A 57671-nucleotide genomic window follows, 5' to 3' on the forward strand; every position below is an offset into this window, starting at 1 on the left:
CTCGGCGACGGGCGCGGGCTCCGAGGCGGTCTCGGCCACAGGCGCGGGCTCGACGACCGGCTCGGGAGCCGTCTCGGCGGGAGCCGCGACCTTACGAGTCGCACGACGCCGGGCACGCGGCGGCGCGGGCTCCTCGGCGACGGCGACAGGCTCGGCGACGGCCTCCGCGGCGGCGGGCTCCACAACAGGTTCGATCACCGGCTCGGCGACCCTCTCCGCGGGGGCGGCGACCTTACGGGTCGCACGACGCCGGGCACGCGGCAGAGCGGGCTCCTCGGCCACCGGCTCGGCGACGGGCGCGGGCTCCGAGGCGGTCTCGGCCACAGGCGCGGGCTCGACGACCGGCTCGGGAGCCGTCTCGGCGGGAGCCGCGACCTTACGGGTCGCACGACGCCGGGCACGCGGCGGCGCGGCCTCGTCGGCGACGGCCTCGGCCCGGACCGCGTCCGTGCCGCTGTCGGCTCCGGCTGCCGTCGAGTCGTCCGGCACGTTCGCCGTGGCCTTCGCCCCCTCGGCGGCCTCGGCCGCCGCGGACGGCGGCCCCGCCGGACGCGACGCGGCGCGGCGCCTGCGGCGCGGCGGCAGCGTGTCGCTGGGGCTGTTCAGTTCTTCTTCGGTCTCCCGGGTCGTACCGGGTTCGTTCTGGGACATGCGGGCGGTTCTCCCGTCACGCTCCCGGGCGCCACGCCTGATCCGGTCCGGCCGCGGCCCGCGCTGAGGCGCGATTGCCGCCGTCCGGGGCGCGGGCGCCGCACAGGAGCTGTTATGTCTGGGTCGCCGGTTCCGTACGTACGCGTTGCACGCACGGCCTGGCGAAAGTCTTCGTGGTCAGCGCGCCGCCCGACCCAGGTGGCTCCCGAGTCCAAGGGCTGCGCTACAACAACCGTCCTAGGCGGAAACTGCACCTTCAGGCGCCTTCGCGGCGGCGGGTCCGGCGGCCGTGGATGGGCCTGCCGTGACTGCCTCGCGGTCGGGCGCGAGCGGGTCGGTCACCGTTCCGGACTCCTCGTCGAAGAGCCCCTGCGCCAGCCTGGTCACCGCTGCGGGGACCGGCGGCGCCAGGTCGGCCACAGCTCGGAGACCGGAAAGGACGTCGTCGGGTCGAACGGCGGGTGTCACGTGCCGAACAACCAGCCGCAGTATCGCACAGCGCTCGGCCCCCGGCCTATCGGCCTGTGGAGGAAGTGTCCGCAGGTCGACGACGGGCTCCCGGGCGTCGAAGGTCCGCAGGCCGTTCTTGGCACGCCGTTCGACCTCCACCACCTCGGCGGCCAGGAAGGCCGCCACCGCACGCTCCGCCTCTTCGTACTCCACCCCGTCGAGCCGCAGCTCCCACTCGGAGGCGGTGAGCCGGTCGGCGAGTCCCGAGGTACGGGCCTCGACGGCGTCGATGATGTCGAGCCCGGTGGGCAGCGACTCGTCGAGCAGTTCGCGCAGTGTGTGGGGGTCGCGCGGCGCCGCGAGGGCGATCTCCAGATATTCGGCCTCGCTGCCCGTGCCGGTGGGTGCGGCATTGGCGTAGGAGACCTTGGGGTGCGGGGTGAAGCCCGCCGAGTACGCCATGGGGACGTCGGCGCGGCGCAGGGCCCGCTCGAAGGCGCGCTGGAAATCGCGGTGGCTGGTGAACCGGAGGCGGCCACGCTTGGTGTAACGCAGTCGGATGCGCTGCACCGCCGGCGCGGGCGGGGGGCCTTCGGGCTGTCGCTTGCCCAGTGGTTCTTCTCCTCGGTGCGGGGTGCGCGCTGTGGCGCACACCCTCGGAAGACGCGCGGCCGACCGGGCGGTCGGCCCCGGAAAACCCGGCTCACACCTGCTTGCGCAGGGAGATCTCGGGTGCGGGTACCGCGCCGGGGACGGTTGTTGTACTTCCCAGCGTACGCGCCCCGTCCAGCGACGCCTCCACAGGCTCGGCCGGGCGCGGAGACCCGACCAGGGCGCGCCAGGCGTCGCGACGGGCCTGCCCGACCGTCTGCCCCACGGAGCGCAGCGCACTCCCGACCGCCCGGCCGGTCTCGACGGCTGCCTTCTTGGCCGGGGCCCAGACGTAGTCGCGCACCATGTGTCCGACCGGGGTGCAGAAGGCTCGGTAGAACCAGCTGACCGGCTGCCCCACCAGGACCCAGGCCAGCCATTTGAGCCCGCGGCCGATCGCGCGCGAGATCTGTCCGGCGATCCGCCAGGCGACGCCGATCGCGTCGGCGATCTCGCGGCCGACGGGAGCGAGGACCGCGCGGTAGAACCAGCCGACCGGGGTGATCAGCAGGAGGACGACGAGCCGGACGAGCGCCGTCCAGACGCCGACGGCGGCCAGCGCGATGCCCTTGCCGATGCCGGTGAGCAGCCAGACGATGCCGTGGCCGACGGGGGTGAGGACCTGCCGGTAGAGCCACACCACGGGCACCACCAGCCCGTAGTACACCACCGGCACCAGCACATACCGCCACAACGCCACCCACGGCCGGACGAACAGCGCCTTGCCCAGGAACACCAGCACGACGCCCAGCACCTGCCCGATCGGCGTGAGCAAGGTCTCGTACACCCAGGCGCAGACGAAGGCGATGCCATGGCCGACAGGGGTGAGGACCCTCTCGTACAGCCACACCACCGGCACCACGAACCCGTACCGCACCACGGGCACCACCACGTACCTCCACAGCGCCACCCACGGCCGGACGAACAGCGCCTTGCCGAGCCACACCAGCGCCACACCCAGGGCGCGTCCGACCGGAGCGAGCAACGTCTCGTACACCCACGAGCAGACCAGTCCGATCCCCCGCCCGACCGGCGACAGCACGGAGCGGTGGACCACCCTCGCGCCGGCGGCGAGCAGGTCCCAGACCACACGCACCGGGACGACGAGAACGAGCACGACGATCCGGACCGGAATCCGGATCGCCGTGGTCAGACAGCCCTCACCCGGCTCGAATCGTTCGGGTGTCCGCGGCCCGGCCGGCGTCTTGTCCAGATCCATGCCTCAGATGACGCGGTCGACGCCTGCCCGGATCCCCGATCGGCAGCCCAGGTCGCGTTCGTGCCCGATTCGAGACCGGGACCGGGGGACGGGGCACACCGGCGCGACGTGCCCGCTTCGGCCACCAAGATCGATAACAGGACAGTGGCCGAGAGCGGGGTGCCGAGCCGGGAGCGGCGCGGTTGATCAAGCGTCTGCCTCGCGTTGGACACATACCGCGCCGCGTCTGTCAGTTGTCGCACGCGAATCATCAGCGCACCGAAGCAAACCGCCCGAAAGTGGCTTTCCGCGATCACCAATTACCGGTTCCCGGACGAGGTGGCCTTCGTCCACCCCAACGCCAAGGGCCACCGGAACGCCGCCGATCACTCTCATCGGCACTGCGGAACGCCCTGAACATCAGCTGATCCGACAGCCGTAGACTCCCGGCCCCCCAGCGAGCCGCCTCCGGTCCGACAGCCGGAGGCAGCTCCGCCGCCCTACTGCCTCCGGCCTGGGAGCCCTTTCCATCGCCCGAGAGCGACCTCCCACCATCCGGGGTGGGAAGACGACTGTCACCGAACGCCCCGGCTGGGTGGGACGCGGGGCACGGCCCTGTCCCGGGAGTCGGCCGGCCCGTCGGCCCCGCCCTGCTGCGGCAGCAGGGCGGTGGGCGGCAGGCCCTCGGCCGCCTGTTTCGTGGGCTTCCCCAGCCCGGCGCGCCGGACGGCGCTTCGCACCACCCGCCCGCACAGGTACCGCAGTGCGAGGTAGAAGCGGTCGGGGAGGAAGACCAGGTCCGCGACGATCATCGCGCCGGAGAAGAGCGGCAGCCCCATCAGCACCGCGATCCCGATGTGCATGCCCAACAGCATGGTCAGAACCGGGTACTTGAGCCGCCCGAACAGGACGAAGGGGAACGCGACCTGGAGCAGCACCGTGGCGTATCCGGCGATGGCGAGCAGTACGGTCTGCTCGTCCGCGATCCGGGAGAGTTCCGGCCAGGGCCGGAAGAGTTCGAGGTTGAGTACGTAGTGGAGGGCGGTGCCGCTGCCCCACGTACCCCCCTGCACCTTGTAGAGGCCGGCCGATCCGTAGAGGAAGCAGACCTGGACGGCGATGACGATCAGTCCGCAGTTGTGCAGCACCGTGACCAACATGACCCGGGCGCCGCGGAGTTGATTGGTCGGCGCTGCCGTACGGCCGTCGCCCGCCGCGCCGTGCCGGGCCGCTCTGCGCGCGTCCAGGGACCAGCGTCGGCCGCAGGCGGTGAGTACGAGGTAGAAGGCCATCAGCAGGATGAGGTTGTCCCCGCCGTCCGTCATGAAGATCGACCGGGCGTGGAACGAGGCCACGACGAGGGCGAAGAAGACGGACACGGCGCGAGTCCGCCAGCCGAGCGCGAACAGCACGGAGACGACGACGGCCAGCGTGTAGCAGAGTTCGAAGTAGGTGCGGCTGTCGGAGAGGGCGAGCATGCTGGCCCAGCCGGTCTGGTCGTAGAGCTGTGCGGCCAGCTCCGGGGTCCAGGGCGAACCGGGCCCCCAGATCTCGTCGCGATGCGGAAACTCCCGGAGCAGGAAGCCCAGATAGAGCAGGCCGTAGCCGATGCGCAGCGCCGCCGTGGCGTACAGCGAGATCGGCCGTTCGGTCAGCAAGGCGTACAGACGCCTGCTCCGGTCGCGCACGGAGAGCTGTTCAGTTGCCATCGGAGGTCACCTTCCACCAGGGCAGGAGCCGGGTCTCGGGGGTCTTCGGCGAGCCCTGGGCCGCACGTCTACCGTCCGTCCCCGGGGCCGCGACAGGCAGGGTGACGACCCGGAGCTGGATGTACGCGGCTCCTTTGCCGAACCGGTCGGTCGTCCGGGCCACCGCGATGTTGCGCAGATACTTCCGCATCATCACGGCGCGTTCCGAACGCGATTCGTCACTCCCGCCGTGCAGTTCGAAGTACGACGTCCAGGCCCGGCGCAACTCGTTCTGCGCGGTGTGGCTGGGGAACGGGGTGTGCTCGACCGCCGCGTTGTCCACGGCTGTCAGGTCGAACCACTCGCTCACCTGGACCGTGCCGTCAGCGGCGGTGCGCGCCGTACGCGCGGAGATCTGCCGGTTGACGGAGTCCGGGTCAGGGGCGAAGAGCCGCCAGTTCTGCTCGAAGAGCGGATAGACCCACGCGTTGATCTGCCGGGCGTAGCGCTGTGAGACGGCATTGGACGGCGCGATGTGCAGGAATACCAGCACCGTGTGAGTCAGCACGGTCGCCAGGCAGAGGAATACGACGGTGCGCATTCCCGCCCTCAGTACGCGGGAAGTGGCCGGTACCCCGGCGGGGCCGGATTCCTTTGCTCCCGCCGAAACCGCTCTTTGAGCCGTATCAACCGCCCCAACAGCTTCAGCCGATTCCACCGAATCAATTCCACCCGGCACCGACATCCACCCCTGTCTTTTCCATATCAGCTACTCACACCCGGAGTCATCGCGGGTTTCTGTGGGGCGCCGCGCGGCGGAATCGCTGAGATTCCACCGCGCGGCGCGATTCTTGGGCAGGCTTCGTCAGACCAGGTGCTCGGGCTTGTCGCCGTAGCCGCCGTGCTCCGGGGGCTGCTTGTCGTGGTCGCCCTCGTCGTCGCCGTAGCCGTGGTCCGGCTTGCCCGGAGGCTTTCCGCCCTGGTCGCCACCGGTGTGACCGCCGTTGCCGCCACCGGTGTGACCGCCAGGCCCGCCCGTGTGACCGCCGGGCCCGCCCGTGTGACCGCCGGGCCCACCGGTGTGACCGCCAGGCCCACCGGTGTGACCGCCGTGCCCGCCGCCGGTGTTCCCGCCGGTGTTCCCGCCGGTGGTGTTGCCGGCCGTGTTGCCGGTCGTGTTGCCCGCGATGATCCCGCCCGGGGAGCCACCGGTGGTGGTGCCCGTGGAACCGCCCGTGGTGCCGCCGGTCAGAACGCCGCCGAGCACGCCACCCAGCACGCCGCCGGTGTTGGTGCCGGTCGTCGCGCCGCCGAGCACACCGCCGAGCACGCCGCCGAGCACGCTGCCCGTCGTTCCGGTGGTGGTGCCGGTCGTGGTTCCCGTGGTGGTACCGGTGGTCGTGCCGGTCGTGGTGCCCGTGGTCGTGCCGGTCGTGGTACCGGTGGTCGTCCCGGACGTGGTGGTGCCCGCGCAGGTGGAGCGGGTGATCCGGTTGGTGTCCAGGGTCACCGAGCCGTTGCGCGCCAGCGCACGCCCGTCGATGGACGCTCCGGTCGTGGCGCTGATCGAGGTCAGGGCCAGGATGTTGCCAATGAACGTGGAGTTGGTGCCCAGGGTGGCCGAACTGCCGACTTTCCAGAACACGTTGCACGCCGCCGCGCCGTTGATGAGCGCGACCCGGCTGGCGGAGGCCGTCGTCAGCCCGGAACCGACCTGGAAGACCCAGACGGCATTGGGGTCACCCTGCGCGTCGAGGGTGAGGGTGCCGGTCAGACCCAGCGTCGAGGGCGCGGTGTAGACACCGGGAACGAGCGTCAGACCGCCGGCGTCCGGCGGGAGCACCGCGTCCGTGGCCTGTCCGGCGGCGTTGTTGTACGCGGCCACGAGGTCGGACTTGGCTTGCAGGGCCACCGCGTCCGCGGAGTGCTGGACGCCGAGGACCAGGCCGGGCGGGAAGCCGCTGATGGCCGTTCCGGGGCTCACACCGATGTCACCGGTGATGACGGAGGGGCCGGTGTTGGTGATCGACTGACCGGCGAGAACAGCGAAGGCGTCGGCTGTGCCGAGGGGTACGGGTGTGGCGATGGCGAGCGCCTGGGTCGGCGTCATCGCGACCATCGCGGCGGCGACCGTGGCCGTGAGCGCGGCAGTGAGCCAGCCCGAAACGGATCGTCGTCGAACCACGCCAGGGATGTTGAGCTTCATCGAGACCATTTCTGTGGGGAGACGGGGGCCGGCCGGGCCCGCTACCGATCGCCCGGAAAGCCTTCATTCTGTCGGGGGCAGATTACGCATGAATTTCCCCGCCACGGCAATACACACAGAGGAGTCCTGATGGATTCTATTTTCAATATTTCGAGAAAATGTCGTAAATATTTCAACCCCACATGTCGAACAGTTCGGGTTCTTTCGACTATGCGGAATGGATTTCTTCGGCTAGTTCATTGAACCAAATGGGGCAGGTTGGACTCTTGGAAACCGTGTGACTCGTCGGTGTGGAAGTCTGGGGTGTGACACCGCTGGTCGTCATTCTGACGGCAATGTTGACGCTGACGAACGGGTCGGCAATGGGCGGATAGGGTGTCGCAGGGCGGCGCCCGCCCCTGCGCGCGACAAGTCCGGGGCCTCTCGCGTGGGGCCGAACGGCAACGAAGTACAGCAACCGCGCCAACCGCTGTCAGCCGGTACCGCCCATCCCGTCCGACAAGTCGCCGACCGCAGCGCGCACTTCCTCCTCGCTCGCCCCGGCGTAGACCTCCGTCGTCATGGCGATCTGCGAGTGCCGCAGGATGCGTTGAGCGATCTTCGGGTGCACCTTGAGCGCGACCAGGAGCGAGTTGCACGTGTGCCGGGTGTTCCCCGGCGGGATGACGCGAAGGCCGGCCCGACGGGCCCGCAAGGCGAACATGCGGGTCAGGTTCCCCGCCTCGATCGGGGTTCCGTACTTGGTCGTGAAGACCGGGCCGCGAGTGTCCTGTCAGAGGTCACCACGGCCGGCGGCCGCGTGCCATGGATGATCAGCCGGGCATTACGGTGGGACACGAAGACCTCCGGTGCGGTGCAGTTCTCGTAAGCTGCACCACACCGGAGGTCTTCGCCTCTGAGAAGAACTCGGCAACCGCCAACAACGCTCGTGAGTAGTACGCCTGGCGCAAGCTCCGCTGGTTCTGGGTCGGGTCCTGTTACTTGTAGATGTTGACGGTGTTCTTGATGTCACCGGTGGAGAAGTTGATCAGTCCGCCGCAGGCGAGGAGACAGAAGCCGGGGGGCGGACCGGGCGGCGTCGGGGCGGACGTGACCTGAACGGTCGTGGTGCTGCTGGAGGCGTCGCACTCCGCGCTGCCGTTGTACGCGGCGGTGATGGTGTGCGAGCCGACTGTGCTGAACGTGGTTGTGTGGCTGGCCTGCCCGTTGGCGTTCACGGGGACGGTGTCGAGCAGGACGTTGCCGTCGAAGAACGTCACGCCGAGCCCGCCGGTGACGTTGGCAGCACAGTCGACCAGGGCCGCCAGTTGCACCTGAGTGCCCACCTCGGCGGATTGCGGAGTGGCCGTCACCGTGGTGCTGGACCCTACGGCCCAGGCGGGCGAGGCCAGCCCCAGCACGGCTGCCAGGGCTGTGGCGACGACCAGTCTTCCTCTGCGTGGTGTGATTCTCACCGGATCGGCTCCCTGTTCTGTCGCCGGGCCCGCGGGTTGCGGGCGCCGTGCAGCCTCACGCTATGGCGATCCCTTTTGCCTTCCAGGGAGACGGCGCCCACAAGTAACCTGGTTGGATCATCAGCCTGAACCGGTCGTCGGGCAGCCGAGTGGGGAGCAGCACAAGGTGCTGTTCGAGGTGTGTGTGGCGGCTCCCTCCCCGGCGTCCGGGTGTCAGATGCCGGGCCCGGCGACCCTGGTGTAGGTCAGCCCCGGGCTGGTACCGCCCACCGTGGTCACAGTCACAGTGACCGGACCCGCGGGGCCTGCGGGGGCGACCGCCGTGATCTGGGTGTCCGACACGACGGTGAACGAGGCGGCCGTGCCCCCGAAGGTGACGGCCGAAGCGCCGGCCAGGTTCGTGCCGGTGAGGGTGACCACGGTGCCCGCGGACGTCGGACCGCTACTGGGCACCAGTGCCGTCAGGGTGGGTGTGGCGACATAGGTGAAGGCGACGGGGTTGCTCGTGCCGCCCGGAGTGATCACCGTGATCGGTGAACTGCCCGTACCCGGCGGGGCGGTGGCCGTGATCTGCGTCGCCGACACCACGGTGAAGGAGACGGCGTTGGTGCTGCCGAACCGTACGGTGCTGGCGTTGAGCAGGTTACTCCCGGTCAATGTGACCACCACGCCTCCGGCCGTCGGGCCCTGGGCCGGGGCGGCAGCGTTGAGGACGGGAGGCGCGGCGTAGAAAAAGAAGGCGTTCGGGGCGCTGGTGCCCCCCGGTGTCGTGACGGTCACCACGGCGGCGCCGGCACTTCCGGCAGGTGTCACGGCTGTGATCTGGGTGGCCGAGTTCACCATGAACGACGTCGCCGGGACACCGGCGAAGGTCACCGCTGTGGCTGCGGTAAATCCGGTTCCCGTGAGGGTGACACTCGTGCCGCCCGACGTCGGACCGTTGCTGGGCGCCACACCCGTGACCACCGGCACCTGTGCCACGACATAGGTGAACGTCACCGAGTTGCTGTTGCCGGTCGGATGGACGACGATCACCGCCGCCGCACCCGCGGCGCGGGGCGGGCTCACCGCCGTGATCTGAGTGTCGGAGATGAGGGTGAAGGAGGTGGCGTTGCTGCTGGCGAACCGTACGGCGGTGGACCCCGTCATCCCGGTGCCGGTGAGGGTGACGGTGGTGCCCCCGGTGGTGGGCCCTTGCGAGGGATTGATGGTATTGATCGTGGGCGGCATGAGGATGCTCCTATGGCAGCCTGGGCGAAGCCCGGGGTGACGCCGATGCCGGTCCGGGCACGGGGGAACCGCCGCGTCTGGGGCGTCGGCGGATGAGGGCCGTCCGCCCACTGACGATCTCGTGGTCGGACGGCGGAGAGGCGAGAACTACCGCTCGGGCAGCGGTAGTCAAGGCAAGCTGCCGCCCGGTGAAGACCGGGCGGCAGCTTGGTTGAGGGTCAGATGCCGGGAGGCGCGACGTAGGTGAACGCGCCGACGGCCGTGTCGGAGCCGGCCGGGTTGGTCACCTCCACGTCGACCGCGCCGGCGGTGCCGGGCGGCGTCACCGCCGAGACCGTGGTGGAGTTCACCACGGAGAACGGCGCGGGGTTGCCATCGAAGGTCACCGAGTCGGTGGTGCCGAGGTTGGTGCCGGTGATGGTCACACCGGTACCGCCGGACGTCGACCCGGAGGTCGGCGCGACAGTGGTCACGGTGGGGACGTCCACGTAGGTGTAGGACAGACCGTTGTTCGTCCCGCCCGCGGTGGTCACGCTCACTCCGACAGGGCCCGCCGCTGCGCCCGCCGGCACGGTGACTGTGAGCTGGGTGTCGGAGACGACCGTCGGCGCGGCGGTGTTGGCACCGAAAGACACACCGGTGGCCGTCGCCAGCCCAACACCGTTGATCGTGACCGTGTTGCCGCCCGCCAGGGGACCGGAGGTCGGCCCGAGCGAGGACTTGAACGGGGCTCCGACGTAGAAGAACGGAAGCGGGTTGCTCGTGCCGCCCGCGGTGGTCACGGTCACCCCGACGCTGCCGGTGCCCGAGGGCGACACGGCCGTGACCTGGGTGGGCGAGACGTTGGCGACGCCGGTGGCCGGCTTGGTGCCGAAGGTGACGGCGGTGGTGCCGGACAGGTTCGTACCGGTGATGGTCACCGGAGTGCCACCGCCGGTGGATCCTTGGTTCGGAGAGATGGGCATGGAGGGACTCCTCGCTGGACAGGACAGGGCCAGAGGACACAGCGGAACCGGGGGGCCACCGGGCCGACCTTCGCGGAAGACCCTCGCGGGAGGACGGACGGCTGAACCGTGCCGTCTGGGCAACGGAGTTCCCTCGTAGGCGCACAAAGGAAGAACCGGCAGACGCCGCCCTTTACCGTGATCCCCGGTTATGGGATGGGCGGCCCACCGGTTCGCTGTTTCAAGTACCCCACAGGGAGGTACCTCTGACAAGGTGTCAATCACGGCATTTGGATGGTTGAGCGCGCCACGGCGGGCGCCTGCGTACCACCGGCGTACGCCATCGATTTCCGCCTGACCGGCACAAACAGACCAGTCGGCACCGCGTCAGCGGCGCCGACTGGCGATCCAACCTCCTCGGGGTGCCCATCGTGATCCCGGAAGACCTACACCCTCCCCACGTGTGGAGGGGACAGCCCACCCTGGCACCACGCGCCCCGAGTGGTACGGGCTGCCCATTGGTTGGAATAGGTTCAGTAACGCAGGATCCCGGCATATGCCACAAGTCCCAGGTCAGCGCGTCACCCGATCGGAGTAGCGCCAAGGACGACACACAGCCGAGAGCAGGGCCGTCGGCCGCTCGTCGCGAGCCCGGGTCGCTACAGCGTCAGGGACGCCGGGGACGCCGCACCGACCCGGCCGCCCCGTGCAATGCGATTGGAGACGCCCTCAGACCCACTCAACCTCACTGGTGAACCGGGCCTTACTCGGGGCCTCTTCGGGCGGCCGGTAGCGGGGTCCGCCCCGCCGCTATCCGAGACCCAGGGCCGTTGTAGGCCGCTCGCTCCGATGCAGGCAGACGCTTCGCGCGTTTCGTTCCTCGCTGCCGACAGCGAGTGAACTCCCGTCTTCTGACTTTTGTCCCTCTGGAAGGTGGCACGTGTCGATGAGCGACTGACACCCACACCGACACAGGCCCCAGCTTGTTCGCGGGTTGCACTCACGCACGAGCAGGGCCCCAATCTGTTCCGCCCCAAGGAGCCGCGATGCTGAAATGCACCGCTGTCACTCTGCTACCACCCCCGGCCCAGATCGCCGAGCAAGCCACCCCCAAGCGCCCCGCCAACCCCGCCTATGTCGCCTGCGAACTTGGCGAGCCATGGCGAGGACCACGCGCAACTTCTGTGGACTGAGGATGATCGCGGCGGCGCATTCTGGGCCCTGTCAACTCGACTCGAAGGTCAAACGGGACGCAGGCGGCGCCAGGGAAAGCAGCGCGCAGGTGGCCGCGCCGACGATGGAGGTAGGTCACGAACGTGGAGGCCGGCGCGACGATTCATACTTTCATGAATTCAGCATTTTCTGTACTGTCGAGGCATGCTGACTGTTACCTCCGACATCGAGGTGCTGGCCCGTTTCGGCCGCGCGCTCGCCGACCCGATCCGCATCCGGGTCCTTCTCGCCCTGCGCCAGGCTCCCGCCTACCCCTCCGACCTCGCCGAGACTTTGGGGGTCTCCCGGACCCGGCTGTCGAACCACCTGGCCTGCCTGCGTGACTGCGGGCTGGTCGTAACGGTGCCAGACGGCCGACGCACGCGGTACGAGCTTGCCGACGAACGCCTCGGCCACGCACTGGATCACCTCTTGGCCGCGGTGGTCGCGGTCGAGTCGGACACGACCTGCCCAAATACCGCCGAGAAGGGCTGCTGCTGATGGCCTCCATATCCATCGGGCCGTCCCCGGCGCGCCGCGATGTCCTCGCCCGGCGCGTACGCCTGCTGGTGGCAGCGACGATCAGCTACAACGCCATTGAGGCCATCGTGGCTATCACCGCTGGCACCATCGCTTCATCGACGGCTCTGATCGGCTTCGGTCTCGACTCCGTGATTGAGGTCTCGTCGGCTACTGCGGTCGCCTGGCAGTTCTCCGCCCGCGACCACGCCGTGCGCGAGGCCCGGGAGAAGACCACGCTGCGGATCATTGCTGTCTCCTTCTTCGTGGTCGCCGCCTACGTGACGTTCGACGCCGTCGGCGCCCTGGTCGGCAGTAGCGAGGCCGACCGTTCCATCCCCGGTGTCGTCATCGCCGCCCTGTCGCTGGCGATCATGCCGTTCTTGTCGGCTGCCCAGCGCCGAGCGGGCCGCGAACTCGGCTCCGCCTCCGCAGTCGCGGACTCCAAGCAGACGCTGCTGTGCACCTACCTGTCGGCCGTCCTCCTGGCGGGGCTGGTCCTCAACGCCACCCTCGGCTGGTCCTGGGCCGACCCGATCGCTGCCCTGGTTATCGCCGCCATAGCGGTCAGGGAGGGCCGCGACGCCTGGCAGGGCAAGGGCTGCTGCGCGCCCACCACTCGCCCGGCTGCTGACATCAATACGGACACCCCGGCAGCCGATTCCTGTGGCTGCGATCCGGGCCGCTCCTGCGGTTCGTGAACATCGCGTTGCGCCCCGCCTCTGCGTCGCCCCATGCCGCTGATACTGGCCGGGCGATCGAGAAGCGAGGACGGGCGTGGAGTGGACACTATGGGCGGGGTTTGCCGCCGGTCTGCTGATCTCGACGGTGACCGCGCCGGTCGGCGTGTCCGGGGCAGTCTTCCTCCTCCCGGTTCAGCTCAGCGTCCTCGGCGTGCCCAGTCCCGCGGTCACGCCGACGAACCTGCTGTTCAACGTGGTTGCTGGGCCGGGTGCCCTGTGGCGCTACCGCCGCGACGGCGCCCTGCGCGGCTCCCTGGCCCGGCGCCTTGTCATGTGGACGCTGCCAGGCGTCGTCGCCGGCGCCGCCGTCCGCGTCTTCGCCCTCCCCGGCCCCGACATCTTCCGCACACTGGTCGCCGCCCTCCTGCTGCCGCTCGGAATCTGGCTGTGCCTGCGCACCCTGCATTCCGCCCGCCACCGGCCGCGCTCCGGGCCCTGCGAGCCGTCCCCAGCCGCACTCGCCATGCTTGCCCTGGTCGTCGGTGTGGTCGGCGGGATCTACGGAATCGGCGGCGGCTCCCTTCTCGGGCCCGTCCTCGCCGCACGCGGCATGCCCCTGGCCCGCATCGCACCGGCCACCCTCGCCGCTACCTTCACCACGTCAGTCGCCGGGGCCGCCGCATACGCGGTGCTGGCGACGGCGAGCACCGGACCCGTCGCGGCCGATTGGTGGCTTGGCCTGGCCTGCGGCGCCGGGGGACTCATCGGCGGCTACCTCGGCGCCCGCATCCAGCCCCACCTTCCCGAGACCGCGCTCCGTCTCCTGCTCGGCACCCTCGCCACCGCCCTCGGCACGCTCTACGCCGCCCAGGCCCTCACCTGAGCACTCTCGATGCCGACAAAATGGCTTGCCAACCGCACGAGCCCGGAAGCCCGACTGGCATCGACACGAGCCCCGCACATGATCCGCCCGGTGTCAGCCGGTGCCATCCCCTCTTCTTCAGACTTCGGCATGTCTCATGAGACATCTGCGACAGCCTGGAGGAGGCTCACGTCTGCGCCGGCCCCGCGCAGCGGTCAGTCCGTTACTCAATAGACGAACTTGTCCAATCTGTGCTCATGTGTGCGGCTGAGTGTCAATATTGGGAGATGATCGTCGTCCTCGATACCACAACGTTCTCCTCAGACTTCATGTGCTCGGGCACTGCTTGGCGCGTCCTGGCGCACGCTAGTGGGGCCTGGGGGCTTCAAATCTATGTCCCTGAGGTCGTCGTAGCAGAAACTATTGGCGGCTATGATCGCGAGATATCAAACGCGACACTCGCGGTTGACAAAGTGGTGACGAAATACGCTGGCCGACTGGGGTTGCGGCAGCATTTTGAAGATTTTCTCGGGACTTTGGAAACGCAGAGAAGCGAGTATCCTGAACAGCTTGCTCGGTTGATTTCTGATCTTAGCGGCGTTGTATTGTCTCCGCCTGACGTCTCGCACATGGAACTCGCGAAGCGGGCTGCCACGCGGCGCAAGCCATGTGACTATAAGGGTGATGGTTATCGAGACACGCTCAATTGGATTCTGGTCCTGAATCTTGCTCAGGAGAATCCAGAAGAATCAGTCTACTGGGTTACGGAGAACTCGACGGACTTCGCCGACGAGGAAAAAAGCGGGTTCCATCCCGACCTGATAGAGGACCTTGCGAGCATCTCGGCCACTGGCCGAGTTCACTGGGTGAGTGACCTTCCGAGTCTGCTGCTATCGCTTGCGGCATCGCGCTATGAAGAATCCGCTTTCGATCTCAGAAAGGTAAGGGACAGTCTTCAGCAGAGTGGCATCACTCAATTCATTGAAACTTCAGTACTCCCCAGCGCCGCGAAAAAGACTGTTTCGGCACGACGCTGCGGTCTTCCATTGGGTTCCGTGAAGCCGGGAATCCTGGCTGTAGAGGGTCTCAGAAACCTGGAGTTGGACGTTAAAGGCGTGGCCGAGAAGGATGGCGCCTTCGCCGAGTTCGCCTTCACTGCTGAAACCCTGATCGAATTGGACCTTGTTGAGGTCGACGTGGATCTGCCCGAAGGTCTGGAGTGGGCAGAAGGAGCGGAGCGTAACGCAACGGTCCTCAAAGAACTCAGATTCCGCGGCTTGATTCAGCTTGACGTGTATGGACGCCCCGTTAGTGGCGACGTGGTCAACGTGGATGCGTTGCACGACGATCCGGGCCTCCGGCAGTGGAGGAGGCAGCCGTCCGGACTGGCCTCGCTGCAAGCGAGTCTTGCGAAGCTGCAAAGCCGCACCATCATTGATCCCGGACTGCTTGAATTCATGCGGCCAAAGATCGACCCAAAGCTCTTCGGTCCGAGAACCCACCCGAAGATCTTCGGTCCGAAATTCGACCCCAAGATCTTTGGATCCAAGATTGACCCGAAGATATTCGGGCCGAAGATTGACCCGAAACTGCTTGAATTCATGCGCCCGAAAATCGACCCAAAGCTCTTTAAGGGGTTCCCTGCGGCAATAAATCCCATCGCGGGAATCCGGTGGCCCTCCGCTTTCGCGGCTGTCTCACAACTCGCTGACCTTGACGAGGGGGATAACAGTCTCGGTGAGGATGAAGTCGATGGGGTTGAGGATACGGGCGAGGGTGAGGACTAAGGGCTCCGGTGATCTGGCCTCCCGTGAGCGACTGTGAGACCACGGCGGCAGAGGAGTTGACGCTCTGTGCCCACACGGAGGCGCTCTCGGCGTGGTGACGTTGTCGCCCGAGCCCGGCGGGGCTGGATGCCGTTCGTTCGTCCCACTCGGTAAGGACTTGCGTCGCGCGGTTCATGGTGGCCCGGCTGACTTCCGCTTCGGGGCCTCTGGCGTGGGGCCGTACAGCAGCGAAATACAGCAACCACACCAACCGCTGTCTTTCAGCCGGTACCACGCCTTCGCGGCGTAGTCGTTCCGCGCTCACCTTAGGCCAAGCACCCTCGATCAAAGACAGCCGAGAGCAGGATCCGCAGCCGCTCGTGGCGAGTCCCAGGCTCCCTACACCGTCAGGGACGACACCCTGACCGCCTTGCCCCTTGCAAGGCGTTAGAAGCGCTCTCAGACCCACTCAACCTCGCTGGTGACCCTGGCCTCACTCGGGGCCGTTCGAGACCCTGGCAGCGGTGTCCACTCCTCCGCTCCCCGAGACCTGGAGCCGACGCGCAGCTCTCCTAGTGAAGCCACAATGGCCAGAGCTTCGGTCTCAGTAATCTCGCAGAGCGCACCAGCGATCCGCCCTGCTACTTCATCCGCTCTGCCCCCTGTTTCTACAGGTCAAGACCCGTTCTCGACCGTCAGCGGCAGCAGCTTCTTTCCGGTCGGGCCCGTTTGTGGCCATGTGTCGAATTGCGGGCAGAGAGCGGCGGACAAGCGTGGACGTCTGGGGACGCTCGTGTCAGTGGTGCCTTCGCGCCTCAGGCCGAGATCACGGCTATACAGTGGCCGGCCTCGGACCAGGCAGAACCGCGACAGCGCCGCCATAACACCCAGCGCAAGCGCCTTGATGCTAAGCGTCGTCGCCCTCTCGCCTCGTGATTTCGATGGTTCCCAGCGGCCAGGGTTCACCTGCCCTCCGCTTGGTCCAGCGTTCGACTCTCAAGCTTTTCTGACGCCGATTCCATAGGCATACAATCGCTGCCACAAATGACAGCAGGCCGAGGTACCCGATCCACGCACCCATTGCTTTCCGCGTGGCCAGCTCTTTAAGAGGCGCTGCAATGACACCCAAAATGCCCTCATTTGGGATATCTCTAGCAACACTCAGAGTTTCATCAACAGCAGGCAAGCCGAGAATAACCGTTGCGACCGCCGCTGTTGCGGCGAGAGCGTTGGCTCGCCTAGCAGAACTCTGAGAGTCGCCAGTAGCGACTAGCTGCTGCAATTGGTTCAAACTCTCAAGAGCGTGCGCATACAAGCGGTCTGCATGCCATTCCTTCAACAGCCGGTCGGTTATCTTCATGGCGGTTCCGTGAGTCAGTGGGGAATTTCGATACTCGCGGAGGCCGAATATCGCATCCTCTTGAAGTGTCTTGATATCCTTCAACTGCCCGCGACTCTGGACTACGCGCCAGTCAATCATGCGAATCTGCCAATACTGCAATAGGGCGCATTCGACAATCATGACGTGCTGCAAATGGTTCGCGTATTCCTCAGCGCCAGTAAATCCTGGCCACCGGATAGACACGGAGTTCGAGGAGCTCATGTAGATGGAATGGTCGATGTTCAGTGAAGAGTCTTCTGGCATCAAGTCGTCGATAGACGAGCCTCGCTGGCCATGCCGACTTTGATATCGGGTGACTAGCTCCCTGAGTTCACCTCGGTGCTGTGTTCTAAATTCCATCTCGGACGGACAGCAGGTTATCTCTTCCACAAAGACCGTCGGATGACAAATCCATTCACCGGGAAGATCCTTAATTGCAATGTTAGTAATCGAATCTATATACATAAGGCACAGATCCGCCACGGAGATCGGTTCCGCGTAAGACATACGACGCCACCGAGTACCGGCTCGAACCTCATCAATCCATTCGCCGGGCAGAGTGGACCACAGCTTGCGCGAGTTGAGCGTGGCTCTCAGTAGCGCTTCTGGATACTCGGCAGAAGAAATGATTTGGGCTCCGCTAAACTGAATTTCTGCAAGTTTCTTCGCACTAATTCTGTCCGGAAATCGGAGAGCGATGGTGATCTGTACCACGCCAGAGCGGTGCAGCAAGAGGGTGGCGTTAGCGTAGGTCGCCTCACTGAAGTCATCTTGTGCACGAACCTCCCCGTCACTCAACATTCGAAGCCGGACGGCGATATCCCTGAGGCGCAGTCTCAGATAAGGTTCCTCAGCTCGATATCCGGACCTGTAAATTTCGCCTTCGATTGCGTGCTGGATGGCATTGATTGCTTGCTCGTCAGCTACGCTCGATGCAATAAAATCGGCATTTTCTTGCATTTGCGACAAGAATGAGGGGAAGTCGATCGGCTCTGCATCGCTTGTGCGCCGAGACGGCGAGAAGATCCTTGGCAGTATCCGGAGAGCACGCAACGGATTCCTCAAAGCCCACGATCTCATTCCTCCACTGTCGACAGCGGAAGCGAGTTCTCGCAAAGCGTCGATTTCGCGAAGGAGTTTGACCAGGTTTGAATAACGTGGTGAGACTCTCACTTCAGGGCTAGCGGGCGATCCAACCATCTCAGCGATTTCGGCCTTCAGGAGTCGGTTCGCGGCGGCGTGAATACCGACACGGCTGGCACCGCCCATCGTGAAGGTGAAATACGCAATGCTGCTGTCTATAGTAGCGACGTGAGATCCCTGAGAGGACACTATTCTTCTCCTTCGTGCGGGACTAGCGCGTGCGGCGATTACTCAAAATAGATTTTCGGGTCCTGGGCAAGACTCGCCTCTCCCCCTGACCTGCCGCTACAACCTCGCCGCCGCTTATGAAGCTGCCGATCTTGTAAGGCAACGGGATACCCAGCGGCCCCCAGTGATCACGCTCCGCCTGCAGCCTCCCCATATCTTCCAGCACAACCGGTAGGACCGACCAGGCCCTCTCCACCAAAGGCAACGCGCGGCCAAGCAGGATCCCCGGCCACGCGTTGCGAGCCCCAAGTCGCGCCTACGCTCGGTCAGTTACGCCACACGGCCCAACCACCCCTGTAAGGCGATTGCAGGCGCTCTCAATCTTGCTGGTGATCCTGGCCTCATGCGGGGCAGTTCGAACCGCTGGCAGCGGGGTCCGCCCCTCCATCCTTCGAGCCCCAGGGCCACCTCGCGGGACCCGAGCGAAGCCAGATTCTCGACCTCAGTAGTCGCTGAGAGCGCACCAGTGATCCGCCCTACCGCTTCAGGAGCCCTTCTTGACCGTCAGTGGCAGCATCTTCTTGCCGATCGGGCCTGTTTGTGGCCATTTGTCGACCTGCGGGCAGAGAGCGGCGGACCAGCGCAGACGTCTGCACGCTTGTGCCAGTGGCGCCTCCGCACCTCACGCCGAAATCTGCGCAAAGCAGGCGCTGAGTGGTTCAGGACTCCTTACGCTGGTGCTCTTAGGTTCGTTGTCTGTTACGGGAGACGGGGGTTGGCGGTATGGAGGTTGTGCAGTGGGTGGCTCAGGCGGGGCCGGCGGTGTCGGCAGCGGCGGGCGCGTACGGGGTCGCAGTGCTGACGCGCGCGCAGGACGCGGCTGCTGACGCCACGGTGTCCATGGGACAGCGGATCATTCAGACGGTCTGGCGCCGGGGGGATGAGAGCGAACAGGCCGAGTTGGAACGGGCGATCTCGGAGCACGCCGAGGACCCGGATGACCCGGACACGGCGGCCAGCCTGCGGGCGGCGCTGAAGCGAGCCCTGCGAGACGACGCCGAACTGCGGCAAGAACTGGCCGAGTTGTTCCCGTCGCCGGGCGCTTGGACGGTGAATGTCACAGCGTCCGGGGAACGGTCGATCGCGGCGCAGCACATCGGAACCGCGATCACCGGTGACGGGCACAACCCACTCCCATGACAGCCCAGGAACACCCGGCCACTTGGAACAGCGCGTCCGGGGAGCGGTCGATCGCCGCTGGGTTCATCCAGGCTGCTATCACGGGTGATGTGCTGCCCGCTGAATCTCTGTACACGCCCAAGCGGGTGGAGGCAGCACCAGGCACGTCGAACCTTCCCGAGCCGGGCCTCTGTTTGGGGCGTGGGGAGGAGTTGGCCGAGCTGCGCCGGATGCTGGCGGGCCAGGGCGAGGGAGCGATCACACAGAGCGGTGCGGTGCACGGGCTGGGCGGGATCGGCAAGACCACACTCGCCACGCACTACGCCCACCACTACCTGCGCCTGGGCGACTACCGGCTCGTCTGGTGGATCAACGCCGTGTCGCCGGACACCATCGAACAGTCCCTTGCCTCGCTGACGCACCGTCTTGTCCCCGACTGGGCAGGAGGGGCGAGCGGGCCGCCGGCGGTGGCGTGGGCGATGCAGTGGCTGGCCTGGCACCCCAACTGGCTGCTGGTCTACGACAACGTCGAAGACCCGCAGGACCTGACCCCCTACACCGGAGCCCTGCGAGGTGGTCATCATCTGGCGACCAGCCGCCGCACAGCGGGCTGGCCAGACAACGCACCCACCCTGACCCTGGGCAACCTCAACCCCGGTGACGCTACCGATCTGCTCTGCCGCCTCGCGTTCAAAGGCCGTGAAGCAACGACGAGGGAGCGGGCGGACGCGGCAGCACTGGTCGCGGAACTCGGCTACCTGCCACTGGCGTTGAAACAGGCCAGCGCCTATCTCGCGAGAAACCGCGGCATCACCATCGACTCCTACCTCCGCCGCCTGCCCAGCAAGCTGGACAAAACCGCGCCCGGGGTCGGCGCCGAGCGCACCATCGCCCGCGTCTGGCAACTGACCCTGCACGCCCTGGAGAGGGAAGACCAACTGGCGGTGGCCGTTCTGCACACGGCCGCGTGGCTGTCCCCCGAAGGCATCCCCCACACCCTGCTCACCCCGCCCGGCACCGACCCCGACGACATCGCCGAAGCCATCGGAACCCTCGCCTCCTACAGCATGGTCACCGACACCGGCACCACCATGTCCGTCCACCGCCTCGTCCAGGCGGTCCTACGCACCCCCCGCACCAACCCGACGGCCGAACAGACAGGACGCACCTCAGCGGAACAGGCCGTCCTCCACGCGCTCACCCCACCCGCCGACCAGGACGAGGCAACCGACAGCCAATGGGACACCTTCACCCCCCACCTGATCGCCCTCGCCGTCGCCACTCCACCTGACTACCACGACGACACCCCCCTCACCGACGCGTACAACACCGCCACCGAGCATCTCCATCGACACGGTCACATCGTCCGCGCTCTCCCGCTCGTTGAAGCAACTCTTGCCCAGCGCGAGCGGGCCCTCGGCAACGTCCACCCCGACACTCTGTCCAGCCGCAACGACCTCGCATACATCTACCAGGAGGCAGGGGAGCTGGACCAAGCGATCCTGCTCTTCGAGGCAGCCCTCACCGAAAGTGAGCGGGTCCTGGGCGACACCCACCCCGGCACCCTGATCACCCGCAACAACCTCGCCGGCGCCTACCAGACCGCAGGGGACCTGAACCGAGCCATCCCCCTCTACGAGGCAACCCTCACCCAATTCGAGCGGGTCCTGGGCGACACCCACCCCGACACCCTGGCCAGCCGCAACAACCTCGCCAGCGCCTACCAGACCGCAGGGGACCTGAACCGAGCCATCCCCCTCTACGAGGCAACCCTCACCCAGCGCAAGCAGATCTTCGGCGACACCCACCCCCACACCCTGGCCAGCCGCAACAACCTCGCCAGCGCCTACCAGACCGCAGGGGACCTGAACCGAGCCATCCCCCTCTACGAGGCAACCCTCACCGAAAGTGAGCGGGTCCTGGGCCACACCCACCCCGACACCCTGATCACCCGCAACAACCTCGCCAGCGCCTACCAGACCGCAGGGGACCTGAACCGCGCCATCCCCCTCTGCGAGGCAACCCTCACCCAGCGCGAGCAGATCCTCGGCGACACCCACCCCTCGACCTTGACCAGCCGCAACAACCTCGCCAGCGCCTATAGGAGTGCAGGGGATCTGGACCGAGCCATCGCTCTCTACGAGGCAACCCTCACCCAGCGCGAGCAGATCCTCGGCGACACCCACCCCGACACCCTGATCACCCGCAACAACCTCGCTCGAGCGTATGGAGCTTCGCCCTCAGAGCCACTCAACCTCACTGGTGACGCTGACGTCGCTGGGGACGATTCGAACCGCTGGTAGCGGGGTCCGCCCTTCCGCTCGCCGAGGCCCAAGGCCCACGCGCCGCACCCCGAGCGACGCCAAAATCTCCAAGGCTTCAGTCTCAGAAGTCGCTGAGAGCGCACCAGCGATCCGCCCTACCGCCTCATCCGGTCCGCCCCATGTCTCCACAGGTCAAGAGCCGTTCTTGACCGTCAACGGCAGCAGCTTCTTGCCCGTCGGGCCGATCTGGATGTCGAGGTCGAGCTGCGGGCACACCCCGCAGTCGAAGCACGGCGTCCAGCGGCAGTCCTCGACCTCGGTCTCGTCGAGCGCGTCCTGCCAGTCCTCCCAGAGCCAGTCCTTGTCGAGACCGGAGTCCAGGTGGTCCCAGGGCAGGACCTCCTCGTACGTGCGCTCGCGGGTGGTGTACCAGTCGACGTCCAGGCCGAACCCGGGCAGCGTCTTCGCGGCGCTCGCCATCCAGCGGTCGTAGCTGAAGTGCTCGCGCCAGCCGTCGAACCGGCCGCCGTCCTCGTAGACCGCGCGGATGACCGCGCCCACCCGGCGGTCGCCGCGCGACAGCAGGCCCTCGACGATGCCCGGCTTGCCGTCGTGGTACCGGAAGCCGATCGAGCGGCCGTACTTCTTGTCCGCGCGGATCTTGTCGCGGAGCTTCAGCAGCCGCTCGTCGGTCTCCTCGACGCTCAGCTGCGGCGCCCACTGGAACGGGGTGTGCGGCTTGGGCACGAACCCGCCGATGGAGACGGTGCAGCGGATGTCGTTCTGGCCGGAGACCTTGCGGCCCTCGGCGATGACCTTGACCGCCATGTCGCCGATCTGCAGGACGTCCTCGTCGGTCTCCGTCGGCAGTCCGCACATGAAGTAGAGCTTCACCTGGCGCCAGCCGTTGCCGTACGCGGTGGAGACGGTACGGATCAGGTCCTCCTCCGAGACCATCTTGTTGATGACCTTGCGCAGCCGCTCGGAGCCGCCCTCGGGGGCGAAGGTGAGGCCGGAGCGGCGACCGTTGCGGGTGAGTTCGTTGGCGAGGTCGACGTTGAAGGCGTCCACGCGGGTGGACGGGAGGGAGAGGCCGATCTTCTCCTCCTCGTACCGGTCGGCGAGGCCCTTGGCGACGTCCGCGATCTCGCTGTGGTCGGCGGAGGAGAGCGACAGCAGGCCGACCTCCTCGAAGCCCGTCGCCTTGAGGCCCTTCTCGACCATCTCTCCGATGCCGGTGATGCTGCGCTCCCGGACGGGCCGAGTGATCATGCCGGCCTGGCAGAAGCGGCAGCCGCGCGTACAGCCGCGGAAGATCTCGACGGACATGCGCTCGTGCACGGTCTCGGCCAGCGGCACCAGGGGCTGCTTCGGGTACGGCCACTCGTCCAGGTCCATGACGGTGTGCTTGGAGACCCGCCACGGGACTCCGGACCTGTTGGGGACGGTACGGGCGATACGGCCGTCCGGCAGGTACTCGACGTCGTAGAAGCCGGGGACGTACACCCCGCCGGTCTTCGCGAGCCGCAGCAGCAGTTCCTCACGGCCTCCGGTCCGGCCCTCGGCCTTCCAGGCCCGGATGATCTCGGTGATCTGCAGGACGGCCTGCTCGCCGTCGCCGATGACGGCGCAGTCGATGAACTCGGCGATCGGCTCGGGGTTGAACGCCGCGTGGCCGCCCGCGAGCACGATCGGGTGGTCGACGGTACGGTCCGCCGCGTTGAGCGGGATCCCGGCCAGGTCGAGCGCCGTGAGCATGTTGGTGTAGCCGAGCTCGGTGGAGAAGGAGAGCCCGAACACGTCGAAGGCGGAGACGGGGCGGTGCGCGTCCACGGTGAACTGCGGGACCCGGTGCTCACGCATCAGCGCTTCGAGGTCGGGCCAGACGCTGTACGTGCGCTCCGCGAGGACACCCTCGCGTTCGTTGAGCACCTCGTACAGGATCATGACGCCCTGGTTGGGCAGTCCGACCTCGTACGCGTCGGGGTACATCAGCGCCCAGCGGACGTCGCACTCGTCCCAGTCCTTGACGGTGGAGTTGAGTTCACCGCCGACGTATTGGATCGGCTTCTGCACATGCGGGAGCAGAGCTTCGAGCTGTGGGAAGACCGATTCAACAGCAGACATCACGGCGACTTTCGTGGGCTGACGGGGTGACCATTCAGGCTACCCCGAGCGCCACCCGCCCCTCACCGCGCGAGCGGGAACGCCCGCCCGGCCCGAGAGCCCGCCCCGCGCTCAGCCCGTCAGTGCCGTCCGCAGTTTCCGCTTCGCCGACTCGCGCCAGATCTGCGGCAGTTCCCGCTCCCGGTCGGCCGCCCGTGCCTCCTCCTCGCCGTACAGCAGTCCCCAGGTGAAGGCGGACTCCCCGGCCGCGTGGGCCTGGATCGCGAGGTCGCGCAGCGCGTCGCGGGCCACCACGCTGTCCTGGTGGTCGCCGAGCACGGACTGCACGGCCTTCATCCGCTTGGCGAAGCGCTTCGCGGGCTTCCCGAGGGCCGGCTTCGCCGCGTCGGCGGCGTAACGGGCCCGCTTCGCGGCCTTGCGGGCGTCGTGCAGCGCCAGGTCACGCTCCTCCCCGGGCGCGAGCCCCAGCGCGTGCTCGACGCGCCCCGCGAGGCGCTCGTAGTCCTTGAGGATCGCGCGGGGCAGCACCTTGGCCGGTTTCCGGTCGGCGCCGTCCAGCAGAGGCGGGTCGGCGAGCAGGGCCTCCACGGAGTCCAGCAGGCGCAGATAGCGCACGCTGTCGAGTACGCCGAGGGTCCTGGCCCGTGCGTCGGTGCGACCCGCGGTGTCCCAGATCCGGAGCCGGGCGTGCACGGGCCCGAGCAGCAGGGTCGTGTCGTGGGCGTCCACGCGTTCGGTGAGCCGCTCGGCGAGGACTTCCTGGTCCCGGTCGACGCCCAGCTCCCCGGCGAGCCACTTCAGCTCGGCTGCGATGGGCCGGGTGGCGTCCCGGTCGAGCACCTTCTTGTACGTACGGAAAGCGGACCGCATCCGGCGGGTGGCCACCCGCAGCTGGTGCACGGAGTCCGGCAGGTCGCGGCGGACGGCGGGGTCGTACGAGACGATCGCGTCGGCCTGCTCGCGCAGATAGGCGAGCACGTGGTCCCCGGCGGTGACCGGCGCGCGCCCGGTCTCCCGGGCGGGCTTCCCCGGCCTCATGCCCGTCTTCCCCGGGGGCGCGCTCTCGGCGGGCGCCGTGTCGGCGAGGGCCCTGGCGAGCTTCGACTTCGCCGACGCCGGACGCACTCCCGCCTTGCGGAACACCTTCTCCACGGCGTCGAGCAGCGCCGGGTCGCCGTCGTCGGCCAGCTCGACCTCGACCTCGGTCCAGTCGGCGGCACCGCCCCCGGCGAGCAGGCGTTCGGCGCGGACGGTGTCCACGGCCACCTCGGCGAGCGTCCGGCCGGCCTCGTCGACCAGCAGGCTGATGTCGCGCGAGGTCCGCAGCCGTACGACGGGGGCCAGCTCGGCGCCGCGGACCCGCGAGCGCACCAGCGCGGCGAGCTCGTCGGGGAGGGTGTCGGAGAGCGGGGCCCGGAGCTCGTCGCGGACGCCGTCGCCGACGGGGAACTTCAGATGCCAGCCCTCGTCCGCGCCGCCGGTGCGGCGGCGGAGGGTGAGGGTGTCGGCGATCAGCCGCAGGTCAGGGGTGTCGTAGTAGACGGCGTCCAGCTCGGTGACGCCCCGCGCGGTGACGGCGGAGACGGTCGGCACCTTGGTGAGATCCGGCAGGAGCGAACGGCCACGTGGCTGCGAGCCGCTGCCGCCGGCCTCCGGCGACTCCGGGAGTTCGTACTTACGCTCGATCTCTCGCTTTGTGTCCACCATCCTCACAAACGTAGTCGCAGGGGCCGCCGAGTGGCAGCCCCTGCGACACCGACCCGCCGGATCACGCCGTTATCGGCCGCTGGACCCTGATCGACTCAAGCAGGCCGACGGCGATCCAGACCGCGAACATCGACGTGCCTCCGTATGACACGAACGGCAGCGGCAGACCCGCCACAGGCATGATCCCGAGCGTCATCCCGACGTTCTCGAAGGACTGGAAGGCGAACCAGGCGATGATCCCGGCGGCCACGACCGTCCCGTACAGCTCGGTCGTCTCCCGGGCGATCCGGCAGGCGCGCCACAGCACCACACCGAGCAGCAGGAGGATCAGCCCGGCGCCGACGAAGCCCAGTTCCTCGCCGGCGACGGTGAAGACGAAGTCGGTCTGCTGCTCGGGGACGAACTGCCCGGTGGTCTGGGACCCCTTGAAGAGCCCGGTGCCGGTGAGGCCGCCCGAACCGATCGCGATCCGCGCCTGGTTGGTGTTGTAGCCGACGCCCGCCGGGTCGAGCTCGGGGTTGGCGAAGGCGGCGAAGCGGTTGATCTGGTACTCGTCGAGCACGCCGAGTGCCGCGACCGCGACGGCGCCCGCGACACCGGCGCCGACGAGCCCGAAGATCCACCGGTTGGACGCCCCGGAGGCGAGCAGGACGCCGAGCACTATCACCGCCATGACCATGACCGATCCGAGGTCCGGCATCATCATGACGATCACGATCGGGACGACCGCGAGCCCGAGGGACTTGGCGACCGTCCGATGGTCCGGATGGACCTGATCACCCGCGTCGACTCTGGCCGCGAGCATCATCGCCATGCCCAGGATGATCGTGATCTTCACGAATTCCGAGGGCTGGAGGGTGAAGCCGCCGCCGAGCACGATCCAGGCGTGCGCGCCGTTGATGGTGGCGCCGAGCGGGGTGAGGACCAGGAGCACGAGTACGACGGAGATGCCGTAGAGCACCGGCACCGCGCCGCGCAGGGTGCGGTGGCCGAGCCAGATCGTGCCGATCATCAGGGCCAGCCCGATACCGGTGTTCAGTATGTGGCGGAAGAAGAAGTGGTACGGGTCGCCCGTGTTGAGGTCCGTACGGTTGCGGGTCGCCGACCAGACGAGCAGCGACCCGACCGCCGAGAGCGCGAGCGCGGAGAACAGCAGCGGCCAGTCCAGCCTGCGCGCCAGGGAGTCGCGGGCCGCGAGCGTGGCCCACAGCCCGCGCTCGGGACCGTATCCGGAGACGGAGAAGCCGCTCGTGCCGGCCATGCGTCAGTCCCTCCGCGCGGGTGCGCCCGCGAGCTGTCCGTTGTCGTTCGGTGACCGCCCGGGACCTGCCGGTGGCTGCCCGGCGTCGGGTGCCTGCCCCGCGTCGGGCGCCTGCCCCGTATCGCCGGGGTCCTGTCCGGTGTCCGGTGCCTGTGCCCGGCCCGTGTCGCCCGGTGCCTGCGGCACCAGGCCGTTGTTGTCACCGGCAGGCGCGATCTCGTTGCCGTCCAGCGGCGTCTTGTCCGGTTTGAACGGCTTGATGGTCGGCGCGTCGATCGTGCCGTCCGGCTCGATCTTGGGCAGTGCCTTGCGCGGCTCGGGCATCAGGGCCTTCTTGAGATTCTGGCCGCCCTTCGCGTCGAGGCCGTACATCGCCTCGTAGATCTTGCGCACGGCGGGGCCCGAGGCTCCGGAGCCCGTACCACCCTGGGAGATCGTCATGACGATCGTGTAGTCCTCGGTGTACGAGGCGAACCAAGAGGTTGTCTGCTTGCCGTAGACCTCGGCCGTACCCGTCTTGGCGTGCATCGGGATCTTGTCCTGCGGCCAGCCGCCGAACCGCCAGGCGGCCGAACCGGTGGTCGCCACTCCCGCGAGGGCCTTGTCCAGTTGGTCGCGGAGCTTGTCGTCGATCGGCAGCTTGCCGTGCGACTTGGGCTTGATCTCCGTGACCTTCTTGCCGTCGGGGCTGACGATCGCCTTGCCGACGCTCGGGTCGTACATCGTGCCGCCGTTGGCGATCGCCGCGTAGATCGTGGCCATCTGGATCGGGGTGACGAGCGTGTCACCCTGCCCGATGGAGTAGTTGACCGCGTCACCGGCGCGCATCCGGTTGCCTTCGAGGCAGCCCTCGTACGCGAGTTGCTCGACGTACGTGCCGCCCTTCTTGCCCTGCTTGCACCAGTCGGCCTTGTTGGCCTCCCAGAAGTTCTGCTTCCACTGGCGGTCCGGGATGCGGCCCGCGACCTCGTTGGGGAGGTCGATGCCGGTCTCCTTGGCGAGGCCGAACTCCTTGGCGGTCTTGTAGAAATAGTCGTTGGCGCCCTTCTTGGGCTTGTTGCCGCCGTCCTTCTGCCACTCCTTGTGCGCGAGACCGTAGAAGACGGTGTCGCAGGAGACCTCCAGCGCGCGCCCGAGGTCGATGCTGCCGTAGCCCTGGGACTCGAAGTTCTTGAAGACCTGGTTGCCGATGGAGTACGAACTGGGGCACGGGTAGCTGCCGTTGAAGTCGTATCCGGCCTTGACCGCCGCCGTGGACGAGATGACCTTGAAGATCGAGCCGGGGGCCGCCTGCGACTGGATCCCCCGGTTCAGCAGCGGGAAGTTGGACTTCTTGCTGGTGAGCTTGGCGTAGTCCTTCGCGGAGATCCCGCCGACCCAGGCGTTGGGGTCGTACGTCGGCTGGGAGGCCATGGAGACGACCCGGCCGGTCTTGGACTCCAGGACCACCACGGCGCCCGCGTCGGCCTTGTAGTTCTGGTTGGTGTTGCGGTCGTGCTCCTTGCGCGCGGCCTTCATCGCCTCGCTGAGCTCGTACTCCGCGACCGCCTGCACGCGCGCGTCGATGGAGGTGATGATGTTGGAGCCCGGCTCGGCCTGGTCGCTCTTGGCCTGGCCGATGACCCGGCCGAGGTTGTCGACCTCGTAACGGGTGACGCCCGCGTCGCCGCGCAGGTACTTGTCGTACGTGCGCTCCAGACCGGAGCGGCCGACCTGGTCGGAGCGGAGGAACGGCGAGTCGGTGTCCTGCGCCTCGGTGATCTCCTCGTCGGTGACCGGCGAGAGATAGCCGAGCACCTGGGCGGTGTTGGCCTTGCCCGGCGCGGCGTAGCGGCGCACGGCGGTCGGTTCGGCGGTGATGCCGGGGAAGTCCTCGGCGCGCTCGCGGATCTGGAGTGCCTGCTGGGTGGTGGCCTCGTCGGTGACGGGGATGGGCTGGTACGGCGAGCCGTTCCAGCAGGGCTGCGGCGTCTTGTTGTCGCAGAGCCTGACCTTGTCCCCGACCTCCTTGGGCGTCATACCGAGGACGTCGGCGAGGCGGATGAGGACCGCTTTCCCCTTGTCCTGCATCTTCATCAGTTCGGTGCGGCTGGCGGAGACGACGAGCCGGGTCTCGTTGTCGGCGAGCGGCACGCCCTGCGAGTCGAGGATCGAGCCGCGGACGGCCGGCTGGACGACCTGCTGCACATGGTTGTTCTTGGCCTCGTCCGTGTACTCCGCACCGTTGCGGACCTGGAGGTACCAGAGCCGTCCGCCGAGGGTGAGCAGGAGCGAGAAGACCAGGATCTGGATGACGACGAGCCGGATCTGGACCCTGGGCGTCCGTCCGGTCTCCGGAATGTTGCTCACAGTCGTTTGACCCCCTTGATCCGTCCGGCCCGTGCCGCGCGCGACCTGGCCGTCTTCATGCGCAGCCCCCCGCGCTGGTTCCCGATCTTCAGTCCGGTCCCCGCGGCCAGCCAGCCGGAGGCGACGTCACTGCCGCCGCTCGACTTGTCGGCGAGCGGGTCGTTCTCCGCGCGTCTGGCCAGGGCCATGATCAGCGGAACGGTGAACGGTGCGAGCAACAAGTCGTAGATGGCCGATGTGACGACCAGGTTGGTGAGGCCGACATGGCGGGCTGCGGTGTCACCGACGAGGGCGCCGACGCCCGCGTACAGCAGCGTCGTGGTGACGGCCGCGCCGACCACCACGACCATCGGGCCCAGCGCGGTGCGCAGTTGGCCGTGGTCGGGCTTGGCGAGTCCGGCGAGATAGCCGATCACACAGAGCACAAGTGCGTACCGTCCCGCGGCGTGGTCGGCGGGCGGGGCGATGTCGGCGAGGAGCCCGGCGCCGAAGCCGATGAGCGCGCCGCTGGTGTGGCCGTAGACCAGGGCGAGCGCGACGACGACGAGGAGCAGCAGATCGGGTACGGCTCCGGGGAGTTGGAGCCGGGCGAGTACGGAGACCTGGACGACCAGCGCGACCACGACCAGGGTGGTGGAGAGCAGCATCCGGTTGAAGCGCATGGGGATCAGCTCTACTCCTGCTCGTTGACCTGACCGTCGCCCGGCGCTTCCTGGCCGTTGGGCGACGGGGTGGCCGTGACAGTGACGGTCGGTGTGGGCTTGGGCTTGGCGGGCTTCTTCGGCAGGACCATGTCGCGGGGGTCCTCGCGGGGTGCCTGGACGACGACGCCGACGATGTCGAGCTTGGTGAAGCCGACGTACGGGCGGACGAAGATGTCGCGGGTGAGGTCGCCGCCGGAGGGGTCGACGCGTACGACCTGACCGACCGGCACTCCGGGGACGAAGGGCCGGTCCTTGCTGGATCCGAAGGTGACCAGCCGGTCGCCGTTCTTCACCTTGGCCTTGCCGTTGAGGAGTTGGACGTTGAACGGCTGGTCGCCCTGGCCGGTGGCGAAGCCGAGTTCGTCGGAGTTCTCCATCCGGGTGCCGACGGTGAAGTCCGGGTCGTTGGCGAGCAGTACGGTCGCGGTGCCGGGGCCCACGGTGGTGATACGGCCGACGAGCCCGTCCCCGTTCAGTACGGTCATGTCGCGCTTGAGGCCGTCGGCGGCGCCCGCGTCGATGGTCACGGTCCAGGAGAAGCCCTGGGCCGCTCCTATGGCGATGACCTCGGCGGCCTTGATGCCGTACTGGCCGGCGCCGGCGGTCTTGAGGAGCTTGTCCAGTTCCTTCACGCGGCTGCGGTTGCGGTCGTCGCTGCCGAGCCGCTGCTTGAGCGCCGCGTTCTCCCGCTCCAGGAGACTGACGCGGTCGTGCCGCTCACCGGAGTCCCGTACGGCCCCGATGGCGTTGCCGACCGGGTCGACGGCCTGGGAGACCCCCTCTTGGACGGGTCCGAAGACCGAGGCCGCGGCCCCCCGGGCACCGTCGACGGGTGACGCCTCTCCCCCGCGGATATCCACCGTGATCAGTGCGAACGCGATGGCGATCAGCAGCACCAGGAGCAGCCGGCTCTCTCGTGTGTCCCTCACGTGCGGCGGCCGTGCCTTCCTCGTTGGAATGCCTCGTCGGATATTTTCGTGCGAATCGCGGGAATCCCCCGTAAGGGATTCGTCTCAATTGGCGCATCGGATTGGTCTTGTCTGTATATCAACGATCCACCGGCGAGGACGTCAGCGTTCCATATGGGGTGTCCCCCGGGCCTGTTGGGGGCCCGGGGGATATTCGCCCTTTTCATGATCTGCGCGGAGTCGGGGGTATACCGGCGGCGCGGTGGGGCGGGGTCGGTCGTCGGGCGGTCGGTGAGTGGGCAGTCGGTGGGCGGTACGTCATCTACGCGGCGAGGCGTCGAGCACCTGCTGGAGGGCTTCGAACTCCTCGACGCACTTGCCGGAGCCGAGAGCCACCGAATCCAGCGGGTCCTCGGCGATGTGGATGGGCATGCCGGTCTCACGGCGCAGCCGCTCGTCGAGGCCGCGCAGCAGGGCGCCGCCGCCGGTGAGGACGATGCCGCGGTCCATCACGTCGCCGGAGAGCTCCGGCGGGCACTTGTCGAGCGTGGTCTTCACCGCGTCCACGATGGCGTTGACCGGCTCCTCGATGGCCTTGCGGACCTCGGCGGCCGAGATGACGACGGTCTTCGGCAGCCCCGACACCAGGTCGCGGCCGCGGATCTCGGTGTGCTCGTCCTTGTCGAGGTCGTAGGCCGAACCGATGGTGATCTTGATCTGTTCGGCGGTGCGCTCACCGAGGAGGAGCGAGTACTCCTTCTTGATGTGCTGGATGATCGCGTTGTCCAACTCGTCGCCGGCGACCCGGATCGACTGAGCAGTGACGATTCCGCCGAGCGAGATCACCGCGACCTCGGTGGTGCCGCCGCCGATGTCCACGACCATGTTGCCGGTCGCCTCGTGGACGGGAAGACCCGAGCCGATGGCGGCGGCCATGGGCTCTTCGATGATGTGCACCTGACGGGCGCCCGCCTGGGTGGACGCCTCGATGACGGCGCGTCGCTCGACTCCCGTGATGCCGGAGGGCACACAGACGACGACCCGCGGGCGGGCCAGATAGCGACGCTTGTGGATCTTGAGAATGAAGTAGCGCAACATGCGTTCGGTGATCTCGAAGTCGGCGATCACGCCGTCCTTCAGTGGCCGGACGGCAACGATGTTGCCCGGTGTCCGGCCGATCATCTTCTTCGCTTCGGCACCGACCGCGAGGATGCCGCCCGTGTTGGTGTTGATGGCGACGACGGACGGCTCGTTGAGCACGATCCCCCGACCCCTGACGTACACCAGCGTGTTGGCGGTCCCGAGGTCGACAGCCATGTCACGGCCGATGAACGACATCTTGTTCCCCATGAGGATGCGTCTGGCCTTCCCAAATCGAGCATTGACGGCTTTTCAGGATGGCGAGGTGGATGCTGTGGCGTGGAGGCTTCCATCGTAGTGCCGCCCGTACTGAAGCGGGGCGGTAGATCTACCTGTTGATCCACCTCTAATAAAGGTGACGAGGTGTCGCAGCCATGCGTTCCCGATCTGGCTCCGCATATGCCGGGGGTGGCCGAATTCCGTCGGTCGCCGCAGGCGCTCTCAGCGCTGTATGGCTGACGTTTGATCAGGAAAGACCAGGGTAAGGGGTGTCTTTCAGTGCTCGGGAAAGAAAAGTTTCAGTTCCCGAATGGCGGACTCCTCGGAGTCCGAAGCGTGGATGAGGTTCTCCCGGACGATCGTTCCGAAGTCCCCCCGAATGGAGCCCGGCGCTGCGGCGATCGGGTCAGTGGGACCCGCCAGGGCGCGTACGCCCTCGATGACGCGCTCGCCCTCGACGATCAGCGCGACGACAGGGCCCGACGCCATGAACTCGATCAGCGGCTCGTAGAACGGCCGGCCCTTGTGCTCGCCGTAGTGCTGCTCCAGCGTGCCCTCGTCGAGCGTGCGCAACTCCAGCGCGGTGATGCTCCAGTCGGCCTTGCGCTCGATACGGCCGATGATCTCTCCCACCAAAGCGCGGCGGACGGCGTCCGGCTTGAGGAGGACGAGAGTGCGCTGGGTCATGGTGTGCGGCTCCTTGCGGGCATTCGCTGCGGGCAAACGGGTGAAGGTGGTGTGAGGCTACAGGTGCGCGCGTGGCGTGCCGTACCCGGTCCGGGTACGGACACTCCTGGGCTGTGACTAGGTCTGGGGCTCCGCCGACGTCTGCGCGGCGGACTGCTCGGCCCACCGCGCCTTCGCCGTGTCGATCTTGTGCCCGAAGTGCACCGAGGCCCACCACAGAGCGCCGAAGAGCACCCCGAGGAAGAACATCACCGGCACCATGAAACCGCCCGCGACCAGCGCCACCTGGAACGCCCAGCCGAGCTGGACCCCGCCCGGCCTGGTGATCATTCCGCACAGCAGCAGGGACAGCAGCATCGCGATACCGCAGACCGTCCACACGGTGGCCATCGACAGGTCGTCGGACTTCATGGCGACGAGCCCGGCGAAGCCGATCACGAAGAACTCGCCGATCAGCGTCGACGCGCAGAGCGTACGCATGCGATTAGCCCCTTCCCAGAAGCAGCCGGGCCTCGCCGACCGTGATCACCGAACCGGTCACCAGCACTCCGGCGCCCGCGTACTCCTCTTCCTCCTCGGCGAGGGTGATCGCCGCCTCCAGCGCGTCGTCGAGCCGCGGCTCGACCTGTACGCGGTCGTCGCCGAACAGCTCGACGGCGACGGTCGCCAGATCGTCCGCGCTCATCGCCCGGTCGCTGGAGTTCTCCGTGACGACGATCTCCGCGAAGACCGGCTCCAGGGCTTCGAGGAACCCCCGGACATCCTTGCCGGCGCTGGCGCCGACGACCCCGATCAGTCTGCTGAAGCCGAACGACTCACCGACCGCCGCCGCCACGGCCCGCGCGCCCGCCGGATTGTGCGCCGCGTCCAGGACGACCGTCGGCGAGCGCCGTACGATCTCCAGCCGGCCCGGCGAGACCACGGAGGCGAACGCCGAGCGCACCGTGTCCAGGTCCATGGGCCGGGCGTGCTCGGCGCCGATCCCGAAGAACGCCTCGACCGCCGCCAGGGCCACCGCCGCGTTGTGCGCCTGATGCGCGCCGTACAGCGGGAGGAAGATCTGCTCGTACTCACCGCCGAGGCCCCGCAGCGTCAGCATCTGGCCGCCCACCGCGACCTCGCGGGAGACGACACCGAACTCCATGCCCTCACGGGCCACCGTCGCGTCCATGTCGACGGCCCTCTTGAGCATCACCTGCGACGCGTCCACCGGCTGCTGCGCCAGGACGACCGTCGAACCCTGCTTGATGATCCCGGCCTTCTCCACGGCGATCTCGCCCGGCGTGGAGCCCAGCCGGTCGGTGTGGTCCAGGTCGATGGGGGTGACGACGGCGACGGAGGCGTCGATGACGTTCGTCGCGTCCCAGCTGCCGCCCATACCGACCTCGACGACCGCGGCGTCCACCGGGGCGTCCGCGAAGGCCGCGTACGCCATGCCGGTGAGCACCTCGAAGAAGGAGAGCCGGTAGTCCTGCGCGGCGTCCACCATGTCGACGTACGGCTTGATGTCCTCGTACGTCTCGATGAACCGCTCCGGGGAGATCGGTTCGCCGTCCAGGCTGATCCGCTCGGTGACCGAGGAGACGTGCGGGCTGGTGTAGCGGCCGGTGCGCAGGTCGAAGGCGCCGAGCAGCGCCTCGATCATGCGGGCCGTGGACGTCTTGCCGTTGGTGCCGGTGATGTGGATCGACGGATACGCCCGCTGGGGATCGCCGAGCACGTTCATCAGCGCCTCGATGCGGGTGACCGAAGGCTCCAGCTTGGTCTCGCCCCAGCGGCCGGCCAGCTCCTGCTCGACGGCGCGCAGCGCCTTGTCGATCTCCGGGTCGGTGGGCCGGGCCGGGACGCCGTCGCCCTGCGGAAGGCCCGTCTGGGCGCGCAGAGTGCGGCTTCCGGCCTCGATCACGGCCAGGTCGGGGTCGCGGGTGGTCTCGGCGTGGACGATGTCGTCGAAATCGTCGTCGTACTCGCCGGGCTGGTCAGGCTGGTCGGGCTGGTGCTCGCTCACAGGACCAGTCTACGGAGCGGGTACGGCGCAGCTGCCGCCCCGCCCCGTGAACCGGTGCCGGTGCTTCTCCGACCGCCGTCAGCTCTTCGGGAGAGCCGCGAGCTGCGCCGTGATCCGCTCGATGTCGGCCTCGGCCTTGGCCAGCCGGCCGCGGATCTTGTCGACCACGTTGTCCGGGGCCTTCGCGAGGAACGCCTCGTTGCCGAGCTTGGCCGTGGCCTGCTGCTTCTCCTTCTCGGCCGCGTCCCGGTCCTTCGTCAGGCGCTTGCGCTCCGCCTCGACGTCGATCGTCCCGGACAGGTCCAGCTCCACCGTGGCACCCGCGACCGGCAGGGTCGCGGTCGCCTGGAAGCCGTCTCCCGCCGCCTGGAGCCGCAGCACCTGCCGGATCGCCGCCTCGTGCGGGGCGAGCGGGGTCGCGGACAGGTCGAGCCGACCGGGGACCTTCTGGGCCGACTGCAGTCCCTGGTCGGCGCGGAACCGGCGGACCTCGGTGACGACCTGCTGGACGTGCTCGATCTCCCGCTCGGCGGCCGGGTCACGGAAGCCCGAGTCGGCCGGCCAGTCGGCGATGACCACCGACTCCTTGCCGGTCAGCGTGGTCCACAGCGTCTCGGTGACGAACGGGACGACCGGGTGCAGCAGACGCAGGGTGACGTCCAGGACCTCACCGAGGACGCGCCCGGAGACCTTGGCCTGGTCGCCGCCCGCGAAGAAGGTCGTCTTGGACAGCTCGACGTACCAGTCGAAGACCTCGTCCCACGCGAAGTGGAAGAGGCCGTCGCTGAGTTTCGCGAACTGGTAGTCCTCGTAGTACGCGTCGACCTGCGCGACGGTCTCGTTCAGCCGCGAGAGGATCCACCGGTCCGTGGCGGACATCTCCGGGGCGTCGGGCAGGGGACCCTCGACCGTGGCGCCGTTCATCATGGCGAAACGGGTGGCGTTCCAGATCTTGTTGGCGAAGTTACGGGAGCCCTGGACCCAGTCCTCGCCGATGGGGACGTCGACGCCGGGGTTGGCGCCCCGGGCGAGCGTGAAGCGGACCGCGTCGGATCCGTACGTGTCCATCCAGTCCAGCGGATTGACCGCGTTGCCGAAGGACTTCGACATCTTCTTGCCGAACTGGTCACGGACCATGCCGTGCAGCGCGATGGTGTGGAACGGCGGGGTGCCGTCCATCGCGTACAGGCCGAACATCATCATCCGGGCGACCCAGAAGAAGAGGATGTCGTAGCCGGTGACCAGGACCGAGTTCGGATAGAACTTCTCCAGGCTCGGGGTCTGTTCGGGCCAGCCCAGCGTGGAGAACGGCCAGAGCCCGGACGAGAACCAGGTGTCCAGGACGTCCGTGTCCTGGCTCCAGCCCTCACCGGTCGGCGGCTCGTCGTTCGGACCGACACAGACGGTCTCGCCGTCCGGACCGTGCCAGACGGGAATCCGGTGACCCCACCACAACTGCCGTGAGATGCACCAGTCGTTGAGGTTGTCGACCCACGCGAAGTAGCGGGACTCCATCTCCTTGGGGTGAATCGCGACCCGGCCGTCCCGGACCGCGTCGCCCGCCGCCTTGGCGAGCGGGCCGACCTTGACCCACCACTGGAGCGACAGCCGCGGTTCGACGGTCGTCTTGCAGCGCGAGCAGTGGCCCACGGAGTGGACGTAGGGCCGCTTCTCGGCGACGATGCGGCCGTCCGCGCGCAGCGCGGCGACGATGGCGGAGCGGGCCTCGTAGCGGTCGAGCCCCTGGAAGGGGCCGGGGGTCGTGATGACGGCCCGCTCGTCCATGACCGTGATGTTGGGGAGGTCGTGGCGGCGGCCGATCTCGAAGTCGTTCGGGTCGTGGGCGGGGGTCACCTTGACCGCGCCCGTGCCGAACTCGGGGTCGACGTGCTCGTCCGCGACGACCGGGATCGTACGGTCGGTGAGCGGCAGCTTGATCCGCTTGCCGACCAGGTGCGCGTAGCGCGCGTCGTCCGGGTGGACGGCGACGGCGGTGTCTCCCAGCATCGTCTCGGCGCGGGTGGTGGCGACGACGAGCGTCTCGTCCCCGTCGCCGTACTTGATGGAGACCAGTTCGCCGTCGTCGTCCTGGTACTCGACCTCGATGTCGGAAATGGCGGTGAGACAGCGCGGGCACCAGTTGATGATGCGCTCGGCGCGGTAGATCAGTTCGTCGTCGTAGAGCCGCTTGAAGATGGTCTGAACGGCCGCGGACAGCCCCTCGTCCATCGTGAACCGCTCACGGGACCATGCGACGCCGTCGCCGAGACGGCGCATCTGACCGGAGATCTGGCCGCCGGACTCTTCCTTCCACTGCCAGACCCGCTCGACGAAGGCCTCACGCCCCAGGTCCTGCCGGGACTTGCCCTCCTTGGCCAGCTCGCGCTCCACGACGTTCTGCGTGGCGATACCGGCGTGGTCCATACCGGGCTGCCACAGCGTCTCGTAGCCCTGCATACGCTTACGGCGGGTCAGGGCGTCGATGATCGTGTGCTCGAAGGCATGCCCGAGGTGCAGGCTGCCGGTGACGTTCGGCGGCGGGATGACGATGGTGTACGGCGGCTTCCCGCTCTTCTCGTCAGCCTCGAAGTAGCCGCGTTCTACCCAGCGCTCGTACAGCTTCCCCTCCACCTCGGCCGGCGCGTACTGGGTCGGCAGTTCAGGGTTGGCTGCGGGCTGCGCTTGAGAGTTCTCGGTCACGACACACAGTTTAGAGGCGTCACAGCTCTGCACTGAAACGGGATAGTTCGGTAACGGTGCGCCCCCCGATGGTCCATGACGCCGCTCCTTCAGTCAGGATGTCGGAAACGTATAAGCATCTGGAGGGGACAGAGCACATGAGCTACAACCAGCCGGGCCCGTATGGTGGGCAGCAGCCGCAGGGCCAGCCCGGACCGTACGGACAGCAGCCGCCGCAGGGCCAGCCCGGCTACGGGTACCCGCAGCAGCCGCCGCAGGGTGAGCCCGGTTACGGGTACCCGCAGCAAGCGCCGCAGGGAGTCCCCCAGCAGGGCTACGGACAGCCGCAGCAGCCGGGCCCGTACGGCCAGCAGCCGCAGCAGCCCCCGTACGGCGGAGCACCGGGCTTCCCGCCGCCGCAGGGCGCTCCGAAGAAGAAGACGGGCCTGATCATCGGCTCCGTCATCGTGGCACTCGCGGTGATCGGCGGTGGGGCGTACTTCCTGGTGGGCGGAGGCAGCAGTGAAGTCGCAGACGACGGTCCCCACAAGCTGATCACGCCGGCGACGGTGATCGACGGCGAGTACAAGAAGGGCGAGGGCACGGGCGACACCGGCGGCATGACCAAGAACGACCTCCAGGACGCCGAGAAGTGGGGCGTGAAGAACCCCAAGGACGTGAACGCCGGGTACCAGTCGGGGTCGGAGGACAACCCGCTGGCCGGGAAGCTGATCCAGTTCGGCGGCGTGTACGGCGAGGTCGAAGACCCGGAGAAGGCCGTCGACGCCATGTTCGACTACCTCAAGTCGGAGTCCGCCAAGGAGGAGGGCGAGGACGTCCCGAAGTTCGAGGGGGACGCCAAGTCCTTCGAGCCCGAGGGCCTCGACGGCGCCATCCTGAAGTGCCAGGCGGCCAAGATGGCGACGGGCGAGACGGAAGGCCCCTCCGAGGTGACCTTCTCCGTCTGCATCTGGGGCGACTACTCCACCCTGGGCTTCGCCATGCCGATCGACATGGCGAGCGCCCTCACGGGCAAGGCCGGCTCACTTGAGGACGCCGCCGCCACAACCGCCAAGCTGCGCAACGACGTTCGCGTCAAGCTCTGACGACACGCACTACCCCCGCGTCACGAGGAGGGGCGCCCGCCGGTCGGACCGGCGGGCGCCCCTCTTCTCGTACGTACAGGTGTCGCCGTTACGCGGACTTCTCGTGACGGCCGTCGTTCTTCACGATCCGCGGCTCGCGCGGGACCAGCGTCGGGTTCACGTTGTTGCGGACGACGTCCGCGGTGATGACCACGCGGGCCACGTCCTTGCGGGACGGAACCTCGTACATCACCGACTGGAGGACCTCCTCCAGGATCGCGCGCAGACCGCGCGCGCCCGTGCCGCGCAGGATCGCCTGGTCGGCGATGGCTTCGAGCGCCGGGAGGTCGAAGTCCAGCTCCACACCGTCGAGTTCGAAGAGGCGCTGGTACTGCTTCACCAGCGCGTTGCGCGGCTCGACCAGGATCTTGAGGAGCGCCTCACGGTCCAGGTTGTGCACCGAGGTCAGGACCGGGAGGCGGCCGATGAACTCGGGGATCATCCCGAACTTCACCAGATCCTCCGGCATGACCTCCTGGAACTGGTCGCTCTCCTCGATCTCGCGCTTGGAGCGGATCGTCGCGCCGAAGCCGATGCCCTTCGCGCCGGCCCGTGACTCGATGATCTTCTCCAGGCCCGCGAAGGCGCCGCCCACGATGAACAGCACGTTCGTCGTGTCGATCTGGATGAACTCCTGGTGCGGGTGCTTACGGCCGCCCTGGGGCGGGACCGAGGCCGTGGTGCCCTCCAGGATCTTCAGCAGGGCCTGCTGGACGCCCTCGCCGGAGACATCGCGGGTGATCGACGGGTTCTCGCTCTTGCGGGCGACCTTGTCGATCTCGTCGATGTAGATGATCCCGGTCTCGGCCTTCTTGACGTCGTAGTCGGCCGCCTGGATCAGCTTCAGCAGAATGTTCTCGACGTCCTCGCCTACATAGCCGGCCTCCGTCAGCGCCGTCGCGTCCGCGATCGCGAACGGTACGTTCAGCATCCGGGCCAGCGTCTGGGCGAGAAGCGTCTTGCCGGAGCCTGTGGGGCCCAGCAGCAGGATGTTGGACTTGGCGAGCTCGATCGCGTCGTCGCGGCTCGCGCCGCCGCCGTTCTCCCCTGCCTGCACGCGCTTGTAGTGGTTGTACACCGCCACCGAGAGCGCCTTCTTCGCGGGTGCCTGCCCGACGACATACCCCTCGAGGAACTCGTAGATCTCGCGCGGCTTGGGCAGTTCCTCCCACCGCACCTCGGAGGTCTCGGCGAGCTCCTCCTCGATGATCTCGTTGCAGAGGTCGATGCACTCGTCGCAGATATAGACCCCGGGGCCTGCGATGAGCTTCTTCACCTGCTTCTGGCTCTTCCCGCAGAACGAGCACTTGAGCAGGTCGCCGCCATCACCGATGCGTGCCACGAGGTGCTTCCCCTTCGCCTGGGAGCAGCCTGGTTCAGCGGCTCCTGTGCCTCATACCCGACGGTACCTTGCCTGGCCCCCCGTACGGGCCCCCCTTGGCACGGTTCACGAGGACGTGAGACCGCGCCAAGGGCACCGGACGGGTCAGGCCGCTGCCGCCGCCGTGGTCTTACGGGTCGAGACGATCTGGTCGACCAGACCGTACGCCAGAGCGTCCTCGGCGGTCAGGATCTTGTCGCGCTCGATGTCGTCGCGGACCTTCTCGATCGGCGTCGTGGAGTGCTTGGCGAGCATGTTCTCGAGCTGCGCGCGCATGCGCAGGATCTCGTTGGCCGCGATCTCCAGGTCGGAGAGCTGCTCGCGGCCGGTCTGGCTGGACGGCTGGTGGATCAGGACGCGCGCGTTCGGCAGGGCCAGGCGCTTGCCCGCCGTGCCGGCCGCGAGCAGGACCGCCGCCGCGGAGGCGGCCTGGCCCATGCAGACCGTCTGGATGTCCGGCTTCACGAACTGCATCGTGTCGTAGATGGCCGTGAGGGCCGTCATCGAGCCGCCGGGGCTGTTGATGTAGATCGAGATGTCACGGTCGGGGTCCATGGACTCCAGGCACAGCAGCTGCGCCATGACGTCGTTGGCCGACGCGTCGTCGATCTGGACACCGAGGAAGATCACGCGCTCCTCGAAGAGCTTCGCGTACGGGTCGTACTCGCGTACGCCCTGCGAGGTGCGCTCCACGAAGCGCGGGATGACATAGCGGTTGTCCACCTGAGGGCCGGTGTAGAGGCCGCTCGCAGAGGCGCCGGGAATGTTGTTCATAGGGGTGTTCACCATCCTGGTGGCGTTCGATGGGGTGACGTGGCCGGTCCGGGGCGTACTGATGGCCCTCAGGCGCCGGTGCCGCCGCCGCCCGGAACACCCGAAGCAGCGGAGATGATCTCGTCGATGATGCCGTAGGACACGGCCTCCTCGGCGGTGAACCAGCGGTCGCGGTCACCGTCGCGGATGATGGTCTCTTCGGTCTGGCCCGTGTGACGGGCGGTGATCTCGGCCATGCGCTTCTTCGTACGGAGCAGCTGCTCGGCCTGGATCTTGATGTCGGAGGCGGTGCCGCCGAGGCCCGCGGAGCCCTGGTGCATGAGGATGTCGGTGTTGGGCAGCGCGAAGCGCTTGCCGGCGCTGCCGCCGGTCAGCAGGAACTGGCCCATGGAGGCCGCCATGCCCATACCGATGGTCACCACGTCGTTCGGGATGTACTGCATGGTGTCGTAGACAGCCATGCCCGCCGTGACCGAACCACCGGGGCTGTTGATGTAGAGGTAGATGTCCTTCTCGGGCTCGGCCGCGAGGAGAAGGAGCTGCGCGGTGATCTTGTTGGCGATGTCGTCGTCGACCTGCTGGCCGAGGAAGATGATCCGCTCACCGAGCAGTCGGCTGTAGACCTGGTCGCCGAGGCCACCACCGAGGGAAGGCTCGCCGGCGGCGTAAGGCATCAGATTCGTCACGTGTCCACCTGCTCGTCTCTGACGGCTCCGGCCGTCTCAGCGTCTTTCGTTCCGGGGGACGGGGCATTCCCCAGCCCTCGTATTCATGGACCCTAACGCGCTGGTCGGCGGGCGCCATCCCGCTTCCTGGACTGTTCGCTGGCAGCGCAAGGTAGTTGGGTCGTGGCAGAGGCGGGGGCACCCCCGCCGGGCCGGGCAGGGGTACGGAGCGGGCCCCGGGCGCGAGTCGCGTCCCGGGGCCCGGAGATCCGTCGAGCGAGGACGCTCAGCCCTCGTTCTTCGCCTCGGGCTTGTCGTCGTCCGCGGCGGCGTCGGTGTCGGTGTCGTCGGAGGACGCCTCGACGGTCGCGGCGGTCTCGTCCGCCTCATCCGCCTCGTCGTCGTCCTGGAGGTCGACGACCTCACCGTTCGTGTCCGTCACCTTGGCGGACTCGACCACCACGGCGAGCGCCTTGCCGCGGGCGACCTCGCCGACGAGCATCGGCACCTGGCCGCCTTCGACGACGGCCTGCGCGAACTGGTCGGGCGACATGCCGGAGGACTGCGCGCGACGCATGAGGTGCTCGGTCAGCTCCTCCTGGCTCACGTTCAGCTTCTCCTTGTTGACCAGCTCGTCGAGGATGAACTGGGTCTTGATGCCCTTGACCGCCTGCTCCTTGGTCTCCTCGTCGAACTCCTCCTCCGTCTTGCCCTGGATCTCCAGGTACTTCGGAAGGTCGAGGCCCATCTGACCGAGCTGGTGGTGCTCCAGGTTGTGCTTACGGGTCTTGATCTCGTCCTCGAGAAGCTTCTCGGGGATCGGGACCTCGGCCAGCTTCAGCAGCTCGTCGAGGACGCGCTCCTGGGCCTGGGTGGCCTGGTCGTACTGCTTCATGTTGCCGAGGCGCTTGCGGCTGTCCGCCTTGAGCTCCTCAAGGGTGTCGAACTCGCTCGCCATCTGCGCGAAGTCGTCGTCCAGGTCGGGCAGCTCGCGGGAGGCGACCTGGGTGACCTTGACGGCGACCTCGGCGTCCTTGCCCTCGGCGGCGCCGCCCTTGAGCTGGGAGGTGAAGGTGGCCTCGCCGCCGGCCTCCAGGCCGGTCACGGCCTCGTCGATGCCTTCGAGCAGCTCGCCGGAGCCGATGGTGTACTGCACGTCACTCGCGACTCCGTCCTCCAGGACCTCGCCGTCGACCTTGGCCTCCAGGTCGATCGTCACGACGTCGCCCTCGGCGGCGGCACGCTCGACGGGGTTGGTGGAGGCGAAGCGCTCACGAAGCTCGTCGACGGACTTGTCGACGTCCTCGTCGGAGACGCCGACCGCGTCGACGGTGACCTCGATACCGGAGTAGTCCGGGATCTCGATGACCGGACGGATGTCGACCTCGGCGGTGAAGGAGAGCAGCTCGCCGTCCTTCAGCTCCTTGATGTCGACCTCGGGCTGCCCGAGGACATTGAGCTCACCCTCGTTGACGGCCTCCGTGTAGAACTTCGGAAGGGCGTCGTTGACGGCCTCCTCCAGCACAGCTCCACGGCCGAACCGCTGGTCGATGACGCGGGCCGGGATCTTGCCCTTACGGAAGCCCTTCACCGTGACCTGGTCGTTGATCTTCTTGTACGCCGCGTCGAGGCTGTCCTTGAGCTCCTCGAAGGGCACCTCGACAGTGAGCCGAACCCGGGTCGGGTTCAGGGTCTCCACGGCGCTCTTCACGGTTCGGTCTCCTTGGTGGCTGATTCTGGGGTTCTGCCGTACCCGCCGTGACTCCGGCGGACCAGCGGATTCGGCCCGGTTCTTCACAGTCTCTTCAGACACACGGGCACGCAGCTTGCATAGTAGCCGCAACCAGGATGACGCCCGCAACGCGATCATGAACAAGCACGTGTACTGATGGTCGGGGTGGCCGGATTCGAACCGACGACCTTCCGCTCCCAAAGCGGACGCGCTACCAAGCTGCGCCACACCCCGTCGGTGCGACACGTAGGGTACATGCCCGCGGACAGTGCGCCGGACGTATTTACCGGTACGTGAGCGACGGGGAAGCGGTGTGCGCCGAGGGCCACGGACCCGCTACGATGTTTCCGGTGCGGTGGTCCTCATGACCTGCGGCGCACGCGGGCGTAGCTCAATGGTAGAGCCCTAGTCTTCCAAACTAGCTACGCGGGTTCGATTCCCGTCGCCCGCTCCATATGACTCAGGGCCAGGTCGGAGAGCGCTTCTCCGGACTGGCCCTGAGTCGTTGCTGATCCGCAATCCGCCCTACGTGCCCGCTGCGTGCCCGCTGCGTGCCCGCTGCGTGCCCGTTCGAGGCGGTGCTGTGGCCCATTCTCGTCATCAACTCTCGGGGACTCGCACCCGTCGCCGCAGCCAGGGTGTTGCCCGTATGCCGAAGGTCATGGAAGTGCAGACCCTTGGTTCCCGCTTGATGAGACGCGTTGCGCCACAGCCAGTTGAAGGGGTTCCGGCGGGGAGTCGCGCCCTTGGCCCCTGCCAAGGGCGGGTACATGGCGGCGTCGGCGGCGGTCAGCGCGTCGGTGAGCGAGGGCTCGGGGAGGTCGGCCAGGTGGCAGAAGCCCGCCGACGCGGCGATGGGCAGGAGGCTCCCGCCGTGCGGGACCGGGCGGTTGAGCGCGGAGACCAGTGCCGCGGGCCCGCTGGTCTTGGCCGGGTCGGTGACGATGGCGGCGAGCTCGTCACCCGGACCAAGAAGTCAATCTTGTAGTCGTGTGCACCCTTGTCGCTGCGGTGCCGTCGAGCATGGATATCGTCGCGTCATGGACACGCGTGATCCGGCACCGTTTTTGCTTGAAGACATCGAGTTCGATCCCGGTCACAGCCTTCGGCTCACAGACTGGGACGAGCTGGTGCCGGTGCTCCAGGCTGCGGACCGGGAGGGGAACGGATATACCTGGGATGGCATCGCACGACTCCTGGCAGCCCGGCATCTGCCCAATGCGGCGGATCAGTTGGAGCACGACTCCGAATCCGGGATGTTTGCCGTGTACTCGTCGGATCGCGCGGTCCTTGAAGCTCTGGGCGTCCTTATGAGCGATCTGTATCGATCACCGGAACGACTGGCTGCCTTCCTGGCCTCGGCCGATCCTGATCTGTTCGACGACTGACCTCTGTACGTGGTCCCACCGTCAGCGTCACTCCGAGAAGGCCCAACCGCTCCAGCGATCTACGCGGATGATCACCAAAGGGCCGACGGGAGGGTTCTCCGTGTACTGCTCGTATTTGTGTTCCAGCAGCTCAAGAGCCTGAAGGCGTTCGCCTCCGTCTTCCTGGATCTCGGCGTGGCCGTCGGCACGGGTCCACCAGAGTCGGGTCCAGTCGGAGTCGAAGTGATCGACCAGGAGGGCGACCTTCGGATTCTCGCGGATGTTCCGCAGCCGCCGCAGGTTCCACGTGCTCTTCGGCTTGTAGTCGATCGCGAAGAAGATTCGGTCATCGCTCAGCGTGAACGTTACGGGCACGACGTGGGGGGTTCCATCGGCGTCCGCCGTTGCGAGCCGCGCGACAGGTGCGACCGCGAAGCGGCTGCGAGCCTCGGTGGAGTCGAGCTTCATGAGAGCAACGTACCCACGCCGACGCGGACCATGGGACAGGCCTCGCCCCAAGGCAGCTCCCGCCCGAAGCCGCTCCACCGACCTCACGTAGACGTGCTTCCGCAGCGCCGATGGAGGCACGGGAGTCCGATCTTCGGCGGGCACAGCCTCGCGAGCCGGATGATTTCGGGGATGCCAAGCCGCGAGGGCGCCGCGACATCCGCCACGTGCCCGACCATGCGGCGACCAACGGGACACAACGGGGAACAGCGGTTCGGTGCCTGCTGGCCCGCAGGTCGACGAGTTCCCTGCTCAGCCGCCATCCTCGTACGGGATCTTCCAAACTAGCCACGCGGGTTCGATTCCCGTCGCCCGCTCCACATGACTCAGGGCCAGGTCGAAGGATGCTCCTCCGGACTGGCCCTGATGCGTTGGTACTCCGAGTCGGACGGGTGGGGTCGGGGGCAGGGCCTGATCCGGACAGCAGGCCCTAGAAGTTGATCTGGTTGATCGTCTCCGCCAGCGAGTTCAGGAACCTGTTCACCGACGGGGCCATGTCCGTGGATGCCAGGAAGAAGCCGAACAGGATCGCGACCGTGGCGGGGCCGCCCTTCAGGGAGCCGCCGCGGATCAGCACCACGAGGACGATCGCCAACAGCAGCACCACAGACAGTGAAATAGCCACAACTGATCACACCCTCGGTCGGTCCGCCTTGCCGGCCGCGGGAACTCACGGCCTCGCACATTCCCGCTCCCTCCATCGTGCCACCAACCTCCGCCCAGGTGGCGTCCCGTGACGAATCATCGAGGAAAGGATCACGCCAATCGCCCCGGCGGGAGCGCCGGGTGCGGCGCCGGTCGCGCGCGGGGCAAGGGAATGAATGGGCACGTCATTCGATGCGATCATTTCCCGCTTCCACAGTCGGCTCACAGCCAATTCAGAGCGGGTCCAGGACAGTTCGGCGGTTGAATTCACGCGGAGTCATATCGAGGGTCACAGCCTGATGATATGCCCTATTTAAGGGGGATTAACAGGGGCATATCTACCGGTGAGAGGCTGTTTCGGTGTCGAACACCCCAGTTGCCCGGGAGGTTTTACTCATCGCATTGTGCGGCGCTAAGGTTAATGAGATGTCCCCAGCTCCGCACGGATATGAGAGGGCTCCGCTCCCCCGCTCGCGGGAGCTGGATCCCGTCCCCCCAACTGCACGGACCGCATCGGCCGCAGTGGCCGAAACCCCTGTACGGACCCCTCAGGGTTCCGCGAAGTCGACACCCCCCACCGCCAAGACGTCCACGAAGCGAGACGCGTTCTTCGACAACGCGAAGTACCTGGCCATCGTGCTGGTGGCCATGGGCCACGCCTGGGAGCCCGTCATGGAGGGCAGCCGGGCGACGAAGGCGCTCTACATGGTCGTCTACTCGTTCCACATGCCGGCCTTCATCATCATCTCCGGCTACTTCTCCCGGAGTTACACCGGCCGCCCCCACCAGATCAGACGCCTGGTGACCGGGATCGCCGTCCCGTACATCGTCTTCGAGGTCGCGTACTCGCTGTTCAAGCGGGTCACCAACGACCCGGGTCACCCCATCAGTCTGCTCGACCCCTGGTATCTCACCTGGTTCCTGGCCGCGTTGTTCATCTGGCGGCTGACCACTCCCGTCTGGCTGTCGCTGCGCCACCCCCTGCCGGTCGCCCTCGGCATCGCCGCGCTCGCCTCCTTCACGCCGAACATCGGCGAGGACCTCAATCTCCAGCGCGTACTGCAGTTCCTGCCCCTCTTCGTCCTGGGGCTCGTACTCAAGCCCGAGCACTTCCAGCTGGTGCGGCGGCGTGAGGTCCGGCTGCTGGCCGTGCCCGTCTTCCTGGGCGCGCTCGCCTTCGCGTACTGGGCGGCGGTCCGGATGCAGAACGCGTGGTTCTACCACAACAGCGCGGCGCAGGACCAAGGGGCGCCGTGGTGGATGGGCGTCGTCATGACCTTCGCGATGTTCGGCTGCTCGGTCGTGCTGACGGCCGCGTTCCTGTCGTGGGTGCCGCGCCGCAAGATGTGGTTCACCGCACTCGGCGCGGGCACCATCTGCGGCTATCTGCTGCACGGTTTCCTGGTCAAGGGCGCCGTCTACAGCGGGATCTTCGACACGAACGCCTGGCTGAACGAGCCGGCCGGCCGGGTCTTCCTGACCCTGCTCGCGGGCGCCGCGATGACGCTGCTCTGTACGCCGCCGGTGCGCCGGCTCTTCCGCTGCGCGACGGAGCCGGAGATGACGTGGGCGTTCCGGCAGGACGCGGTGTCCGGTGCGGGGCCGCACAGGACGGGCGACGTCCGGTCAGCGGGGCAGGCCAAGTAGCCGCCGTACCTCCGCGTATTTCTCGGTGAGCCTGATCCGGGTCGCCTCGTCCAGCACGGCGAGGCGGCCCGGATCCGCGTTGTGGGCCAGGTCCGACTCCTTGACGAGCAGCGCGCCGGGGGTGGCCAGAATGCGATGGGCGTACGTGGCGGTGTCCTCGCCCTTCACCTTCGTCACCGCCAGGACCATGGCCTTGACCGGAGCCGGCAGCGCGGCGGCGTCGAGCCATTCGCGGGAGAGCGCGTCGTCCTCGACGGAGTCGTGCAGCCAGGCCGCCGCGATCTGCTCCGCCGAGCCGCCGCGCGCCCTGACCCCGTCGGCGACCGCCTGAAGGTGCTCCGTGTACGGCCGGCCGGCCTTGTCGGTCTGGGCGGCGTGTGCCTCGCGCGCGATGAACTCCACCTCGGCCAGGCTGAGATACGTCATATGTCCGACTCCATGGTGTGTGTCAGAAGTGGCAGAAGTTGCAGGGTAAATCGTTTGGTAAACTAATTACTTACGATTCCTTGACGCTCCTTTGACTTGATGGAGGAACGGTCCCATCGGACACGCAGACACGCTCATAGCCATGGGCGGCGCCTTCCTCGCCGCCGCTTTCCTCGCCCGTCTCGGCAGCCGGATCGAGCTGCCGACGATCCCGCTGTTCATCCTGGCCGGAATCCTGCTGGGACCGCACACCCCCGGCATCGTGCTCGTCTCCGATCCGCACGACCTGGAGATGCTGTCCGCCCTCGGCCTCGTCCTGCTGCTCTTCTACCTCGGCCTCGAATTCCATCTGGACGATCTCAAGGCGGGCGGCCGCACGATGGCCCTCGCCGGCGGCGCGTATCTCGTGCTGAACGTGGGCGCCGGGCTCGGCTTCGGCTTCGCGCTGGGCTGGGGCACGTCCGAGGCGCTGGTCCTCGCCGGTGTGCTCGGTATCTCCTCGTCCGCGATCGTCACGAAGATCCTGGTCGACCTGGGCCGTATCGGGAATCCCGAGACGAGGCCAATCCTTGGGATCATCGTCGTCGAGGACATTTTCCTGGCGCTCTACCTGGCCGCGCTCCAGCCGATCCTGTCCGGCGCCGACAGTCTCTCGGCCGCGCTCGCCGACGGCGGGAAGGCGTTCGGATTCCTGCTGTTGCTGGCTCTGGCCGCGCGCTTCGGCAAGAAGGTCATCGGCCGCCTCATCAACACGAAGGACGACGAACTGCTCGTCATCTCCTTCCTGGGCGCCGCGGTCTTCATGGCCGGGGTCTCCGAATGGTTCGGGGTCGCGGACGCGATCGGCGCGTTCATGGTCGGTCTGATGCTGGGCAGCACGGCCTCCGGCGACCGGATCCGTACGCTGGTGCACCCGCTGCGGGACGCGTTCGGTGCCATCTTCTTCTTCGCCTTCGGGCTGTCCATCAACCCGGGCGACCTGCCGACGGTGCTCTGGCCGGTCGTGGCGGCCGTCACCGTGACACTGACGATGAATGTGCTGGCCGGGCTCGTGGCCTCGCGCGTCCATCGTTTCGGCTCCGGCCCCGCGGCGAACATCGCGACGACGCTGGTGGCACGCGGCGAGTTCGCCCTGATCCTCGCGACGATGGCGGCGGGCGCGGCCCTGGACGAGCGGCTTGCCCCGTTCATCGCGGGCTACGTCCTGATTCTCGCGGTCCTCGGCCCGCTGGCCGCGGCCAAGTCGCACTGGCTGGCACGGGTGTTGCCGGGCGGCGGGCGAGGTGGCGGCGGCGGTGACGGCGAGTCCGTCGGCGGCGGTGAGCTGTCGCCGGTGAAGACGTCGGGCGCCTGACCGGCGACGGGGGCCGGTGCGGACGGGGCCGGTCGGGCCTCAGCTCTCGCGGCAGAGCAGCAGCAGCGCCCTGTCGTCGTTCACATGCTTCGCCACCGACTCGATCAAGTGCCAGGCCGCTCCCACGAAGCCAGCCGCGACATACCGGTCCGCCTCGCCCGAGAGCCGGTCTATGCCCTCGCTGAGGTCCCGGCCCGACGCCTCGACCAGGCCGTCCGTGAACAGCATCAGTACGTCGCCCGGCAGCAGGACGCCCTTCACCGGGTCGAACTCCGCGTGATCGTAGACACCCAGGAGCGGACCCTCCGCCGCCATCTCCTCCCAGCGCCCGCTGCCCGCGTGGAGCTGGAGCGCGGGCAGATGGCCCGCCGACAGCAGCTCGTACTCCCCCGATTCCAGGTCCAGCACCAGATGGATGGAGGTCGCGAAGCCCTCGTCCCAGTCCTGGCGGAGCAGATAGCCGTTGGCGGCGGGCAGGAAGCCCTCCGGCGGAAGCGAGCCGAGCAGGCCGCCGAACGCGCCGGACAGCAGCAGCGCGCGTGAGCCCGCGTCCATGCCCTTGCCGGAGACGTCCGTGAGGACGACTTCGAGCGTGCGGCCCCCGTTGGTGCGGGCGGCCACGACGAAGTCGCCGGAGAAGGACTGACCGCCGGCCGGCCGCAGCGACATCTCGCGGTGCCAGCCCTTCGGCAGCTGCGGCAGGGCGCTCTGGACCCGGATGCGTTCGCGCAGGTCGAAGAGCATCGTGCCGCCGCGCCGCCACGGCACGCCCACGCGGGCCCTGAACTGGGCGATCAGCAGCCCGAAGAGCCCGCAGGCCGCCACCACCAGGACGGTGCCGGGCGTCACCGTGGCCGGCCCCTGGTCGTACGGGCCCAGGACGAGCGATTCGACGATCAGCGCGGTGGCGGCGGCCGCGTACAGACTCAGCAGGCTGGAGGGCCGCAGCAGCAGTCCCCCGGCCACGATCGGCAGGACCAGCGCGGACGGCGCGAACCAGACGGGGATCGCCATCGTGGCGATGGCGATTCCGGGGACGGTCAGGAGCAGTCCGACGAGTGCGATCCAGTCCGAGCCGTCGCCGCGGAAGTAGTCGACTCCGGATTTGCGCACGCCGATGCGGGCCCGGTGCAGCGACCTGCGCATCCGGGCCGTGTACGAATCCGCCTTCGCGCCACCGGCCATTGTCGTTGGACCTTATCCATCAGTGGGCCGCACGTGCAGGGGGACCCCTGTGACATTGCGTTCGATACCGGGTCGCCTCGACCGCCCGCGCCCTGGTACTGATGGCATATGACCACAGACTTGCGAGTACTCGAAGCCCCCGACTGGGACCGCTGGTTCGGGACCCTGGAACGAGCCTTCGGCGGGGCGCTCGTCAACTCCGCCGAGGAACGCGAGGCATGGCGCTCCGTGACGGAGTGCGAACGCTCCGTCGGGGTCTGGGACGGCGACGAGTGCGTGGCGACCGCGGGCGCGTACACCTTCGGGCTCACGGTGCCCGGCGGGGGTGTGGTGTCCGCGGCGGGCGTCACGATGGTGAGCGTCGCGGCGACGCACCGGCGGCGCGGGATCCTCACCTCCATGATGCGGCGGCAGTTGGACGACGTCCGCTCGTGGGGTCAGTCGGTGGCGCTGTTGACCGCGTCGGAGCCGGAGATCTACGGACGGTTCGGATACGGCGTCGGCACACGGCAGTTGAGCGCCGAGATAGACACCTCACACGTCTCCTTCCGGGTGCCCGCCGACGCGGACGGCGCCGACGCCGTGCGGCTGCGGTACGTCGCGCTGGACGATGCGCGCGAGTCCATCGAGTCGGTGTACAGGCGCCAGGTCCCGGGCCGCCCCGGCATGCTGGAGCGGCGGCCCGGCTGGGAGCGGAAGCTGCTGATCGACCCGCCCGAGGGGCGCGAGGGCGCGACCGCGCTCCAGTGCGTGCTCGCTCGCCGGGGCGAGGGCGGCGACGCCGGGACGATCGGGTACGCGCTCTATCGCGTCAAGCCCGCGTGGGAGGCGGCCGGGCCGAAGGGCACGGTCGTGATCGACCGGGTGTCCGCCCTGGACCCGGTGGCGTACGCGACCCTGTGGCGCTTCCTCGGCGAGATCGACCTGACGTCGGCGGTGAGCGTGGCGAACCTGCCCGTGGACGACCCGTTCCAGTTCCTGGTCTCCGACGTCCGGCGCTCCAACATCCGGCTGCGGGACTCGCTGCACGTGCGGCTGGTGGAGGTGGGCGCGGCGCTCGCGGCGCGGACGTATCAGGCCCCGATGGACGTGGTGTTCGAGGTCGAGGACGCCTTCTGCCCCTGGAACGAGGGACGTTGGCGGCTGACCGGTGACGTCAAGGGCGCGTCCTGCGAGCGGACGGCGGACGCGGCCGATCTGTCGCTCTCGGTACGGGAGTTGGGCTCGATGTATCTGGGCGACACCTCGCCGGCGGCGCTGGCGGGGGCGGGGCTGGTACGTGAACTGCGGCCCGGCGCGCTGGCTGAGGCGTCGGTGGCCTTCGCGTCCCCGGTCGCGCCGTGGCTGCCGCACGGTTTCTGACGGGAGTGGGGCTGGCGGTCGAAGGGCGGGGTGCGTCCGGTCTCAGGCGCGCTGGCAGCCCGGGCACCAGAAGAGGTTGCGGGCGACCAGTGAGGCCGTGCGGATCTCGCTGCCGCACAGATGGCACGGCAAGGTCGCGCGCCGGTAGACGTACACCTCGCCGCCGTGGTCGTCCACGCGCGGCGGGCGTCCCATGGCCTCGGGCAGATGCTCGGGCCGTACGGTGTCGATCCGGCCCAGCCGTACGCCCTCGCGCATCAGCGCCACCAGGTCGGCCCAGATCGCTTCCCACTCGGCGCGGGTGAGGTCTCGGCCGGCCCGGTAGGGGTCGATACCGTGCCGGAAGAGGACTTCGGCGCGGTAGACGTTGCCGACGCCCGCGATGATCTTCTGGTCCATCAGCAGGGCGGCGACGGTGGTACGGGAGCGGGAGATACGGGCCCACGCGCGCTCCGGGTCGTTGCCGGGGGCGTCGGGCGGGCGCAGCGGATCGGGGCCGAGCCGGTCGTGTATCGCGCGCTTCTCGGGTTCGGTGATCAGCGCGCAGGTGGTGGGCCCGCGCAGCTCCATGTAATACGTGTCGTTGAGCAGGCGGAGCCGGACGGTGTCGGTGGGTGGCGGGGCGGGGGTCCCGCCGAGCGCCACCTTCCCGAAGAGGCCGAGGTGGACATGGATCCAGCCGTGGTCCTCGAAGCCGACGAAGAGATGCTTCCCGTGGGCGCTCGCGCCGTCCAGCACCCGTCCGTCGAGGAGCGCCGCGCTCTGGGTGAACCGGCCCTGCGGGCTGCTCACGCGTACCGGATCCGCGTAGAAGCGGTCGGTCAGGTCCTCGGCGAGGCGGTGGATCGTATGCCCCTCGGGCACGGGTTCTCCTTGGTGCGTGACGCGTTGTGCGTGCCCGCCGACGAGGAACAGGTGAGGAAGCCGCGTCGTGGGCCAGACGGGACTTTCACCACACGCCCTAGTCCTGCTTGGGGTGGTGCGCCGGGATCGGGGGCAGTTCGCCCGTCGTCTCGTACGTCGCGAGCATCTGGATCCGGCGGGCGTGGCGCTCCTCGCCCGTGTACTCGGTGCCGAGGAAGATCTCCACGAATTTGGCCGACTCCGCCTGGGTGTGCATCCGGGCGCCGATCGAGATCACGTTCGCGTCGTTGTGCTCGCGGCTGAGCCCGGCCGTCTGCTCGTTCCAGACGAGCGCCGCGCGCACGCCCTTCACCTTGTTGGCGGCCATCTGCTCGCCGTTGCCGGAGCCGCCGATCACGATGCCGAGGGCCGTCGGGTCGGCCGCGGTCCGCTCCGCGGCGCGGAGGCAGAACGGCGGGTAGTCGTCCTGGGCGTCGTAGATGTGCGGGCCGCAGTCGACGGGCTCGTGGCCGTGGGCCGTGAGCCACTCGACGAGGTGGTTCTTGAGTTCGAAGCCGGCGTGGTCGGAGCCGAGATAGACGCGCATGGGCGAAGTGTGGCACGTCGGGCACGGCGCGCGGTGTTCCGGGGTGGGGAGTGGCGCACCCGTGCATGACGTGCCGGGACCGAGGGGCCCGACGACGGAGGACGGCGCGCCGGCTCACCGAGTTGAGGGGCCACCAGGACCGGGCAAACCGCTTCCGGCGCGACGACACCGTCCACCCCGGCAACTCGCTCAGTTCTGGCGGCCGACGAGCTTCCAGGCGGCGGGCAGCAGACCCATCGCCAGCGCGGCCTTGAGGGCGTCACCGAGCAGGAAGGGGGTAAGTCCGGCGGCGACGGCCGCGCTCGGCGACAGGTCGGCGGCGACCGCGAGATACGGCACGCCGACCGCGTAGATGATCACGGAGCCGAGCACCATGGTCCCGGCGGTGCGCGCCACGGAACGGTCGCCGCCGCGCCGGGCCAGCGAGCCGACGACCGTCGCGGCGAGCAGCATCCCGAGCACGTAACCGAGGGAGACGATGCCGGGGCCCGACTCGCCCTCGGAGAACCACGGCATGCCGGCCAGGCCGACGAGGGTGTAGACGGCGAGCGCGAGGAACCCGCGGCGGGCGCCGAGCGCGGTGCCGACGAGGAGCGCGGCGAAGGTCTGGCCGGTGACCGGGACCGGGGAACCGGGCACCGGAACGGAGAGCTGCGCCGCGATGCCGGTGAGTGCGGCGCCGCCGAGTACGAGCGCGGTGTCGACGGCGTACCGGTTCCGCGCGACGGGGAGCAGATCGGCGAGCACCGCTCCGGTACGGGTGGTGACGGCAGCAGTGCTCATCGGGACTCCGCGGGGTGAGGACAGACGTGTGGGCTGGGGGAACAGGCTGACGGTAGCCCACCCGGACACCCCCGGACACGGGTGACCGAGCACAACGCGGCGGCGGGGCGGTTGGTGGGCTTCCAACAACTGGAGTGCTCCATGCGGCCGGTGGGCGTGACGCTCGTCACGGAATCTGCCGAGATGAGGCTCGCCTCACCCTGACGTAGATCATTTCGCGAGGCGGGGCGACTGCCGATCGGACTGTGACTTCCCCCCAAAGAGGCGACGGCGTCCGAGCGGTGGCACCTTGCCCGCGCCAGGGGTGCGTTCAGCGGGACCGACCGGGTGGTGGGCCCATCGGTTTCATTCGGCGGAGGCGCGCGGCGGCGCCGGAGTGGTCTCCGCCCTCCTTACTCATGGTCTCCCTCGTTTCCTGCTGACTCGGCTATGCCAAGAACGCTACGGAGTGGGGAGGTTACGGTCCACGCTCTTGCATGAGCTTGCACACGGATTTACTGGAGGGAGTCGATCGCCTCAGTGATGAGGACGCGGGCGTCCGAGCCGTAGACGGCCATTTCCGCCAGCTGAGAGAACGCCTTGGCGTAAGCGGCGATCTCGCTCGGTGCCGACACGTTCACGGCAGCCGTCAGAAGTTCGACGCTCGCCCGGTGATCATCAAAAAGGTAGAACGCCTCCAGGGGCCATACACGCCGTTCGGCGGAGAACGGGATGACACCGAGGCTCACGTTCGGAAGGGCCATCACCGCGAGCAGGTAGCCCAGTTGGCCGGCCATAGTGTCGGCGTCACCGATGCGGTAGCGAAGCGGTCTCTTCCATGAGCAACGCGAACCGGTGGCCACCCTCATGGAGGACGTGCGACCGTTCGATGCGGGACGACTTCGCAGGGCTCCAGCCACACCGAAGCGCCAGTTCCTGTCCGGTCAGCTCCGCATCTCTGCGCAGTTCTCCGAGGCGGGCGGCGAGGACTTCACGGGCGGCCTGGGCGCTGGACGAGGGTGACGCGGACATGAGTCCTCAGTGTTTCGCCAGGTCAGACCGAGTACTTGTCGTGCGGGACGCCCCGCTCCCACACCGCCTCGAACACGGCAGATGCCAACCGGGCCACGGCCGACTCGGTGTGGACCTCCCAGCCCGGTTCGGACCAGTTGCCGTCACCCGCCTCGTCATCCTCAGCCGTCAGCGAAAGCGGGTACGGTCAAGGCCCACTCTCCTGCCTGCTCCGGGGTCTGCCTTCCGTCCAGGACAAGCCGGAATCCCCACAGGGCCGCGTCGATCCACCCCGGCCCCCGTGCCGCCCACGCCCAGTCGACAAGCCACGTCCGGTCGCCGATGAGGAAGTTCGTCGCTGCGGGGTCGGTGTGCAGGAGACACCGGCCGGTCAGCAGCGGTTCGGCCTCGGGGTCGCAGTAGGACCCCACCTGTCCCAGGCCGTCATCAGCCCGACGCCCGGTGCCGGGCGGGTACTCAGCTCCCGCAGCACCGTCGCCACCGGCTCCAGATGGTTGCCGCCGGGTCTGAAATCTGCCCACGGAGTCGCGGTGACACCCTCGAACCCCAGCAGCCGCCAGCCGCCCGCCTCCAGATGCCACAGCAGTTTGGGGCGTAGTCGGGCAGGTAGGGATTGATCTTCGATTCGAACGTGGACGCGTCGCTCGATCTCTTCGTTGTCATCGCCAGGGTTGTCCTCGCGGATCAACGTGCGAGCGTATTCCTCGGTCTGGAGCAGACCGGGTACCAGCTCGGCGGTGTACTGGCTGAGGCGTGTCGCCGCCTCCTCCAACCCGATGTAGAGATCGAAGTTCTCCGGGATGACATCACCGTAGGCGTGCCACCAGCCGCGCCCCTTCGTCTCCTTGGCCAGGCCCTTCAGCGCTTCGGCCAGGTCTTCCGGTGCTCCGTAGACCTTGCACATGGTCTCGACGTCGTGGCTGCGAAGCGACGTCTGACCTGTCTCGATGCGCCAGATCTTCGCCTCCGACCACTCCAGCTTGCTCGCCGCCGCCCTGACGGTCAGGCGTGATCGATTTCGCAGGTCACGGAGATGTCTTCCAAGTTGATCGCAGGCACGGCGAGGGAGTGTGCGCTGCCGTGAATCCACTGATCTACGGGTACGTACGGGCGTTGCCCGGACTGGGCAGTCAGGAGATCGACCGGTTACGCGGGGACATCGCCGCGTTCGCTCTTCGTCAAGGCTTCGCGTTGCCCGAGGTGTTCATAGAGCACAGCTGGACGCGGGTGTCCGCCTGGAAAGCCCTCGTCGCGGCCTGTCGGTGGACCCGCACCCGCGACGTGGTCGTGCCGTCCTGGCAGCACCTGAACACCCAGTACTCCCTCAGCACCGCCGCTCAGCAGACCTTGCAGGACGCCATCCGCGGGCAGGTGTGGTTCGCCTCCGCCGTCATCCGATTCGGAGAAGCATCGTGAACGAGACGACCAACCAGCCCGCGCCCGCCTACGGTTACCTGCGCGTCTGCTCCGACGCGGCCTACCGCGAGGCGCCCGCGCTGGAACGGGACATGGAGCGCTTCGCGCAGGAGCGTGGCCTTCAACTCGTCGCCATTCACCGGGAGTTCGCGTACGGCACGCTCAACGCCTTCACCGCGTTGGCCGACACACTGCGACGCACCGGCGCGCGGCACGTGCTCGTGCCGTCCCTCGATCACCTCGGGCAGAGCGGCGCCCTGCAACGCGTACTGCTCTCGCGGCTGGAAGCAAGTCTCGACGCGACCGTGCACGCCCTCGATGCCTCGTAGTGGCGTGCCACTCCCGCGCGCATGGGACCTGCTGGCACTGGTCGCCCTGCCCACCGCCGTGAGCTGCGCCCGCGCGTTCGTCGACTGCACCCCTGCGCTGGTGGGGTGCGGCCCACGTAACGGACGACGCGCTGCTGGTCGTCTCCGAACTCGTCACCAACGGCGTCAAAGCCACCGGGCCGCGAACTCCGCACCGGAAATGGACCGATGTCACGGCGGAGCACATCCTCGGCGTACAGCTCCGCCTCGACGGGCTGAGTCTGTACGTCGAGGTTTGGGACAGCGGTCGCGAGGCCCCGGCCGCCAGGACACCCACCATCGACGACGAAGGCGGACGCGGACTCCTGCTCGTCCAGACGCTCGCCAAGAGGTGGGGTACCTACCGGCCGCCCGCCGGGGGCAAAATCGTCTGGGCCGAGCTCGCCCTGCCCGTCGCACCCAGCCTCACCACGGATGTACCGCCCCTCCCCCACCGCGCCCCCGCACACCTCCGCGTGCCCCCGGGCAAGGTGAGGGAACAGGTCGAGACCGCGCTCATGCGGCGCGTGCTGGACGGGCTGCGCACGCTGCGCTGACCAGCGGCACAAGCTGCCCGCGCGCGACCGCGCTGGGCCGGCAGCCTGAAATCCGTGGCTCCGGCAGTGCCGTGAAGCGTCAAGCGACCGCGCCACGAAACGGGACACATAGGGTCATCGCGACAGTTCGCGTGAACATACGCCGGCCGAGCCCGGGTGAGGGGCGAGAAGGCCCTCGGGCGCACACAGTCTCCACGACGCCCAAGGAGCACCTATGACGACCGCCTCACTGCCGTACCCGGCCTACGCCAAGGTCACCATGACCCTCGCCGCGCTCGCCGCCACGGCGGCGACCCCCCGCCCGTCGGGTGAAACCGTCGCGGAACAGGGCCGGCGCGCCCTCACCGGCATCGCCGCGCGACTGACCGACGACTCGCTCGCCACCGGGGACACGTGGCTGCCGATGTGGCTGGCGATGAGCCCGGACAACGGGAATCTGGTGTACATCGCCTGGAACACCGACGGATCGAACCAGTTCG

Annotated in this window: 46 protein-coding genes, 2 tRNA genes and 4 pseudogenes (1 of these 52 only partly in view); 16 read left to right on the forward strand and 36 right to left on the reverse strand. The window is 68.0% G+C overall.

The window, feature by feature from the left end; genetic code table 11:
- The 10 genes and pseudogenes from ACIBBB_RS09900 to ACIBBB_RS09945 form a co-directional block, all read right to left on the reverse strand.
- Positions 1 to 651: pseudogene (locus ACIBBB_RS09900) on the reverse strand (ribonuclease E/G); the annotation flags it as partial.
- A 237-nt stretch (positions 652 to 888) separates the two neighbouring features.
- Positions 889 to 1671: a TIGR03936 family radical SAM-associated protein gene (locus tag ACIBBB_RS09905; protein WP_398980492.1), complete on the reverse strand. Its 783-nt coding sequence runs from the start codon at positions 1669 to 1671 to the stop codon at positions 889 to 891.
- 133 nt (positions 1672 to 1804) lie between these two features.
- Positions 1805 to 2971: a hypothetical protein gene (locus ACIBBB_RS09910; RefSeq protein WP_398980493.1), complete on the reverse strand. Its 1167-nt coding sequence runs from the start codon at positions 2969 to 2971 to the stop codon at positions 1805 to 1807.
- Positions 2972 to 3525: 554 nt separating this feature from the next.
- On the reverse strand, positions 3526 to 4659 hold the full coding sequence (locus ACIBBB_RS09915; RefSeq protein WP_398980494.1) for an HTTM domain-containing protein: 1134 nt from the start codon (positions 4657 to 4659) through the stop codon (positions 3526 to 3528).
- Positions 4649 to 5239: a DUF5819 family protein gene (locus ACIBBB_RS09920; protein ID WP_398980495.1), complete on the reverse strand. Its 591-nt coding sequence runs from the start codon at positions 5237 to 5239 to the stop codon at positions 4649 to 4651. The genes ACIBBB_RS09915 and ACIBBB_RS09920 overlap by 11 nt, the downstream gene beginning before the upstream one ends.
- A 264-nt stretch (positions 5240 to 5503) precedes the next feature.
- Positions 5504 to 6844 carry an ice-binding family protein gene (locus ACIBBB_RS09925; protein ID WP_398980496.1) on the reverse strand — a complete coding sequence of 447 codons (1341 nt, stop codon included), beginning with the start codon at positions 6842 to 6844 and terminating at the stop codon, positions 5504 to 5506.
- 472 nt (positions 6845 to 7316) lie between these two features.
- Positions 7317 to 7616, reverse strand: a pseudogene (locus ACIBBB_RS09930) (tyrosine-type recombinase/integrase); the annotation flags it as partial.
- Positions 7617 to 7821: 205 nt separating this feature from the next.
- Positions 7822 to 8298: an Ig-like domain-containing protein gene (locus ACIBBB_RS09935; protein WP_398980497.1), complete on the reverse strand. Its 477-nt coding sequence runs from the start codon at positions 8296 to 8298 to the stop codon at positions 7822 to 7824.
- A 213-nt stretch (positions 8299 to 8511) separates the two neighbouring features.
- On the reverse strand, positions 8512 to 9528 hold the full coding sequence (locus ACIBBB_RS09940) for an IPT/TIG domain-containing protein (RefSeq protein WP_398980498.1): 1017 nt from the start codon (positions 9526 to 9528) through the stop codon (positions 8512 to 8514).
- A 218-nt stretch (positions 9529 to 9746) separates the two neighbouring features.
- Entirely contained in the window at positions 9747 to 10493 is a 747-nt protein-coding gene (locus ACIBBB_RS09945; protein ID WP_398980499.1) for an IPT/TIG domain-containing protein, read from the reverse strand.
- A 1356-nt stretch (positions 10494 to 11849) separates the two neighbouring features.
- Between ACIBBB_RS09945 and ACIBBB_RS09950 the strand changes: the two genes are divergently transcribed.
- From ACIBBB_RS09950 to ACIBBB_RS09965, 4 genes are all read left to right on the forward strand, one after another.
- Positions 11850 to 12185 (forward strand): ArsR/SmtB family transcription factor, encoded by a 336-nt coding sequence (locus ACIBBB_RS09950; RefSeq protein WP_398980500.1) that lies wholly within the window; start codon positions 11850 to 11852, stop codon positions 12183 to 12185.
- Positions 12185 to 12904, forward strand: a complete 720-nt coding sequence (locus tag ACIBBB_RS09955) for a cation transporter (RefSeq protein ID WP_398980501.1) — start codon at positions 12185 to 12187, stop codon at positions 12902 to 12904. The genes ACIBBB_RS09950 and ACIBBB_RS09955 overlap by 1 nt, the downstream gene beginning before the upstream one ends.
- Positions 12905 to 12980: 76 nt before the next feature.
- A complete protein-coding gene (locus tag ACIBBB_RS09960) occupies positions 12981 to 13769 on the forward strand; it encodes a sulfite exporter TauE/SafE family protein (RefSeq protein ID WP_398980502.1) in 789 nt (262 codons plus the stop codon).
- Positions 13770 to 14035: 266 nt separating this feature from the next.
- Positions 14036 to 15535 carry a PIN domain-containing protein gene (locus ACIBBB_RS09965; RefSeq protein ID WP_398980503.1) on the forward strand — a complete coding sequence of 500 codons (1500 nt, stop codon included), beginning with the start codon at positions 14036 to 14038 and terminating at the stop codon, positions 15533 to 15535.
- 886 nt (positions 15536 to 16421) lie between these two features.
- On the opposite strand, the gene ACIBBB_RS09970 is transcribed toward ACIBBB_RS09965, so the two are convergent.
- Entirely contained in the window at positions 16422 to 18227 is a 1806-nt protein-coding gene (locus ACIBBB_RS09970) for a hypothetical protein (protein WP_398980504.1), read from the reverse strand.
- A 762-nt stretch (positions 18228 to 18989) separates the two neighbouring features.
- Between ACIBBB_RS09970 and ACIBBB_RS09975 the strand changes: the two genes are divergently transcribed.
- The gene (locus ACIBBB_RS09975; RefSeq protein ID WP_398980505.1) at positions 18990 to 19406 is read left to right on the forward strand and encodes a hypothetical protein; all 417 of its coding nucleotides are present in this window, start codon (positions 18990 to 18992) and stop codon (positions 19404 to 19406) included.
- Positions 19403 to 21688, forward strand: coding sequence for an FxSxx-COOH system tetratricopeptide repeat protein (fxsT, locus tag ACIBBB_RS09980; protein WP_398980506.1), 2286 nt, complete (start codon positions 19403 to 19405; stop codon positions 21686 to 21688). The genes ACIBBB_RS09975 and fxsT overlap by 4 nt, the downstream gene beginning before the upstream one ends.
- Positions 21689 to 21841: 153 nt before the next feature.
- Here the strand turns inward: fxsT and ACIBBB_RS09985 are convergent, their stop codons facing one another.
- The 11 genes from ACIBBB_RS09985 to ACIBBB_RS10035 form a co-directional block, all read right to left on the reverse strand.
- Positions 21842 to 23776 (reverse strand): TIGR03960 family B12-binding radical SAM protein, encoded by a 1935-nt coding sequence (locus tag ACIBBB_RS09985; RefSeq protein ID WP_398980507.1) that lies wholly within the window; start codon positions 23774 to 23776, stop codon positions 21842 to 21844.
- Positions 23777 to 23887: 111 nt separating this feature from the next.
- Positions 23888 to 25483 (reverse strand): CHAD domain-containing protein, encoded by a 1596-nt coding sequence (locus ACIBBB_RS09990; RefSeq protein WP_398980508.1) that lies wholly within the window; start codon positions 25481 to 25483, stop codon positions 23888 to 23890.
- 61 nt (positions 25484 to 25544) lie between these two features.
- The gene (rodA, locus tag ACIBBB_RS09995) at positions 25545 to 26744 is read right to left on the reverse strand and encodes a rod shape-determining protein RodA (RefSeq protein WP_398980509.1); all 1200 of its coding nucleotides are present in this window, start codon (positions 26742 to 26744) and stop codon (positions 25545 to 25547) included.
- Positions 26745 to 26747: 3 nt separating this feature from the next.
- Positions 26748 to 29093 carry a penicillin-binding protein 2 gene (gene mrdA, locus ACIBBB_RS10000; protein WP_398980510.1) on the reverse strand — a complete coding sequence of 782 codons (2346 nt, stop codon included), beginning with the start codon at positions 29091 to 29093 and terminating at the stop codon, positions 26748 to 26750.
- Positions 29090 to 29755: a rod shape-determining protein MreD gene (gene mreD / locus ACIBBB_RS10005; RefSeq protein ID WP_398980511.1), complete on the reverse strand. Its 666-nt coding sequence runs from the start codon at positions 29753 to 29755 to the stop codon at positions 29090 to 29092. Before mreD ends, mrdA begins: the two co-directional genes overlap by 4 nt.
- Before the next feature lie 11 nt (positions 29756 to 29766).
- The gene (gene mreC / locus ACIBBB_RS10010; RefSeq protein WP_398980512.1) at positions 29767 to 30726 is read right to left on the reverse strand and encodes a rod shape-determining protein MreC; all 960 of its coding nucleotides are present in this window, start codon (positions 30724 to 30726) and stop codon (positions 29767 to 29769) included.
- Positions 30727 to 31023: 297 nt separating this feature from the next.
- Positions 31024 to 32043, reverse strand: coding sequence for a rod shape-determining protein (locus ACIBBB_RS10015; RefSeq protein ID WP_031231655.1), 1020 nt, complete (start codon positions 32041 to 32043; stop codon positions 31024 to 31026).
- A gap of 297 nt (positions 32044 to 32340) precedes the next feature.
- Positions 32341 to 32751: a nucleoside-diphosphate kinase gene (ndk, locus tag ACIBBB_RS10020; RefSeq protein ID WP_398980513.1), complete on the reverse strand. Its 411-nt coding sequence runs from the start codon at positions 32749 to 32751 to the stop codon at positions 32341 to 32343.
- 117 nt (positions 32752 to 32868) lie between these two features.
- Positions 32869 to 33231 (reverse strand): DUF4233 domain-containing protein, encoded by a 363-nt coding sequence (locus ACIBBB_RS10025; protein WP_398980514.1) that lies wholly within the window; start codon positions 33229 to 33231, stop codon positions 32869 to 32871.
- A 4-nt stretch (positions 33232 to 33235) separates the two neighbouring features.
- The gene (locus tag ACIBBB_RS10030; RefSeq protein ID WP_398980515.1) at positions 33236 to 34759 is read right to left on the reverse strand and encodes a bifunctional folylpolyglutamate synthase/dihydrofolate synthase; all 1524 of its coding nucleotides are present in this window, start codon (positions 34757 to 34759) and stop codon (positions 33236 to 33238) included.
- Between the two features lie 78 nt (positions 34760 to 34837).
- Positions 34838 to 37459 (reverse strand): valine--tRNA ligase, encoded by a 2622-nt coding sequence (locus ACIBBB_RS10035; RefSeq protein ID WP_398980516.1) that lies wholly within the window; start codon positions 37457 to 37459, stop codon positions 34838 to 34840.
- A 137-nt stretch (positions 37460 to 37596) separates the two neighbouring features.
- Here ACIBBB_RS10035 and ACIBBB_RS10040 point away from each other — a divergent pair, with 137 nt between their 5' ends.
- Entirely contained in the window at positions 37597 to 38544 is a 948-nt protein-coding gene (locus tag ACIBBB_RS10040) for a hypothetical protein (protein WP_398980517.1), read from the forward strand.
- Between the two features lie 88 nt (positions 38545 to 38632).
- On the opposite strand, the gene clpX is transcribed toward ACIBBB_RS10040, so the two are convergent.
- The 5 genes from clpX to ACIBBB_RS10065 form a co-directional block, all read right to left on the reverse strand.
- Positions 38633 to 39925, reverse strand: a complete 1293-nt coding sequence (gene clpX / locus ACIBBB_RS10045; RefSeq protein ID WP_384325237.1) for an ATP-dependent Clp protease ATP-binding subunit ClpX — start codon at positions 39923 to 39925, stop codon at positions 38633 to 38635.
- Between the two features lie 144 nt (positions 39926 to 40069).
- Positions 40070 to 40753 (reverse strand): ATP-dependent Clp protease proteolytic subunit, encoded by a 684-nt coding sequence (locus tag ACIBBB_RS10050; RefSeq protein ID WP_398980519.1) that lies wholly within the window; start codon positions 40751 to 40753, stop codon positions 40070 to 40072.
- A 53-nt stretch (positions 40754 to 40806) separates the two neighbouring features.
- A complete protein-coding gene (locus ACIBBB_RS10055) occupies positions 40807 to 41412 on the reverse strand; it encodes an ATP-dependent Clp protease proteolytic subunit (protein WP_398980775.1) in 606 nt (201 codons plus the stop codon).
- A 277-nt stretch (positions 41413 to 41689) separates the two neighbouring features.
- Positions 41690 to 43114, reverse strand: coding sequence for a trigger factor (tig, locus tag ACIBBB_RS10060; RefSeq protein WP_398980520.1), 1425 nt, complete (start codon positions 43112 to 43114; stop codon positions 41690 to 41692).
- Between the two features lie 178 nt (positions 43115 to 43292).
- Positions 43293 to 43369: transfer RNA gene (locus ACIBBB_RS10065), tRNA-Pro, on the reverse strand.
- Between the two features lie 146 nt (positions 43370 to 43515).
- Between ACIBBB_RS10065 and ACIBBB_RS10070 the strand changes: the two genes are divergently transcribed.
- A tRNA-Gly gene (locus tag ACIBBB_RS10070) sits at positions 43516 to 43589 on the forward strand.
- A gap of 586 nt (positions 43590 to 44175) precedes the next feature.
- On the forward strand, positions 44176 to 44523 hold the full coding sequence (locus tag ACIBBB_RS10075) for an Imm51 family immunity protein (protein WP_398980522.1): 348 nt from the start codon (positions 44176 to 44178) through the stop codon (positions 44521 to 44523).
- A gap of 27 nt (positions 44524 to 44550) precedes the next feature.
- Here the strand turns inward: ACIBBB_RS10075 and ACIBBB_RS10080 are convergent, their stop codons facing one another.
- Both ACIBBB_RS10080 and ACIBBB_RS10085 read right to left on the reverse strand, forming a co-directional pair.
- Positions 44551 to 44970, reverse strand: coding sequence for a TIGR03668 family PPOX class F420-dependent oxidoreductase (locus ACIBBB_RS10080; RefSeq protein WP_398980523.1), 420 nt, complete (start codon positions 44968 to 44970; stop codon positions 44551 to 44553).
- A 469-nt stretch (positions 44971 to 45439) separates the two neighbouring features.
- The gene (locus ACIBBB_RS10085) at positions 45440 to 45634 is read right to left on the reverse strand and encodes a hypothetical protein (protein ID WP_189107123.1); all 195 of its coding nucleotides are present in this window, start codon (positions 45632 to 45634) and stop codon (positions 45440 to 45442) included.
- A gap of 446 nt (positions 45635 to 46080) precedes the next feature.
- Here ACIBBB_RS10085 and ACIBBB_RS10090 point away from each other — a divergent pair, with 446 nt between their 5' ends.
- The gene (locus ACIBBB_RS10090) at positions 46081 to 47301 is read left to right on the forward strand and encodes an acyltransferase family protein (protein WP_398980524.1); all 1221 of its coding nucleotides are present in this window, start codon (positions 46081 to 46083) and stop codon (positions 47299 to 47301) included.
- On the opposite strand, the gene ACIBBB_RS10095 is transcribed toward ACIBBB_RS10090, so the two are convergent.
- Positions 47281 to 47727: an HD domain-containing protein gene (locus ACIBBB_RS10095; RefSeq protein ID WP_398980525.1), complete on the reverse strand. Its 447-nt coding sequence runs from the start codon at positions 47725 to 47727 to the stop codon at positions 47281 to 47283. The genes ACIBBB_RS10090 and ACIBBB_RS10095 overlap by 21 nt on opposite strands.
- Positions 47728 to 47869: 142 nt before the next feature.
- Here ACIBBB_RS10095 and ACIBBB_RS10100 point away from each other — a divergent pair, with 142 nt between their 5' ends.
- Positions 47870 to 49081: a cation:proton antiporter gene (locus ACIBBB_RS10100; RefSeq protein ID WP_398980526.1), complete on the forward strand. Its 1212-nt coding sequence runs from the start codon at positions 47870 to 47872 to the stop codon at positions 49079 to 49081.
- Positions 49082 to 49120: 39 nt separating this feature from the next.
- Here the strand turns inward: ACIBBB_RS10100 and ACIBBB_RS10105 are convergent, their stop codons facing one another.
- A complete protein-coding gene (locus tag ACIBBB_RS10105; protein ID WP_398980527.1) occupies positions 49121 to 50266 on the reverse strand; it encodes a PP2C family protein-serine/threonine phosphatase in 1146 nt (381 codons plus the stop codon).
- A gap of 108 nt (positions 50267 to 50374) precedes the next feature.
- Here ACIBBB_RS10105 and ACIBBB_RS10110 point away from each other — a divergent pair, with 108 nt between their 5' ends.
- The gene (locus ACIBBB_RS10110) at positions 50375 to 51628 is read left to right on the forward strand and encodes a GNAT family N-acetyltransferase (protein WP_398980528.1); all 1254 of its coding nucleotides are present in this window, start codon (positions 50375 to 50377) and stop codon (positions 51626 to 51628) included.
- Positions 51629 to 51670: 42 nt separating this feature from the next.
- Here the strand turns inward: ACIBBB_RS10110 and ACIBBB_RS10115 are convergent, their stop codons facing one another.
- From ACIBBB_RS10115 to ACIBBB_RS10135, 5 genes and pseudogenes are all read right to left on the reverse strand, one after another.
- Positions 51671 to 52492 (reverse strand): Fpg/Nei family DNA glycosylase, encoded by an 822-nt coding sequence (locus tag ACIBBB_RS10115; protein ID WP_398980529.1) that lies wholly within the window; start codon positions 52490 to 52492, stop codon positions 51671 to 51673.
- A gap of 97 nt (positions 52493 to 52589) precedes the next feature.
- Entirely contained in the window at positions 52590 to 53078 is a 489-nt protein-coding gene (locus ACIBBB_RS10120; RefSeq protein WP_398980530.1) for a ribose-5-phosphate isomerase, read from the reverse strand.
- Positions 53079 to 53267: 189 nt separating this feature from the next.
- On the reverse strand, positions 53268 to 53861 hold the full coding sequence (locus ACIBBB_RS10125) for a biotin transporter BioY (protein ID WP_398980531.1): 594 nt from the start codon (positions 53859 to 53861) through the stop codon (positions 53268 to 53270).
- Positions 53862 to 54355: 494 nt separating this feature from the next.
- Positions 54356 to 54872: pseudogene (locus ACIBBB_RS10130) on the reverse strand (Scr1 family TA system antitoxin-like transcriptional regulator).
- A gap of 595 nt (positions 54873 to 55467) precedes the next feature.
- Positions 55468 to 55962: pseudogene (locus ACIBBB_RS10135) on the reverse strand (Scr1 family TA system antitoxin-like transcriptional regulator); the annotation flags it as partial.
- On the opposite strand from ACIBBB_RS10135, the gene ACIBBB_RS10140 reads away from it, so the two are divergent.
- The 4 genes from ACIBBB_RS10140 to ACIBBB_RS10155 all read left to right on the forward strand — a co-directional run.
- Positions 55953 to 56288 carry a hypothetical protein gene (locus ACIBBB_RS10140; protein WP_398980532.1) on the forward strand — a complete coding sequence of 112 codons (336 nt, stop codon included), beginning with the start codon at positions 55953 to 55955 and terminating at the stop codon, positions 56286 to 56288. The pseudogene ACIBBB_RS10135 and the gene ACIBBB_RS10140 sit on opposite strands and share 10 nt — an antisense overlap.
- Positions 56285 to 56617: a recombinase family protein gene (locus ACIBBB_RS10145; RefSeq protein WP_398980534.1), complete on the forward strand. Its 333-nt coding sequence runs from the start codon at positions 56285 to 56287 to the stop codon at positions 56615 to 56617. The genes ACIBBB_RS10140 and ACIBBB_RS10145 overlap by 4 nt, the downstream gene beginning before the upstream one ends.
- A gap of 134 nt (positions 56618 to 56751) precedes the next feature.
- Positions 56752 to 57192: an ATP-binding protein gene (locus tag ACIBBB_RS10150; RefSeq protein WP_398980776.1), complete on the forward strand. Its 441-nt coding sequence runs from the start codon at positions 56752 to 56754 to the stop codon at positions 57190 to 57192.
- Positions 57193 to 57406: 214 nt separating this feature from the next.
- Positions 57407 to 57671, forward strand: partial view of an IPT/TIG domain-containing protein gene (locus ACIBBB_RS10155; protein WP_398980535.1) — the start only. Its footprint extends 1334 nt past the window's final position; the window shows 265 of its 1599 coding nt (coding positions 1-265); it begins with the start codon at positions 57407 to 57409; its stop codon lies off the right edge, out of view.

This window comes from Streptomyces sp. NPDC051217, assembly GCF_044455465.1.
Taxonomy (GTDB): domain Bacteria; phylum Actinomycetota; class Actinomycetes; order Streptomycetales; family Streptomycetaceae; genus Streptomyces.

Excerpts from the sequence above, each read along its gene's own strand:
- ACIBBB_RS10050 (WP_398980519.1), bottom strand. The coding sequence starts at position 40,753 with ATGGTGAACACCCCTATGAACAACATTCCCGGCGCCTCTGCGAGCGGC.
- ACIBBB_RS09990 (WP_398980508.1), bottom strand. The coding sequence starts at position 25,483 with ATGGTGGACACAAAGCGAGAGATCGAGCGTAAGTACGAACTCCCGGAG.
- ACIBBB_RS10015 (WP_031231655.1), bottom strand. The coding sequence starts at position 32,043 with ATGTCGTTCATCGGCCGTGACATGGCTGTCGACCTCGGGACCGCCAAC.
- ACIBBB_RS09945 (WP_398980499.1), bottom strand. The coding sequence starts at position 10,493 with ATGCCCATCTCTCCGAACCAAGGATCCACCGGCGGTGGCACTCCGGTG.
- ACIBBB_RS10105 (WP_398980527.1), bottom strand. The coding sequence starts at position 50,266 with ATGGCCGGTGGCGCGAAGGCGGATTCGTACACGGCCCGGATGCGCAGG.
- ndk (WP_398980513.1), bottom strand. The coding sequence starts at position 32,751 with ATGACCCAGCGCACTCTCGTCCTCCTCAAGCCGGACGCCGTCCGCCGC.
- ACIBBB_RS09965 (WP_398980503.1), top strand. The coding sequence starts at position 14,036 with ATGATCGTCGTCCTCGATACCACAACGTTCTCCTCAGACTTCATGTGC.
- ACIBBB_RS09975 (WP_398980505.1), top strand. The coding sequence starts at position 18,990 with ATGGAGGTTGTGCAGTGGGTGGCTCAGGCGGGGCCGGCGGTGTCGGCA.
- mreD (WP_398980511.1), bottom strand. The coding sequence starts at position 29,755 with ATGCGCTTCAACCGGATGCTGCTCTCCACCACCCTGGTCGTGGTCGCG.
- ACIBBB_RS10095 (WP_398980525.1), bottom strand. The coding sequence starts at position 47,727 with ATGACGTATCTCAGCCTGGCCGAGGTGGAGTTCATCGCGCGCGAGGCA.
- ACIBBB_RS10100 (WP_398980526.1), top strand. The coding sequence starts at position 47,870 with ATGGGCGGCGCCTTCCTCGCCGCCGCTTTCCTCGCCCGTCTCGGCAGC.
- ACIBBB_RS09955 (WP_398980501.1), top strand. The coding sequence starts at position 12,185 with ATGGCCTCCATATCCATCGGGCCGTCCCCGGCGCGCCGCGATGTCCTC.
- ACIBBB_RS10055 (WP_398980775.1), bottom strand. The coding sequence starts at position 41,412 with ATGCCTTACGCCGCCGGCGAGCCTTCCCTCGGTGGTGGCCTCGGCGAC.
- ACIBBB_RS10090 (WP_398980524.1), top strand. The coding sequence starts at position 46,081 with ATGTCCCCAGCTCCGCACGGATATGAGAGGGCTCCGCTCCCCCGCTCG.
- ACIBBB_RS10075 (WP_398980522.1), top strand. The coding sequence starts at position 44,176 with ATGGACACGCGTGATCCGGCACCGTTTTTGCTTGAAGACATCGAGTTC.
- ACIBBB_RS09950 (WP_398980500.1), top strand. The coding sequence starts at position 11,850 with ATGCTGACTGTTACCTCCGACATCGAGGTGCTGGCCCGTTTCGGCCGC.
- ACIBBB_RS09925 (WP_398980496.1), bottom strand. The coding sequence starts at position 6,844 with ATGAAGCTCAACATCCCTGGCGTGGTTCGACGACGATCCGTTTCGGGC.
- ACIBBB_RS10110 (WP_398980528.1), top strand. The coding sequence starts at position 50,375 with ATGACCACAGACTTGCGAGTACTCGAAGCCCCCGACTGGGACCGCTGG.
- fxsT (WP_398980506.1), top strand. The coding sequence starts at position 19,403 with ATGACAGCCCAGGAACACCCGGCCACTTGGAACAGCGCGTCCGGGGAG.
- ACIBBB_RS09985 (WP_398980507.1), bottom strand. The coding sequence starts at position 23,776 with ATGTCTGCTGTTGAATCGGTCTTCCCACAGCTCGAAGCTCTGCTCCCG.
- ACIBBB_RS09920 (WP_398980495.1), bottom strand. The coding sequence starts at position 5,239 with ATGCGCACCGTCGTATTCCTCTGCCTGGCGACCGTGCTGACTCACACG.
- ACIBBB_RS09915 (WP_398980494.1), bottom strand. The coding sequence starts at position 4,659 with ATGGCAACTGAACAGCTCTCCGTGCGCGACCGGAGCAGGCGTCTGTAC.
- ACIBBB_RS10120 (WP_398980530.1), bottom strand. The coding sequence starts at position 53,078 with ATGCGCGTCTATCTCGGCTCCGACCACGCCGGCTTCGAACTCAAGAAC.
- ACIBBB_RS09910 (WP_398980493.1), bottom strand. The coding sequence starts at position 2,971 with ATGGATCTGGACAAGACGCCGGCCGGGCCGCGGACACCCGAACGATTC.
- ACIBBB_RS09940 (WP_398980498.1), bottom strand. The coding sequence starts at position 9,528 with ATGCCGCCCACGATCAATACCATCAATCCCTCGCAAGGGCCCACCACC.
- ACIBBB_RS10125 (WP_398980531.1), bottom strand. The coding sequence starts at position 53,861 with ATGAGCACTGCTGCCGTCACCACCCGTACCGGAGCGGTGCTCGCCGAT.
- ACIBBB_RS10025 (WP_398980514.1), bottom strand. The coding sequence starts at position 33,231 with ATGCGTACGCTCTGCGCGTCGACGCTGATCGGCGAGTTCTTCGTGATC.
- ACIBBB_RS10040 (WP_398980517.1), top strand. The coding sequence starts at position 37,597 with ATGAGCTACAACCAGCCGGGCCCGTATGGTGGGCAGCAGCCGCAGGGC.
- ACIBBB_RS10080 (WP_398980523.1), bottom strand. The coding sequence starts at position 44,970 with ATGAAGCTCGACTCCACCGAGGCTCGCAGCCGCTTCGCGGTCGCACCT.
- rodA (WP_398980509.1), bottom strand. The coding sequence starts at position 26,744 with ATGGCCGGCACGAGCGGCTTCTCCGTCTCCGGATACGGTCCCGAGCGC.